Annotated in this window: 47 protein-coding genes, 3 tRNA genes and 1 pseudogene (1 of these 51 running past the window's edge); 35 read left to right on the plus strand and 16 right to left on the minus strand. The window is 70.9% G+C overall.

Annotation, left to right across the window (positions count from 1 at the left end; genetic code table 11):
- Positions 1-101: the beginning of a DUF695 domain-containing protein gene (locus HHX33_RS16300; RefSeq protein WP_182875351.1), read on the minus strand. Its footprint begins 940 nt before the window's first position; 101 of the gene's 1041 nt are visible here — the first part of the coding sequence; the start codon lies at positions 99-101; the stop codon falls past the left edge of the window.
- A 76-nt stretch (positions 102-177) separates the two neighbouring features.
- Here HHX33_RS16300 and mnmA point away from each other — a divergent pair, with 76 nt between their 5' ends.
- Complete coding sequence (gene mnmA, locus HHX33_RS16305; protein WP_259402541.1) at positions 178-1275, plus strand: tRNA 2-thiouridine(34) synthase MnmA; 1098 nt, start codon at positions 178-180, stop codon at positions 1273-1275.
- Positions 1276-1277: 2 nt separating this feature from the next.
- On the opposite strand, the gene HHX33_RS16310 is transcribed toward mnmA, so the two are convergent.
- Entirely contained in the window at positions 1278-1907 is a 630-nt protein-coding gene (locus tag HHX33_RS16310; RefSeq protein ID WP_182875352.1) for an MBL fold metallo-hydrolase, read from the minus strand.
- Positions 1908-1925: 18 nt separating this feature from the next.
- Here HHX33_RS16310 and HHX33_RS16315 point away from each other — a divergent pair, with 18 nt between their 5' ends.
- The 3 genes from HHX33_RS16315 to ligA all read left to right on the plus strand — a co-directional run bounded on the left by HHX33_RS16315 (position 1926) and on the right by ligA (position 6111).
- On the plus strand, positions 1926-2930 hold the full coding sequence (locus HHX33_RS16315; RefSeq protein WP_182875353.1) for a methionine synthase: 1005 nt from the start codon (positions 1926-1928) through the stop codon (positions 2928-2930).
- A gap of 121 nt (positions 2931-3051) precedes the next feature.
- Entirely contained in the window at positions 3052-3525 is a 474-nt protein-coding gene (locus HHX33_RS16320) for a hypothetical protein (protein ID WP_182875354.1), read from the plus strand.
- A gap of 267 nt (positions 3526-3792) precedes the next feature.
- Complete coding sequence (ligA, locus tag HHX33_RS16325) at positions 3793-6111, plus strand: NAD-dependent DNA ligase LigA (protein ID WP_310741405.1); 2319 nt, start codon at positions 3793-3795, stop codon at positions 6109-6111.
- Positions 6112-6198: 87 nt separating this feature from the next.
- Here ligA and HHX33_RS16330 read toward each other — a convergent pair whose 3' ends face one another.
- The 3 genes from HHX33_RS16330 to HHX33_RS16340 all read right to left on the minus strand — a co-directional run bounded on the left by HHX33_RS16330 (position 6199) and on the right by HHX33_RS16340 (position 9783).
- Positions 6199-7632 (minus strand): ATP-binding protein, encoded by a 1434-nt coding sequence (locus HHX33_RS16330; protein WP_182875355.1) that lies wholly within the window; start codon positions 7630-7632, stop codon positions 6199-6201.
- Positions 7633-7792: 160 nt separating this feature from the next.
- Positions 7793-8218: a hypothetical protein gene (locus HHX33_RS16335; protein ID WP_182875356.1), complete on the minus strand. Its 426-nt coding sequence runs from the start codon at positions 8216-8218 to the stop codon at positions 7793-7795.
- A gap of 152 nt (positions 8219-8370) precedes the next feature.
- Positions 8371-9783, minus strand: a complete 1413-nt coding sequence (locus tag HHX33_RS16340) for a glycoside hydrolase family 6 protein (protein ID WP_182875357.1) — start codon at positions 9781-9783, stop codon at positions 8371-8373.
- A 287-nt stretch (positions 9784-10070) separates the two neighbouring features.
- On the opposite strand from HHX33_RS16340, the gene HHX33_RS16345 reads away from it, so the two are divergent.
- The 7 genes and pseudogenes from HHX33_RS16345 to HHX33_RS36100 all read left to right on the plus strand — a co-directional run.
- A complete protein-coding gene (locus HHX33_RS16345) occupies positions 10071-12209 on the plus strand; it encodes a putative bifunctional diguanylate cyclase/phosphodiesterase (protein ID WP_182875358.1) in 2139 nt (712 codons plus the stop codon).
- 133 nt (positions 12210-12342) lie between these two features.
- A complete protein-coding gene (gene gatC, locus HHX33_RS16350) occupies positions 12343-12642 on the plus strand; it encodes an Asp-tRNA(Asn)/Glu-tRNA(Gln) amidotransferase subunit GatC (RefSeq protein WP_111698808.1) in 300 nt (99 codons plus the stop codon).
- Positions 12639-14129: an Asp-tRNA(Asn)/Glu-tRNA(Gln) amidotransferase subunit GatA gene (gatA, locus tag HHX33_RS16355; protein WP_182875359.1), complete on the plus strand. Its 1491-nt coding sequence runs from the start codon at positions 12639-12641 to the stop codon at positions 14127-14129. The genes gatC and gatA overlap by 4 nt, the downstream gene beginning before the upstream one ends.
- Before the next feature lie 25 nt (positions 14130-14154).
- Positions 14155-15399: an AAA family ATPase gene (locus HHX33_RS16360; RefSeq protein WP_182875360.1), complete on the plus strand. Its 1245-nt coding sequence runs from the start codon at positions 14155-14157 to the stop codon at positions 15397-15399.
- Complete coding sequence (locus tag HHX33_RS16365) at positions 15399-16034, plus strand: DUF4276 family protein (protein WP_182875361.1); 636 nt, start codon at positions 15399-15401, stop codon at positions 16032-16034. The genes HHX33_RS16360 and HHX33_RS16365 overlap by 1 nt, the downstream gene beginning before the upstream one ends.
- A complete protein-coding gene (gene gatB / locus HHX33_RS16370; RefSeq protein WP_182875362.1) occupies positions 16027-17535 on the plus strand; it encodes an Asp-tRNA(Asn)/Glu-tRNA(Gln) amidotransferase subunit GatB in 1509 nt (502 codons plus the stop codon). The genes HHX33_RS16365 and gatB overlap by 8 nt, the downstream gene beginning before the upstream one ends.
- 667 nt (positions 17536-18202) lie before the next feature.
- A pseudogene (locus HHX33_RS36100) lies at positions 18203-19543 on the plus strand (VanW family protein); the annotation flags it as partial.
- Between the two features lie 324 nt (positions 19544-19867).
- Here HHX33_RS36100 and HHX33_RS36105 read toward each other — a convergent pair.
- Positions 19868-21070: a PQQ-dependent sugar dehydrogenase gene (locus tag HHX33_RS36105; RefSeq protein ID WP_259402542.1), complete on the minus strand. Its 1203-nt coding sequence runs from the start codon at positions 21068-21070 to the stop codon at positions 19868-19870.
- A gap of 63 nt (positions 21071-21133) precedes the next feature.
- Between HHX33_RS36105 and HHX33_RS16380 the strand changes: the two genes are divergently transcribed.
- The 5 genes from HHX33_RS16380 (at position 21134) to ilvC (ending at position 28837) form a co-directional block, all read left to right on the plus strand.
- Positions 21134-22054 (plus strand): 2-hydroxyacid dehydrogenase, encoded by a 921-nt coding sequence (locus HHX33_RS16380; protein WP_111698796.1) that lies wholly within the window; start codon positions 21134-21136, stop codon positions 22052-22054.
- Positions 22055-22355: 301 nt separating this feature from the next.
- Positions 22356-25016: a bifunctional diguanylate cyclase/phosphodiesterase gene (locus HHX33_RS16385; RefSeq protein WP_310741406.1), complete on the plus strand. Its 2661-nt coding sequence runs from the start codon at positions 22356-22358 to the stop codon at positions 25014-25016.
- 178 nt (positions 25017-25194) lie between these two features.
- Positions 25195-27138 (plus strand): acetolactate synthase large subunit, encoded by a 1944-nt coding sequence (locus HHX33_RS16390; RefSeq protein ID WP_262367340.1) that lies wholly within the window; start codon positions 25195-25197, stop codon positions 27136-27138.
- A gap of 121 nt (positions 27139-27259) precedes the next feature.
- Positions 27260-27784, plus strand: a complete 525-nt coding sequence (gene ilvN / locus HHX33_RS16395; protein ID WP_111698790.1) for an acetolactate synthase small subunit — start codon at positions 27260-27262, stop codon at positions 27782-27784.
- 60 nt (positions 27785-27844) lie between these two features.
- A complete protein-coding gene (ilvC, locus tag HHX33_RS16400) occupies positions 27845-28837 on the plus strand; it encodes a ketol-acid reductoisomerase (RefSeq protein ID WP_111698911.1) in 993 nt (330 codons plus the stop codon).
- 216 nt (positions 28838-29053) lie between these two features.
- Here ilvC and HHX33_RS16405 read toward each other — a convergent pair whose 3' ends face one another.
- Positions 29054-29587 (minus strand): DUF1707 and FHA domain-containing protein, encoded by a 534-nt coding sequence (locus tag HHX33_RS16405; RefSeq protein ID WP_111698788.1) that lies wholly within the window; start codon positions 29585-29587, stop codon positions 29054-29056.
- A 242-nt stretch (positions 29588-29829) separates the two neighbouring features.
- Between HHX33_RS16405 and HHX33_RS16410 the strand changes: the two genes are divergently transcribed.
- Positions 29830-30615, plus strand: a complete 786-nt coding sequence (locus tag HHX33_RS16410; protein WP_111698784.1) for a hypothetical protein — start codon at positions 29830-29832, stop codon at positions 30613-30615.
- Between the two features lie 247 nt (positions 30616-30862).
- A complete protein-coding gene (locus HHX33_RS16415) occupies positions 30863-32014 on the plus strand; it encodes an RNA-guided endonuclease InsQ/TnpB family protein (protein ID WP_182875365.1) in 1152 nt (383 codons plus the stop codon).
- 90 nt (positions 32015-32104) lie between these two features.
- Here HHX33_RS16415 and HHX33_RS16420 read toward each other — a convergent pair whose 3' ends face one another.
- From HHX33_RS16420 to HHX33_RS16430, 3 genes are all read right to left on the minus strand, one after another.
- Entirely contained in the window at positions 32105-32998 is an 894-nt protein-coding gene (locus HHX33_RS16420) for a CAP domain-containing protein (protein WP_220501868.1), read from the minus strand.
- A 412-nt stretch (positions 32999-33410) separates the two neighbouring features.
- Entirely contained in the window at positions 33411-34826 is a 1416-nt protein-coding gene (locus HHX33_RS16425) for an MFS transporter (RefSeq protein ID WP_182875366.1), read from the minus strand.
- A gap of 79 nt (positions 34827-34905) precedes the next feature.
- The gene (locus tag HHX33_RS16430; protein ID WP_182875367.1) at positions 34906-35793 is read right to left on the minus strand and encodes a hypothetical protein; all 888 of its coding nucleotides are present in this window, start codon (positions 35791-35793) and stop codon (positions 34906-34908) included.
- Positions 35794-36167: 374 nt separating this feature from the next.
- Here HHX33_RS16430 and serA point away from each other — a divergent pair, with 374 nt between their 5' ends.
- The 4 genes from serA to HHX33_RS16445 all read left to right on the plus strand — a co-directional run bounded on the left by serA (position 36168) and on the right by HHX33_RS16445 (position 40594).
- Positions 36168-37757, plus strand: a complete 1590-nt coding sequence (gene serA, locus HHX33_RS16435; RefSeq protein WP_182875368.1) for a phosphoglycerate dehydrogenase — start codon at positions 36168-36170, stop codon at positions 37755-37757.
- A gap of 352 nt (positions 37758-38109) precedes the next feature.
- Positions 38110-38235 (plus strand): hypothetical protein, encoded by a 126-nt coding sequence (locus tag HHX33_RS36110; protein WP_259402543.1) that lies wholly within the window; start codon positions 38110-38112, stop codon positions 38233-38235.
- Positions 38236-38313: 78 nt separating this feature from the next.
- Positions 38314-39360, plus strand: coding sequence for a 3-isopropylmalate dehydrogenase (locus HHX33_RS16440; RefSeq protein ID WP_182875369.1), 1047 nt, complete (start codon positions 38314-38316; stop codon positions 39358-39360).
- Between the two features lie 142 nt (positions 39361-39502).
- Positions 39503-40594, plus strand: a complete 1092-nt coding sequence (locus tag HHX33_RS16445; protein ID WP_182875370.1) for a branched-chain amino acid aminotransferase — start codon at positions 39503-39505, stop codon at positions 40592-40594.
- A gap of 36 nt (positions 40595-40630) precedes the next feature.
- On the opposite strand, the gene HHX33_RS16450 is transcribed toward HHX33_RS16445, so the two are convergent.
- Positions 40631-41233 carry a hypothetical protein gene (locus tag HHX33_RS16450; RefSeq protein ID WP_182875371.1) on the minus strand — a complete coding sequence of 201 codons (603 nt, stop codon included), beginning with the start codon at positions 41231-41233 and terminating at the stop codon, positions 40631-40633.
- 269 nt (positions 41234-41502) lie between these two features.
- Between HHX33_RS16450 and HHX33_RS16455 the strand changes: the two genes are divergently transcribed.
- Positions 41503-42759, plus strand: coding sequence for a PAS domain-containing sensor histidine kinase (locus HHX33_RS16455; protein WP_182875372.1), 1257 nt, complete (start codon positions 41503-41505; stop codon positions 42757-42759).
- Between the two features lie 59 nt (positions 42760-42818).
- Here the strand turns inward: HHX33_RS16455 and HHX33_RS16460 are convergent, their stop codons facing one another.
- The gene (locus HHX33_RS16460) at positions 42819-43487 is read right to left on the minus strand and encodes an O-methyltransferase (protein ID WP_182875373.1); all 669 of its coding nucleotides are present in this window, start codon (positions 43485-43487) and stop codon (positions 42819-42821) included.
- 349 nt (positions 43488-43836) lie between these two features.
- Between HHX33_RS16460 and cimA the strand changes: the two genes are divergently transcribed.
- The 4 genes from cimA (at position 43837) to HHX33_RS16480 (ending at position 47966) form a co-directional block, all read left to right on the plus strand.
- Positions 43837-45411, plus strand: coding sequence for a citramalate synthase (gene cimA, locus HHX33_RS16465; RefSeq protein ID WP_182875374.1), 1575 nt, complete (start codon positions 43837-43839; stop codon positions 45409-45411).
- A gap of 396 nt (positions 45412-45807) precedes the next feature.
- Positions 45808-46203, plus strand: a complete 396-nt coding sequence (locus HHX33_RS16470; protein ID WP_182881368.1) for a group I truncated hemoglobin — start codon at positions 45808-45810, stop codon at positions 46201-46203.
- Positions 46204-47325, plus strand: coding sequence for a globin domain-containing protein (locus tag HHX33_RS37230; RefSeq protein WP_182875376.1), 1122 nt, complete (start codon positions 46204-46206; stop codon positions 47323-47325). It begins immediately after the preceding gene.
- Positions 47322-47966: a DivIVA domain-containing protein gene (locus tag HHX33_RS16480; RefSeq protein ID WP_310738145.1), complete on the plus strand. Its 645-nt coding sequence runs from the start codon at positions 47322-47324 to the stop codon at positions 47964-47966. The genes HHX33_RS37230 and HHX33_RS16480 overlap by 4 nt, the downstream gene beginning before the upstream one ends.
- Before the next feature lie 26 nt (positions 47967-47992).
- Here HHX33_RS16480 and HHX33_RS16485 read toward each other — a convergent pair whose 3' ends face one another.
- Positions 47993-49669, minus strand: a complete 1677-nt coding sequence (locus tag HHX33_RS16485; protein ID WP_182875377.1) for a heparinase II/III domain-containing protein — start codon at positions 49667-49669, stop codon at positions 47993-47995.
- Between the two features lie 264 nt (positions 49670-49933).
- Between HHX33_RS16485 and HHX33_RS16490 the strand changes: the two genes are divergently transcribed.
- Positions 49934-50521, plus strand: coding sequence for a cyanamide hydratase (locus HHX33_RS16490; RefSeq protein WP_182875378.1), 588 nt, complete (start codon positions 49934-49936; stop codon positions 50519-50521).
- A gap of 61 nt (positions 50522-50582) precedes the next feature.
- Here HHX33_RS16490 and HHX33_RS16495 read toward each other — a convergent pair whose 3' ends face one another.
- On the minus strand, positions 50583-50972 hold the full coding sequence (locus tag HHX33_RS16495; RefSeq protein WP_182875379.1) for an antibiotic biosynthesis monooxygenase family protein: 390 nt from the start codon (positions 50970-50972) through the stop codon (positions 50583-50585).
- Between the two features lie 82 nt (positions 50973-51054).
- Here HHX33_RS16495 and HHX33_RS16500 point away from each other — a divergent pair, with 82 nt between their 5' ends.
- Positions 51055-51825, plus strand: coding sequence for a fumarylacetoacetate hydrolase family protein (locus HHX33_RS16500; RefSeq protein ID WP_182875380.1), 771 nt, complete (start codon positions 51055-51057; stop codon positions 51823-51825).
- A complete protein-coding gene (gene gltX, locus HHX33_RS16505) occupies positions 51818-53191 on the plus strand; it encodes a glutamate--tRNA ligase (RefSeq protein ID WP_111698119.1) in 1374 nt (457 codons plus the stop codon). The genes HHX33_RS16500 and gltX overlap by 8 nt, the downstream gene beginning before the upstream one ends.
- Before the next feature lie 12 nt (positions 53192-53203).
- Here gltX and HHX33_RS16510 read toward each other — a convergent pair whose 3' ends face one another.
- The gene (locus tag HHX33_RS16510) at positions 53204-55186 is read right to left on the minus strand and encodes a M3 family metallopeptidase (RefSeq protein ID WP_182875381.1); all 1983 of its coding nucleotides are present in this window, start codon (positions 55184-55186) and stop codon (positions 53204-53206) included.
- 184 nt (positions 55187-55370) lie between these two features.
- Here HHX33_RS16510 and HHX33_RS16515 point away from each other — a divergent pair.
- The 5 genes from HHX33_RS16515 to HHX33_RS16535 all read left to right on the plus strand — a co-directional run bounded on the left by HHX33_RS16515 (position 55371) and on the right by HHX33_RS16535 (position 56892).
- Positions 55371-55442: transfer RNA gene (locus HHX33_RS16515), tRNA-Gln, on the plus strand.
- A gap of 43 nt (positions 55443-55485) precedes the next feature.
- Positions 55486-55558, plus strand: a tRNA-Glu gene (locus tag HHX33_RS16520).
- 13 nt (positions 55559-55571) lie between these two features.
- Positions 55572-55644 (plus strand) — tRNA-Glu (locus HHX33_RS16525).
- A 211-nt stretch (positions 55645-55855) separates the two neighbouring features.
- Positions 55856-56101: a MerR family DNA-binding transcriptional regulator gene (locus HHX33_RS37715; protein WP_182875382.1), complete on the plus strand. Its 246-nt coding sequence runs from the start codon at positions 55856-55858 to the stop codon at positions 56099-56101.
- Entirely contained in the window at positions 55996-56892 is an 897-nt protein-coding gene (locus HHX33_RS16535; RefSeq protein WP_182875383.1) for an NAD-dependent epimerase/dehydratase family protein, read from the plus strand. The genes HHX33_RS37715 and HHX33_RS16535 overlap by 106 nt, the downstream gene beginning before the upstream one ends.
- A 46-nt stretch (positions 56893-56938) precedes the next feature.
- Here the strand turns inward: HHX33_RS16535 and HHX33_RS16540 are convergent, their stop codons facing one another.
- Positions 56939-57661, minus strand: coding sequence for an MgtC/SapB family protein (locus HHX33_RS16540; protein WP_310741407.1), 723 nt, complete (start codon positions 57659-57661; stop codon positions 56939-56941).
- Between the last annotated feature and the right edge of the window lie 10 nt (positions 57662-57671).

The following is a 57671-nucleotide window of genomic DNA, read 5'->3' on the forward strand; positions in this document are numbered from 1 at the left end:
TGCGCGTCGATCCCCGGACGGGCCTGTTCCCACCAGGCCCAGAACGCGGCGATGGCCTCGGCGGGGTCGGCGGACTCGCTCTCGCGCCCGAACAGTCGCATGACCCCGCATCCTCCCAGCCCGCCCGCCCCGATGCCAACGCGGGCGCGCGCCCGCGGGCGGTAACCTCGAACTGTTATGGCTCCCACAGCAAAGCCCACGGGAAAGCTCCGCGTCCTCGCCGCCATGTCCGGCGGGGTCGACTCCGCGGTGGCCGCCGCCCGGATCGCCGAGGCGGGGCACGACGTGACCGGCGTCCACCTGGCGCTGTCGTCCAACCCGCAGTCCTACCGCACCGGTGCGCGCGGCTGCTGCACCCTTGAGGACGCCCGCGACGCGCGCCGCGCCGCCGACGTCATCGGCATCCCCTTCTACGTGTGGGACATGGCCGAACGGTTCCACCGCGACGTGGTCGAGGACTTCGTCGGGGAGTACGCCGCAGGGCGCACCCCCAATCCCTGCCTGCGCTGCAACGAGAAGATCAAGTTCGAGGCGGTGCTCGACCGGGCGCTCGCGCTCGGCTTCGACGCCGTCGCCACCGGCCACCACGCGCGGCTTGAGGACGGCGTGCTGCGGCGCAGCGTCGACGACGCCAAGGACCAGTCGTACGTGCTGGGCGTGCTCACCCGTGAGCAGCTCGCGCACGCGATCTTCCCGCTGGGCGGCTCGACCAAGGCCGAGGTGCGCGAGGAGGCCGCGCGGCGCGGGCTGACCGTGGCCGACAAGCCGGACAGCCACGACATCTGCTTCATCGCCGACGGCGACACCCGGGCGTTCCTCGCCGAGCGGCTCGGCGCGGCCGAGGGGCCGATCGTCGACGCGCTCACCGGCCAGGTGGTCGGCAGCCACCAGGGGGCGTACGGCTTCACGATCGGGCAGCGCAAGGGTTTGCGCGTCGACCGGCCCGCCGCCGACGGCAGGCCGCGCTACGTGCTGTCGATCGAGCCGGTGTCCAACACGGTCACCGTCGGGCCGCGCGCCTCGCTGGAGGTGCGCGCCGTCGTGGGCGAGCGCCCGGTGTGGAACGGGCCGCTGCCGGAGCCGTACGAGCCGATCACGTGCCGGGTGCAGCTACGCGCGCACGGCGAGGTGTACGACTGCCGCGCCCAGCTGTCCGGCGGCGAGCTGCACATCGAGCTGGACCGTCCGGCCACCGGCGTCGCGGCGGGCCAGGGGGCCGTCCTCTACGACGGGGACGCCGTCCTCGGCTCCGCCACGATCGCCTCGGCCGTCTGAGGTCAGACCTCCACGCTCTCGCCGACCGGGATGCGGCGGAAGTCGGCCTTCTGCCGGCCGGCCTCCATGCCGAGCCAGTTGTCGATCAGCGTCGCGCCGATGTCGTTGACGATGCCGTCATGGGTCGAGTACGCCCGCGCGGGACGGACGTACCGCAGGTAGAGCAGCATCTCGGCGGCCTTGAGCCACGGCGCGCTGGTCGGCACGAGCAGCGTCGGGACCTCGCGTCCCGGCGGCGTGAGGGCGTCGCCGGGGTAGAACACCTCGTCGTCCACGAAGAAGCCGATGTTCTGCACCGGCGGGACGTCGGGAAGGTTGAGCGCGTGCCACTCGCCGATCGCGCTGACGTGGAAGCCCGCCGTGTCGAAGCCGTCCCCGTGGGTGACGACCTGGACCTTCGCCGGGATGTCGCCGAGCTGGTCGGCGACGGCCCGGCAGGTGAAGACCTCCAGGTCGGGGCTCGCGTTCGCGAGCAGGCCCGCGTCCACGTGGTCGAAGTGCTCGTGGGTGATCAGCACCGCGTCCGCGCCGACGAGGAGCCCCGGGCCGCTGAATGTGCCGGGGTCGATGACGAGCGTCCGCCCGTCCTTCTCCAGCCGCCAGCACGCGTGACCGAGTTTGGTGAGTTTCATGTCTCTAAGCTAGTGACCGTGAGCGAGTACCCGTGGAGCGAGGCCACGGCCACCGGGGTGGGGTCCTACCCGGGCGAGGACCATCTTGAGGCGTTGCGCACCGCGTTCGGCGAGCTGCCCATGCCCTATCTGCCCGAGTTGCCCGCCCGCGGAGTCGGCGCGGACATGATCGGCCGTACGGCGTCGCTGCTGGTCGAGCTGCCCGTCGAGGTGCAGCCGTCCGGCTGGCGGCTCTCCGACCGGCCGGGCCGGGATTTCAAGCGGGCCAGGGACCATCTCACCCGCGACCTCGACGGCCTGGAGGAGGTGACCCAGGGCTACCGGGGGCCGTTCAAGATCCAGGCGTGTGGCCCGTGGACGCTCGCCGGGGCGATCGAGCTCAGGTACGGCGACAAGGTGCTCGCCGACGCAGGAGCCGTACGCGACCTGACCGAGTCGCTGGCCGAGGGACTGGCGCAGCACGTGGCGGAGGTCCGGCGGCGGGTCCCGGGAGCGGACCTCGTCGTCCAGATCGACGAGCCGGGGCTGCCCGGCGTGCTGGCGGGCACGGTGCCGACCGCGTCCGGCTTCGGGCGGCTGGCCGCCGTCGAGTCGCCCGTCGCGGCCGAGCGGCTGCGGACGGTGCTGTCCGCGCTCGCGCCCGCCTTCCCGGTCGTCCACTGCTGCGCGCCGGGCGTGCCGTACGAGGTGATCCGTACGGCGGGCGCGCGCGGCGTCTCGGTGGACGCGGGGCTGCTGCGGCGCAGGGACGAGGACGAACTGGGCGAGACGATCGAGAAGGGCCTCGCGCTGCTACTCGGCGTCGTGCCCGGCACGGACGCCCGGCTGGCGGACGTCGGCGTGGTGGCCCGACCGGCGGTGGAGCTGTGGCGGCGCCTCGGCTTCCCGCCCGCCCGGCTCGCCGAGCAGGTCGTGCTCACCCCCGCCTGCGGCCTGGCCGGGGCCTCGCCCGCGTACGCCAGGGCGGCGCTGGCCCGGTGCCGGGAGGCGGCCCGGGTCCTGCGCGAGGACCCCGGCGAGTAAGAGGGGCGAGTGGGGGCGCCAGGGTGATCCAAGCGATCTCCCAGCCCGTTCCCAAGTGATTCACAAGCCCCGGGGCCTATCTCTTGACGTGCTGGAAGTTCACCCGTCAGGAGAAAGACCCATGCGAAGCGCCGCGCGCCTTCTGCTCCCTCTCGCCGCCACCGGCCTGTCCGCCGCCCTGTCCGTGGGGCTCGCCGCCGCTCCGGCCTCGGCCGCCACGTCGGCCACGGCCGCTTCCACCGCTTCCGCCGTTTCCGCCGCGGAGACCTGGAAGTGGGGGCCGACGGCGTCCTCCGACTACAAGGGCTGGGCGAGCGGATCGGTCCGGTCGACCTCGTCGGGCCTGCGTGTCGCCGGCGACCTCTACGACGCGGGCGGCGCCAGGACCTGTTCGTGGGTGACGATCAAGTGGCTGACCGACCACGGCAGGTACCGCACCGCGACCTTCCGCAACTGCTCGCAGTCCACTCCGCGCGCCTTCAGGGTGAACGCCGGATACATGCTGCTCGCCAAGGCCAGGGTCTGCCGGGGCACCGCGACCCGCGTCACCGGCCGTTGCTCGCGCTGGGAACGGGTCTGGACCCAGGGCGGCTGAGCTCTCGGGCCGGTCCCCCTCCATCCACCCTGACCGGCCCGAGTTGACCCGGACAAAAAGGAATGAAAGTGGGCTGCAAGCGGTCTACCGTAATTCTCGATCGCTCCTGAAAACGAGGGGCCGCGCGGTCTGGAGCGGTCCCCTCGCGGAGTGGTCCGGCGGGAGCCGTTCCTCGTCCTCGGCGCGGCTCCCGCCCCCGTCCTTCGCGTTCTGTCGGCCGCCGGAGATACGGTTGGCCTGGGTCGTTGACGAGGGGAGACGGGCGACGTGACCGACAGGGCGGACGGGCTCGACGACATCGTGGACGAGTTCGGGGATGCGACGGGCGAGCTCGCGGGGAGCGCGGAGCGCTCGGGAACGTCGCAGAGCGGGCAAGTCACGGGAAGCGCGGAGAGCGCGGAGGGCTCGGGAGGTGCGCAGAGCGCGCCGAGCGAGGCGCGGGAGCGGCACGCCGAGCTCGCGGAGCTGCTTCAGGACGCCAACTGGCGCTACTACGTGCTCGACTCGCCCACGGTGAGCGACGCCGAGTACGACGGCTGGATGCGGGAGATCCTCGCCCTGGAGGAGAGGCATCCCGACCTGCGGACGCCTGACTCGCCCACGCAGAACGTGGGAGCGCCGATCTCCACCGAGTTCGCCCCCGTCACCCATCTCCAGCGCATGGAGAGCCTCGACAACGCCTTCGACGACGTCGACCTCGCCGCCTGGCAGGCCAGGGCGGAACGGCTCATCGAGGCCGACCCCGGGCCCTACCTGTGCGAGCTGAAGATCGACGGCCTGGCCGTGGCGCTCGTGTACGAGAAGGGCCGCCTGGTGCGCGGCGCGACCCGGGGCGACGGGCGCACCGGCGACGACATCACCCCTAACGTCCGCACGCTAGGCGACGTGCCCGACCGCCTGACCGGGGACGACGTGCCCAACCTGCTGGAGGTCCGCGGCGAGGTCTTCCTGCCGGTCGAGGGCTTCAAGAAGCTGAACGAGCAGCTCATGGACGCGGGCAAGCCGCCGTTCGCCAACCCGCGCAACTCGGCCGCGGGCTCGCTGCGGCAGAAGGACCCGCGCGTCACCGCGCAGCGGCCGCTCCGGATGATCGTCCACGGCGTGGGCAAGTGGGAGGGCGGCGGGCCGCTGCCCGGCACCCAGTCGGCGGTCTACGAGCGGCTGCGCGACCTCGGCCTCCCGGTCAGCGACCGCTACAGGGTCGTGGAGAGCCTCGAAGAGATCCGCGGGTTCGTCGCCCACTACAACGAGCACCGGCACGATCCCGAATACGAGATCGACGGGGTGGTCGTCAAGATCGACCGGATTCCCGTGCAACGGCAGCTCGGATCGACCAGCAGGGCGCCTCGCTGGGCGATCGCGTTCAAGTACCCGCCCGAGGAGGTCACCACGAAGCTCCTCGACATCCAGGTCGGTGTGGGCAGGACCGGCCGGGTCACGCCGTTCGGCGTGATGAAGCCGGTGGTGGTGGCGGGGTCGACCGTGGAGCGCGCGACGCTGCACAACGCCTCGGAGGTGGCGCGCAAGGGCGTGCTCATCGGCGACACCGTGGTGCTGCGCAAGGCGGGCGACGTCATCCCCGAGATCGTCGGTCCGGTCGTCGACCTGCGGCAGGGCGGCGAGCGGGAGTTCGTCATGCCCACGCACTGCCCGGAGTGCAGAACCGCATTGGCCTACGAGCGGGAGGGCGACGCCGACCTGCGCTGCCCGAACGCCCGCTCGTGCCCCGCGCAACTCCGTGAGCGGATCTTCTTCGCGGCCGGGCGCAACGCGTTCGACATCGACGGGCTGGGCTATGTGGCCGCGACCGCGCTGACCCAGCCGCTGCCGCCGCAGGAGCCGCCGGTCCGCACCGAGGCCGACCTGTTCGACCTGACGATCGACAAGCTGCTGCCGATCAGGTCCGTGGTCCGCGACGCCGACACGGGCCTGCCGAAGACCGATCCGGAGACCGGCGAGCCGAAGGTGGTCTCGTTCTTCGCCAACATGTCCGGCGAGCCGAGCAAGCACGCGGAGCTGATCCTCCAGCAACTGGAGGAGAAGAAGGACCAGCCGCTGTGGCGGGTGCTCGTGGCGCTGACGATCCGGCACATCGGGCCGCCGACGGCCCGCGCCCTGGCGGACGAGTTCCGTTCGATCGACGCTATCGCCAAGGCGTCGGAGGAGGAGCTCGCGGCGGTGGAGGGCATCGGCCCGAGGGTCGCCGCCACGATCAAGGAATGGTTCGAGGTCGACTGGCATCGGGAGATCATCGAGAGATGGCGGGCCGCCGGAGTCCGGATGGCCGACGAGTCGGCGGCCGACGAGGGGCCGCGCCCCCTTGAGGGGCTGACGTTCGTCGTCACCGGCACGCTCGCGGACTTCAGCCGCGATGAGGCGAGCGAGGCCATCACCGCCCAGGGGGGCAAGGTCACCTCGTCGGTGTCAAAGAAGACCGGCTTCCTCGTGGTGGGGGACAACCCCGGCTCGAAGTACGACAAGGCGGTCAAGGCCGGCGTTCCCATCCTTAACGAGGAGGGCTTCCACACGCTTCTCCGTGAGGGCCCGGACGCCGCCCGCGCCGCCGCCGTCACCCCCGAGGAGTGACTCGACGCCCGGAGCGCCCGGGCACTCGGAGTCGCCGCGAGTCGGATCAGCGGCGAGGCGTACGGCTGCCGTGACGGCCCCGGGCCGTCATGGCCAGGCGGCCAGCAGCTCTTCGGGGCCCCAGTGCGCGGCGAGCGGCAGGTTGTCGTCGACACCCGACCGGGAGACGGCCACCAGCGCGGTTTTCGTGTCGGCGCCGGGGACGGCGAGCAGGTCGCGCACCAGGCTCTCGTACTCGTGCCGCCCGAACGACGCGTTCTCCAGCCACTTGATCGAGCCGACGAAGTGGACGTGCCGCGCGACCGGCTCGCGGTCGGCCCCGACGAGATCGATCTCGGGGTTGTTCTGACGGTTCCACCAGCCTCCGACGGCCTCGGTCTCGGGCCATCGGTCGTCCGGCAACAGTCGCAGCAGGGCCTCCCGGACCACAGGCTCGACGGCGCGGCCACGCCAGGAGGTCCAGGAGCGTTCGATGGAGGCCAGGACACGCTCCCCCCGGCCGCGCTCGACCAGCGGAATGCCCCGGTCGAGGAAGGCGAGCCAGAACCGCAGATACGGATCGGCGATGCGGTAGCGCTTGTTCTTGGTGTCCGGCTTGGCTGAGAGGGGAGCGTCGACGGCCAGCACCCGCTTGCCGACGAGGGTGGACAGCAGCGGGGAGAGCGTGCCGGAGGCCAGCGGAGTCGCGCCGCCCGCCTCGGTGGCGATGGAGGAGAACGTGCGCTCTCCGCTGCCCACCGCCGACAGAACCGCCCGAGAGTGGGAGGTCTCGGGAAACTCTCCCAGCAACGACAGCTCGCCGGCCATCAGCAGCGCGGACAGCGGATTGGCCAGCGACTCCCGCAGGTAGTCGACGCGGCTCATGCCTGGCCTCCATGCCTGGACCACCTCCGGGAAACCACCGGTGATCAGGTAGGCGTCGATGGCCTCGGCGGCGTTCAGACCGGTCATCACGGCCACGTCCGCGGGATGGAGCGGCTGGACGGTCATCTTCGCGGCGCGGCCGAAGAAGGGGCGGCCGTAGGACTGCAGGGCCTCCATCACCGACAGGTCGCTGCCGACGAGGATGAGCAGCACCGGCTTCTCGGACAGGTGCCGATCCCAGACCGTCTGCAACGCCCCTTCGAACTCGCGGTCCTGCTCCACCAGCCACGGCACCTCGTCGATGACCGCGATGCTCGGCCTGTCATCGGGCACGGCCAGGGCCAAGGTGCGCAGCGCCTGGTTCCAGTCCGCCGCCTGTACTCCGGCGACCAGTTCCGCACCGGGCAAGGCGGACTGTCCGAGCATGCCGACGAAGTCGGCGCGCTCGGTCACCGGATTGCGCCCCCTGGTGGCCTGGAAGACCACAGACGGGACACCGGAGCGATCGCAGAACTCCTGAACCAGCCGCGACTTCCCCACCCGGCGGCGGCCCATCATGATCACCGCACGACCGCGAGTGCCGCCCTGCCCGTCCCTCACCTGTCGCAGCTGCCCGTCGAGCAGCTCGAGGTCGGCAGCCCGGCCCTTGAAGTCCATTGGTCGTCCCGCACATACGTAGAACCAATCTAACGTAGATGCGATCTTACATTATTGGGTTCGGGTGTTTCCTGGGCGCCGAGAACCGGCAAGCCAGACGCCCCGGTCCCGTGCGAACCGGGGTGCGCTGTCGCCCGGGTGGCTGCCCGAAGCGCCAACCTCAGGAGTTGATGGGGGCGCTTGACTCGATGAGGTTGTCGAAGGCGAGGGCGGCCATGGAGGGTCTGTCGGCGAAGAGTCCGTCCAGCAGGCGGATGAGGTCGTCGCCCGCGGCGTTCTGGAGGCGGCTCACCTCGATCGCGTCGACCTGGGTGTAGGCCCAGAAGCTGACTTTCGACCCGCGACCGTCGATGCAGTCGAAAACGTAGAGCCTGCCGTCCTGTTCGATCAGTCCCGCGGTGGGCGGGTCGCATTCCTCGTAGATCTCGACCACACGGGTGTCGGAAGTAGGCCGCCAGGGGCGCTCTCCGATCTGCAGCCGGATCGGGTCACTCCCTCGCCGCCTGAAGGGGCGCAGCTCGACCACTTTGCCGTCGATCGCGTCGCGCCGGCTTGCCTGCTCTTCGCACAGGGCGTCGTCACCCATGAGCACCTACTGGGGGAGTAGTGACGGTAGTTGCATGACATCCTAAACGCTTCGCTGTCAATCGATCACCCAATGTGAGTGACGATGGATAAAGCGAAGGCGTGCCGTACGGCTGGGGAGGACCGTACGGCACGCCTGGTTTCACGCGGTGATCAGGAAGCGGTGCAGCTCAGCGGGTTGGGGGTGGAGGGGGTTCCGCTGGAGTTGCCGAGGAAGCCGAACGTGGTGCTGGCACCCGGGGCGAGGTTCCCGTTCCAGTTCAGGTTCGAGGCCGTGATGCTGGTGGTGCCGGTCAGGTTGGCGTTCCACGACTGGGTGATGGACTGCCCGCCGGGCATGTTCCACTTGACCGTCCAGTTGCTGATCGCCGAGGAGCCCGCGTTGGTCACGGCGACCTCACCCTGGAAACCGCCGCCCCACGCGCTGACGACCTTGTAGACCGCCGTGCAGCCCTTGTCGCCGGTGAAGGTCGGCGACGCCGAAGGCGAGGCGGAGGGCGACCGGGTGGGCGAAGTGGACGGAGAGGGGGAGGGAGACGGGGAGGGCGACGGCGACTGAGACGGGGACCGCGTCGGCGAGGCCGACGGGGACTGCGGCGGGGTGTACGGGGCGGCGATCGCCAGGTCGTACGCCCGCTGCGGGACGAACTGACCGGCCGGGGCGATGCAGCCGTCGGACTCGCCCGGAGGCTTGACCCACAGGTACGCGGCGATCGCCGAGTCGCCGGTGTTGGTGGTGCTCCAGGTGCCGGTGGCGCGGCCGGCCGGGTCACACCACTCGCTGCCGACCGGGCCGTTGCCGTTGCGGCTGGTGTCGATCACGGCCTTCAGCCAGGACAGGCCGGTGGCCCCGATGACGTTCTTGGCGTAGGAGACCGTGGGGGAGGTGGACCGGTAGTTGGAGACGTTGAGCGAGATGCCGTCCGCGCTGTTGGCGATGTCGGCGCCCCGCAGGCGGTTGGCCATGTCGGAGGCGCCCACCCAGGCCTCGTTGCCCGCGTCGAAGTAGACCTTGACCTGCGAGGAGGTGGCCTTGAACTTCTTGCCGGCGTACGCCATGGAGGCCTGGACCTCGGCCTGCTGCGAGGAGTTCATGCAGTTCGGCATGATGGCCAGCGCGTCGGGCTCCAGGATGATGTAGGCCGGACGCCCGCCGAGGCCCGCGGCGACCTGGTCGATCCAGGCGCGGTACGACGCGTGGTCGGGAGCGCCACCCGCGCTCGCGCCGCCGCAGTCGCGGTTCGGCATCTCGTAGACCACCATGATCGGGATCTTGCCGGCCGCCGCCGCCGCGCCCACGTAGGCGTCGACCTGGCTGCGCACTGCAGAGGGGTTGTAGCTGGCGAACCAGCGGCCCTGCGGGACGGCGGCGATGCGGTCCCGGATCACCGCGGTCTTGCTGTCATTGGGGTTGGCGGCGACCCACTTGGCGGCGCTGGTCGTCGGGTCCACGTAGAAAACGGAGTCGGCGGCCTGGGCCGCGGTGGAGGTCACAACGGCCGCTCCCACCGCGGCCGTGGTGGCCGCAGCGAGAATGGCCGCCGTCAAGGGCCTTCTGCGAGACATGGAATTACTCCGTCCGGTAATGTGGGAGCGCTCCCACAGTTCCCTCGGATCGTAGGGACCGGGACGGGGGTCCAAGAAGGGCCGATGTGAGTTCGGCTGGACGATCAACCTAATAGGCGCAGGCGGGCGGGGGAATGGGCGCGTGGATCACTTGAAACTTTCACCACGAGTCCGGCCGTGCCGTGATTTCTCCGGAAATCATGGTGACTCAGTGTGCCCAACCGGTTTCGCGAAGTGGCCCACAGGCCGTACCCTCCGATAGTGACCTCTTGGGGGGTTTCTTACCTATGACGCTTTCACGCGGTCTCATGCCGCTCACCGGGGTGCCACGCGTTCTCCTCCCGGCCGCCGACCTGGGCGAACTGAGTGTGCCCGTCGACACCCGGGACACCGGACCACGCCCCGGATCGCCTTTATGGGCGTACCTCACGGTGGTCAGCGCCGCCGGCGTCTCCGCGCTCGCCATCGCCGAGTTCGGGCTGGGCGCCGGCCCGCTGGCCGAGGCCGCGCGCACCCCGTTGTTCTGGATGCTGACCGTCCTCGTGGTCCTCGGCGAGCTGCGTCCGATCATGTTCAGCTCCTCGACGCTGGTCGGGGGCACGCCGACCTCCACGATGTTCACCTTCGCCGTGCTCATGTACCAGGGCCTGCCGACGGCGGCGCTGATGCAGGCGGTCGCCGTGGTGGTCAGCGGGCTGGTGCACCGCAGGGCCTGGCACCGGGTGCTGTTCAACCTCGCCCAGGTGACCCTCGCCTGCACGGCCGCGGCCGGCGCCCTGGCCGCGTTCGGCGCGCACCCGGGGCCGCGCTCGCCGTGGACGCCCGACGGCATGGACATCCCCGCCATCGCGCTGGCCGCCGCGGCGTACTTCGTGGTCCGCGCCGTCCTGGTCTGCCAGGCGGTGGCGCTGCACGAGCGCCGCCCCCTGCTCCGGGTGATGAAGGCCTCGATCGGCCCGCAGGCGCTCGTCTACGGGACGCTGCTCGGCCTCGCGCCGCTGGTCGTGGTGGTGATGGCGCATTCCCCCGCGCTGGTACCGCTGTTCGTCGCGCCGCTGGCCGCCGTCCACTGGACCGCGACGCTCTCGCTCCGCCGCGACCACCAGGCGACGCACGACGGGCTCACCGGCCTGCCGAACCGCAAGATCCTGATCGTACGCACGGAGGAGGCGCTGGCCGAGGCGCGCGCGCACGAGCGGGTGGGGCTGCTGCTGCTCGACCTCGACCGCTTCAAGGAGGTCAACGACACGCTCGGCCACCCGGTCGGCGACCGGCTGCTGCAGATCGTGGCCCACCGGCTCACCCACAGCGTACGGCCGGGCGACGTGGTCGCCCGCCTCGGCGGGGACGAGTTCGCGGTGCTGCTCCCGTCCATCAGGGACGCGCAGGCGGCAAGGGAGGTCGCGTCGCGGCTGCGGGTCGCGCTGACCGAGCCGGTACGTCTCGAGGGCATGACGTTCGACCTCGACGCGTCGGTCGGCATCGCGCTCTATCCCGACCACGCCCCGGACTTCGAGCTGCTGATGCAGCGCTCCGACGTCGCGATGTACCTCGCCAAGGAGGGCCGCACCGGCGTCGAGTTCTACCTGCCGGGCAAGGACCGCAACTCGCCCGAGCGGCTGAGCCTGCTCGGCGACCTGCGGCGGGCGATCGACGCCGACGAGCTGGAGCTCCACTATCAGCCCAAGGTGAGCCTGGAGGACGGCAGAGTCGAGGGTGTCGAGGCGCTGCTGCGCTGGTGGCACCCGGTGCGCGGGCCGATCTCGCCCGCCGAGTTCATCCCGCTGGCCGAGCAGTCGTACCTCATGCGCGAGCTCACCCAGCACGTGATCGGGAAGGCGCTGCGGCAGGCGGCGCGCTGGTGGCACGCGGGCCTGGACGTGCCGGTCTCGGTGAACGTGTCGGCCCGCGACCTGCTCGACTCGGGCCTGCCCGAGCAGCTGGAGGCGGGGCTGGAGAAGCTGGACCTGCCGCCGGAGGCCATCCGGCTGGAGGTCACCGAGCGCATCCTGATGACCGACCAGGCCTACAGCGCCGAGGCCATCCGCACGCTGGCCGGGCTCGGCGTCCAGCTCTCGCTGGACGACTTCGGCACCGGCTACTCCTCCCTGGTCCGGCTCCAGCGGCTCCCGGTCTCCGAGGTCAAGATCGACGCGTCGTTCGTACGGCGGCTCGGGGAGCCGGGGGACGACGAGCGGATCGTCCGCTCGATCATCGACCTCGTCCGGTCCCTCGGGCTGAGGTCGGTCGCCGAGGGCGTCGAGTCGCCCGAGATCGCGGAGTCGCTGCGGGAGATGGGCTGCCACGCGGGGCAGGGGTGGTGGCTGGGCAAACCCATGTCCGCCGCCGATGCCACCACCTGGCTGCGCGACCGGCTCGGCGCCGCCCTGGGCTCCGCGGGTGACACCCGGCTCGCCTCGCACTGAATCGCCTCGGGCCCGCCGGTGGGAAAGCTCGTATTAAGACCGTGTGACGCGGCGTCGCCGGGTCGGCCGCGCTCGGCGGCGAGCCCTAGGATGGGTGGGTCCAATCTCCATCATGAAACGGGTTCGACGACTCATGTCCGCCATAACCCGCGATGAGGTCGCTCACCTCGCCCGGCTGTCCCGGCTGGCACTGGCCGACGACGAGCTCGACCACTTCGCCGCCCAGCTCGACCAGATCGTCGGCGCCGTCGCCCGCGTCTCGGAGGTGGCGGCCGGCGACATCCCGCCGTCCTCGCACGCGCTGCCGCTGACCAACGTCTTCCGTCCCGACGCCGTACGGCCGGGTCTGACACCCGAGGGAGCCCTGTCCGGCGCGCCCGCGGTGGAGGACGACCGGTTCCGCGTGCCGCGGATCCTCGGGGAGGAAGAATGAGTTTGATCCGGAAGACCGCCGCCGAACTGGGCGCACTCATCGCCGCCCGCGAGGTCAGCGCCGTCGAGGTCGCCCAGGCCCACCTCGACCGGATCGCCGAGGTCGACGGCCGCGTCAACGCCTTCCTGCACGTCGACGCCGAGTCGACGCTGGCCCAGGCCCGCCAGGTGGACGAGCGCCTGGCCGGGGGCGAGAGCCCCGGCCCGCTGGCCGGGGTGCCCATCGCGCACAAGGACGTGTTCACCACGGCCGACATGCCGACGACGGCCGGTTCGAAGATCCTCGAAGGCTGGCGCCCGCCGTACGACGCGACCGTGACCGGCCGGCTGCGCGCGGCCGGGCTGGTGATCCTGGGCAAGACGAACCTCGACGAGTTCGCCATGGGGTCGTCCACGGAGAACTCGGCGTACGGGCCGACGCACAACCCGTGGGACCTGTCCCGGATCCCGGGCGGTTCGTCGGGTGGCTCGTCGGCCGCGGTGTCCGCCTACGAGGCGCCGCTCTCCACCGGCACCGACACCGGCGGCTCGATCCGCCAGCCGGCCGCGGTGACCGGCATCGTCGGCATGAAGCCGACGTACGGGGGCTCGTCCCGCTACGGCCTGATCGCGTTCGCGTCCTCGCTCGACACGCCCGGGCCGTTCGCCCGCACCGTGCTCGACGCGGCGCTGCTGCACGAGGCGTTCTCCGGCCACGACCCGCTCGACTCGACCTCCGTCGACGCGCCGGTGCCGCCGGTGGTGGAGGCCGCGCGGCAGGCCGACGTGGCGGGCATGCGGATCGGCGTGGTCAAGGAGTTCGCCGGGGAGGGCTACCAGCCCGGCGTGCTCGCCCGCTTCCACGAGGCCGTCGACCTGCTGGAGTCGCTCGGGGCCAAGGTCGTCGAGGTCTCCTGCCCGGCGTTCTCCTACGCGCTGCCCGCGTACTACCTCATCGCGCCGTCGGAGTGCTCGTCCAACCTGGCCCGCTTCGACGCCATGCGGTACGGCCTGCGGGTCGGCGACGACGGCACCCGCAGTGCCGAGGAGGTCATGGCGCTCACCCGCGCGGCCGGCTTCGGACCCGAGGTCAAGCGGCGCATCATGCTCGGCACGTACGCTTTGTCGTCGGGCTACTACGACGCCTACTACGGGCAGGCGCAGAAGGTCCGCACGCTGATCATGCGTGACTTCGAGGCGGCCTTCCAGCAGGTGGACGCGCTGGTCTCGCCGACCACGCCGACCACCGCGTTCCCGATCGGGGAGCGGGCCGACGACCCGATGGCGATGTACCTCGCCGACCTGTGCACGATCCCGACCAACCTGGCCGGAAACGCCGCGATCTCGGTGCCGTGCGGCCTGGCGGACGAGGACGGCCTTCCGGTCGGGCTCCAGGTCATGGCCCCGGTCCTCGCCGACGACCGCTGCTACCGGGTCGGCGCGGCCGTGGAGAAGGCCTTCGAGAGCCGGTGGGGCGGCCCGCTGCTGTCCCGCGCGCCCGCGCTCTGACCGCCGAGGGGAGGGGAACGGCGGCATGATCACCCGCATCGAGATCGACGGCTTCAAGTCCTTCGAGAACTTCGCCATCGATCTGCCGCCGTTCCTCGTGCTCATCGGCACCAACGCCAGCGGCAAGTCGAATCTCCTCGACGCGTTGAACTTCATCTCGGTCGCTGTGACCCGCGGTGTGGACGCGGCGGTGGCGGAAGTACGTGGCGACCCTCGTGGCCTGTTTCGCAGGCGCGGAGACGGCACGCGCGCAGACCGGATGAGCTTCGCTCTCGAGTTCCTTCTCGCCGAGCTACCCCAGGGAGTGCCGGTTCACTGGCGATACGAAGTGGATCTTTCCTGGGCGGAGCCGGAGGACGCGCTCGAGGGAATCGTCGCCCTCAAGCAGCGACTCTGGGGGCCGCACGGGAACGAGATCGCCCTGGAGATCTCGCCTGAACTCCAGACCCGCCTTCCCAAGAGGGAGCCGGGCCTGCTGGAACTCGTGCTGTTCCACAAGAACGCCGGTCCGGTGGCGGCGAACGACCGCCTCGTCCTGCGCCACCTGTGGGACGAATTCGCGAGGATGCGATTCCTGCATCTAGAGGCGGGAAGCCTGCGCCGGGCGAGCGAATTGGGCGGTCCCTCCCACTTGGACTCGACGGGCAGGGACCTGCCGAATTATCTGCGCTCACTGGCGCGGGAGACGGCCTCGGACAATCTCCCGCTGGGCGTCCTCGGCGAGATCAAGATGCATCTGGTCGGACTGGTCAGAGAGATCAGCGACTTTCAGATCGTCGAGGACGAGCGGCGACGGGATGTCCGGTTGGAGTTCTCCTCTCCTTACGAGAAGGGGCTGGACGCGGAGTTCGCCTCCGACGGCACACTCCGCATGCTGGCCATTCTGGCCGCTCTGCACGATCGGGGGACGGTTGCGGTCGAGGAGCCGGAGAACGGTGTCTTTCCGGAGAGGCTGCGGCAGCTCCTGCGTCTGGCGACCGGGCTCGTCACGGGGGGCACGGAAGCCGCCGCATCGAGTGCGGGAGAGGCCCCTCACCGCCAGGTGATCTTCACGAGTCACTCTCCGGTGGTGCTCGACGCGGTGCCCCGCGAGAACATCGCGTTCCTCGATATGACCACCGTCCTGGAGGGCGGTGTCGCCAGCCGGGTAAGCCGTGTACGACGACTGCGCGAGGACGCCGGCTCGGTGCGTGTGGACGGCGAGCGATGGCCGCGGGTCACGGATTCGGAACTCGACAGGTTTCGCGCCGGGGTGGAGGAGCCGGTCTGATGCGGAGCCTGAGCTGCGTTCTCATCAGGGAGGGGCCGTCGGACGATTGGTTCCTGCCGATCCTGCTGCGCCGGGCCCTGGAGGAACTCGTCATCGAGAGCTTCCCGGCCTGCCGGGAGGTGCAGGAGGTGCGCAGCCTGCCGAAGGCGGGCAACCAGAGTCCTGAGCCCGTGCTCAGGGCCCTGGAGGGGGAACGGGGAACGTTCGACGTGGTTCTGTATCACCACGACGGCGCCCCTCCGGCCAAGTCGGGCCCTGTGCTGGAACGCATGCGGCAGACTTGGAAGGCGAGCGACTTCGAGGAACCGCTGGTGGCTGTCGTACCGATGAGGGAGACGGAGGCCTGGGTGCTCGCCGACGAGGCGGCTCTCGTGAGGGTGCTCAACGTGCGCAAGCTCGGCCGGACGGTCGTGACCGGGCCGGAAGTAGAGTCCTGCCGCACTCCGAAGGCCGTCATCGACACGCTGCTCGGTGAAGCCGGTTTCAATCCGAACGGAAGCGGCGTGCTCCAGAACTTCTATGTGTCGGTGGCGGAGAACGCCGCCATCGGCGAACTGCGGAAGGTGTCCGCCTTCCGGCAATGGTGGGATGACATGATCGAGGCATTGGAAGGACTGGGTTACCAGCATGGCTGATATCGCGACGCTCATGCCGTACGACGAGGCGCTGGAGCGCTTCGAGCCGGTGCTGGGGCTGGAGACGCACGTCGAGCTGGGCACCGCGTCGAAGATGTTCTGCGGCTGCCCGACGGCCTTCGGAGCACCGCCGAACACGCAGGTCTGCCCGGTCTGCCTGGCGCTGCCCGGCTCGCTGCCGACGGCCAACGAGCAGGCGATCGAGTCGACGATCAGGATCGGCCTCGCGCTGAACTGCACCATCGCGACGTGGTGCAGGTTCGCCCGGAAGAACTACTTCTATCCGGACATGCCGAAGAACTACCAGATCAGCCAGTACGACGAGCCGCTGTGCGTCGACGGCTACCTCGACGTGGAGGTGGACGGCCGGACCGTCCGCGTGGAGATCGAGCGGGTGCACCTGGAGGAGGACACCGGCAAGTCCACCCATGTCGGCGGTGCGACCGGGCGCATCCACGGCGCCGACTACTCGATCGTCGACTACAACCGCGCGGGCATCCCGCTCGTCGAGATCGTGACCAAGCCCATCGCGGGCACCGACCGGCTCGCCCCCGAGATCGCCCGTGCGTACGTGACCGAGCTGCGCGAGCTGATGCGCTCGCTCGGCGTGTCGGACGTGCGGATGGAGCAGGGCTCGCTGCGCTGCGACGTGAACGTCTCGCTGATGCCGCGCGGCGCGTCCGAGTGGGGCACCCGTACGGAGACCAAGAACGTCAACTCGCTGCGCAGCGTCGAGCGCGCGGTGCGCGGCGAGATCGAGCGCCAGGCGGGCGTCCTCGCCGCGGGCGGCCGGATCGTGCAGGAGACCCGCCACTTCCACGAGGACACCGGGCAGACGACCTCCGGGCGGTCGAAGGAGGAGGCGCAGGACTACCGCTACTTCCCCGAGCCCGACCTGCTGCCGATCGCGCCCGACCCGGCCTGGGTCGAGTCGCTCAAGGCCGCGCTGCCCGAGCTTCCGTCGGCCCGGCGCAGGAGGCTGCAGGACGAGTGGGGCGTGTCCGACCTGGACATGGCCGCCATGCACAACGCCGACGCGATCGACCTGGTCGAGGCGACCGTGGCCGCCGGAGCCCCGGCCGCCGACGCCCGCAAGTGGTGGATGGGCGAGCTGGCCCGGCGGGCCAACGAGTCGGCGACGACCCTCGCCGACCTGCCGATCACCCCGGCGCAGGTCGCCCGGGTGACGGAACTGGTCGCCTCCGGCGCGCTCAACGACAAGCTGGCCCGTCAGGTGCTGGAGGGCGTGCTGGCCGGTGAGGGCGGCCCGGACGAGGTCGTGGACAAGCGCGGGCTCCAGGTCGTCAGCGACGAGGGCGAGCTCATGTCGATCATCGATCAGGTGCTCGCGGACAACGCCGACGCGGCGGAGAAGGTGCGCGGCGGGAAGATCGCGGCCGTGGGCGCGCTGGTCGGCGGAGTGATGAAGGCCAGCCGCGGCAAGGCGGACGCGGGCCGCGCCCGTGAGCTGATCCTGGAGCGGCTCGGCGTCCAGGGGTAGTGAGCGTCCCGCGCCGCCCGCCGCGTAAGCGGTCGTCCGGCGCGGCGTTCGCTGTCCGGGTGACGCGCGCGTCGCGGCCCGGCGTTCTCGCCCATGCGCGCGCCGCCCGGGCCGGCTCCGCCGTGCGCGGGGCTGTGATCGGTCGAGCGGCAAAGGCGTGCGCGCTCCACGGAAAGAGCAGCAGAGCTGTTGCTTCCGGAGATATCCAGCGGAGGGTGTTTTAGGGTTAACTGATCGGAGTTGACCTTGAGCCTGAGGAGAGCGAGGCGTGCGTAACGCCGGAGCGTCCGTCGACCCGCCAACGGATCCCCCGGATCCGTCCGGGACCGCGCCCGCCCCGCCGCGTGTCCACCCGGTGCGCCGGGCCACGTCCCTGCCTCGGGGGGTGTCGGCGCTGCCCAAGGGGGTGTCGGCCGACATCTTCGCCGAACCGCCCGCCCCCGCGCCGCCCGCGTCCCGGCCGTCCGGCGCGGGCGCCGCTCCGCCGCCGGCGCCGGCGATCGAGCCGTGGCCGGTTCCGGACCGCACCGTCCGGGAGGAACCGGTCGTCGTCGGGACACCGGACCTCGACCTGCTCGACCCGCCGAAGAAGGGCGGCGTTCTCCGCCGCACGCTGATCGGCCTGGTGGCGCTGCTCGTCGTGCTCTATGTCGTGCCCGCCCTCACCATGGCCGGGAAGGTCCTGCCCGGCACCAGCGTGCTCGGCGTGGACATCGGCGGCCAGAGCCGGGCCGAGGCCGCCGCCACCCTCAACGAACGGTTGTACGCCCAGACCAGGACACCCGTGATCGTACGGCAGGGGACGCGGCGACTGACGGTGAGCCCGCGGGACGCCGGTCTCTCGCTCGACGTCGATGAGACGATCGGCCGGGCGGTGACCGGTTTCCCGAGCCCGTGGGCGGTGTGGGCCGCGCTCACCGGCAGCCGTGAGGTGGAGCCCGCGGTGTCGGTCGACCGGCGTCGCCTCGACGACCTGGTGGCGGACATCGCCGAGCGGCTGGAGAACCCGGCGCGGGAGGGCGGCGTCTCGTTCGACGGGGTCACCCCGGTCCCGGTCTATCCCCGGGTGGGTCGCCTGGTCGACCGGAAGCTCACGGCCGAGCAGATCGTCAAGGGGTACCTCGATCCCGAGATCGTCGTCGTGGCCCCCACCCTGCGGGACCTCCCGCACATCACCCGCGCCGAGGTGCACCGCGCCCTGCGCTGGGCGGGCCGGGCGGTGTCCGCGCCGCTCACGCTGACCAGCGGGACCGGCTCCGTCTCGCTGCCGCCGGCCGTGCTGGCGCGGCACCTGAGGTTCACGCCGGACGGCGCGGTCCTGCGTCCCCGCTTCGACGCCGTCGCGGCGGTCGCCCCCGTCACGCCGAGACTGCTCGATCCCGGGCGGGCGTCCCGCGACGCCTCCTTCACGATCAGGGGCGGACGGCCGGCACTGGTCGGCGGGAGGCCGGGGGAACGGGTCGACACCGACCGCCTCGCGGCCGACGTGGTGACCGCCCTCGGCGCCGGCGATCGTACGGTGGCCGTGCGGGTCGTGGACGGGCCGCCTCGGAGCGGCGACGACGACGTGCTCCGCATGGGGATCAAGGAGGAGGTCGGCCGTTTCACGACCTCCTACGCCTGCTGCCCCCAGCGCGCCGGCAACATCCGGGCCGCGGCCGCGCTCCTGGACGGCCGCCTGGTCCGCCCGGGGGAGACCTTCTCCTTCAACGAGGCGCTCGGGCGGCGCGACGTGGACGCGGGTTTCGACGGCATCGTCCCGACGATGATCGACGGACGGGCCGGCACCGACGCGCCGGGCATGTCCCAGGTCGCGACCACCCTGATGAACGCCGTGATCCGGGCCGGGTTCCAGGTCGCCGAGCACACTCCGCCCGAGGTCCACGCCCCGCAGCTGCCGGTCGGCACCGAGGCCGCGGTGTCCTTTCCCGATCCGGACCTGCGGTGGAAGAACGACTCGCCGTACGGGGTGTTCGTCCAGGCGTCGGCCACCGGCACGTCGCTGGCCATCGCGTTGTGGAGCACCCGCCGGTACGCGGTGGACCTGCAGGGACCGGTCTCCGGCACCCGGGTCAAGCTGCCGACGATGACCGGGCACGGGCCCGGCTGCGTCGAGGCGCCGGGGCAGCCCGGGTTCACCGCCACAGTGACCCGTGTACTGAGGCAGGGCGGCGAGGTCGTCTCCCGGCAGACCTTCCGGACCTCCTACCAGGCCCAGGCCAAGGTCGTCTGCCGTGCTGCCAAGGCACGCGGCGGCGGCAGCGGATCAGGACAAGGCCAGGGACAAGGTCAAGGTCAGGGACAAGGCCAAGGCCAGGGGCAGGGCCACGGATCAGGACGAGGGAGCGGTGGGGGCAACCACCAGAATGCGGTCGTCGCCGTCCCTGGGAGAGCCCCGTCCGTCGCGGTTGCTGGTGCTCACCCACAGGGCGCCGCCGGGCGCGGCGGCCACCGCGCGCAGCCTGCCGTACTCGCCTTCGTATAGCGCGGTGGGCCGCCCGGCGCGCCCTGACCCGTCCACCGGGACCCGCCAGAGTCGCTCGCCGCGCAGGGCGGCGGCCCACAGCGCGCCCCCCGCGTACGCGAGACCGGACGGCGACGCCTGGTCGGTCGACCAGGTCAGCAGGGGATCGGCGTATCCGGGACGGCCGCCCACTCCCTCGACCTCCGGCCAGCCGTAGTTCCGGCCCTTCTCGATGAGGTTGATCTCGTCGTAGGTGTTCTGGCCGAACTCGGTGGCGTACATGTGGCCGCGTTCGTCCCAGGCGAGCCCCTGCACGTTGCGGTGGCCGTACGACCAGACCAGCGTCCCGAAGGGGTTGCCCGGGGCGGGCCGGCCGTCGGCGGTCATGCGCAGGATCTTGCCGCCCAGCGCGTTCCGGTCCTGGGCCATGCCGCGCTCCCCGGTCTCCCCGGTCGAGGCGTAGAGGTAGCCGTCGGGCCCGAAGGCGAGGCGGCCCCCGTTGTGGATGGCCCCCTTCGGGATGCCGCTGACGATCACCCGGCGCTCGGAGAGCCGTCCGTCGTAGCGGTAGCGGACGATCCTGTTGTCGCCGCCGGAGGTCAGGTAGACGAAGACGTGGTGGTCGCTCGCGTAGCGGGGCGACACGGCCACACCCAGCAGGCCGCCCTCGCCGGCCGCGGACACCCCCTCGATCACTCCCGCCTCCCGGACCCCGCCTTCCGGCGTGATCCGCAGGAGCCGCGCCGACTCGCGTTCGGTCACCAGCGCGTCGCCGCCGGGCAGGAACGCGATCGCCCAGGGAACCGAGAGGCCGCGGACCAGCGTGCGCGGCCTGGCCGGGGCGACGGCGGTCGCGGCGCCGTCCGGGCCGGTCCCCGTGTCCGCGCCGGGGCTGCCTGAGCCGCCGGAGCCGCCGGGGCTGCCCGAGCCGCCGGTGGCGCTCGCGGCGGGTAGCGGCGGGGGAGTCCTGCCCGCCTCTCCGGCCTGCCCGCACCCCGCGACCACCGGCAGAGCGACCGCCAGCAGCGCCGCCGCCGACAGGGCCGTGCCCGCGCCGTGCCTGTCCGTCATCACGCGACCTCCTCGTCCATCCCTACTCGCGGGCCGTCGCGATGGTTCCCTAGGTTGTTACGTGTGAACATCTGGGTCGCCTCACAGGACATCGCCGACGATCTGTCCAGCCTGCCGGACGGGCTGCCCGTCCTCGACCGGAAGGTCTACGACGGGACGGGCCCGCTGCCGGGACCGCCCGAGGAGGTGGAGATCTGGGTGCCGCCGCTGGTCCCGGTGCCGGGCATCCCCGGCCTGCTGAACCGCATGGGCAACCTCCGCCTGCTGCAGACCGTCACCGCGGGAGTCGAGCCGTACCTGCCGCACCTCCCGCCGAAGGCGGTGCTGTGCAACGCGCGCGGGGTCCACGACGCGGGTACGGCGGAGTGGGCCGTGGGTGCGATGATCGCGATGCGGCGGGACTTCCCCGGCTTCGTGGCCGCGCAGGCGCGTGGGGAGTGGAGCTACCACCACACCGGGGTCCTCGCCGACTCCACCGTGCTGATCGTCGGGTACGGCTCGATCGGCGAGGCGTTGGAACGGCGCCTGGCCGGGTTCGAGGTGGAGATCGTCCGGGTGGCCCGGACGGCCCGGGAGAACGTCCACGGCCAGGACGAGCTTCCCGCGCTGCTCCCGCACGCCGACGTGGTCGTGCTGCTCGTGCCCGCCACCGCGGGCACGTCCGGTCTGGTGGACGCGGAGTTCCTCGCCCGGATGAAGGACGGCGCGCTGCTGGTGAACGCGGCGCGCGGATCGGTGGTGGACGGCGACGCGCTGCTGGCGGAACTGCGGGCGGGCAGGTTGCTGGCGGCCCTCGACGTGACGCCGGTCGAGCCGCTGCCCTCCGATCACCCGCTGTGGACCGCGCCGGGAGTCTTCATCACGCCGCACGTGGCGGGAAGCACCCCCGCCTCCGTCCGGCGTATCCGCGTACTGGTACGCGAGCAGATCATCCGTCATCTGGCGGGCCGGCCCCTCGCTAACATGATCACCGGGCATTACTGACCGCTCCGTTAAGGATTCCGGAACGTGGCTGCGCCGTGACCTGCGGTGCGTAGGGTGAGGCTCATCGTGCACGGCTTGGTTATCAGATCGGTGACGACTCGTCGGTTGTCCTCCTCTCGATCAGCGGCTGTGCGCACACTGGCCATGTGACAGGGAGAGTAAAGCCGAGTCGGGGACGGGAGGGGCAGTGACGGCACACCCCACCGGAACCGGCGACGCTGAGGCGACTCCGGACCCCGCCGAAACCCCGGGAGGCACCTCCGCCACGGGTGAGGCGGCGACAGGTGCAGAGGCGACGCACGTGAACGTCAGGAGAGACCCCAGGGTCCCCCTCACCACCGCCGCCGGGCTCGGCGCGGTGGCGATCGTCGTGGCCCTGGTCACCGGGGGCTCCGCCCCGGTGGTGACCGCGGTCGCGGGAGTCGTCACCGGTCTTCTCGCGGCGGTGTCACTGATCATGGCCGCCTCCCGTGTGACTCCCGGTCACCGGCGCCAGCCCGCCGCCTGGCGGTGGATGACCGCCGGATCGCTCACCTGGCTCCTCGGCGTGGGCGTCCGCCCGGTGGCCGACGGCACGCCCTTCGTGCTCACCTTCGCCGACCTGCTCATACTCGCCGGATCCGTGCTGCTCGCGATCGGCTGCGGCCTCTCGGTGAAACCCCCGGCGTACACGCGGGGGGTGATCCGCCAGGCCGCCGACGCCTATCTCGGCGCGGCGTCGGTGTTCGCCGTGGCCTGGGTCGCCGTCCTCGGCCCGGCGTTCCGCCGGGCCGAGGACACCGGCGCCTTCTTCGTCGCGCTCGCGCTCCCCGTGATCTGCCTGCTCGCGACCTGCGCGGTGACGCCCGCGGTGGCCGCGTCCCGGTCGGGCAACCGGGTGGTCGGGCTCACCGGCGTCGGAGTGCTCGCCGCGATAACCGTCGCGGAACTCGCGACCGCGCTCGCCCGGCTCGGCGGCGACCATCCGCCCCTCGTCGCCGGACTCCTCGTGCCCGCCCTGCTGCTCGTCCTCGCCGTCACGCCGTGGGTGGAGCAGGACCGGCCGGCGAGGCCGCTGACGGCGGCGCTGACCGCCGCCACCCCGCTGGTGCTGGTCGCCGTCGCGACGCTGGTCGCCACCCTGCACGCGATCGGGGGCAGCCGCGACGCCGCCCTGGCGGTCGTCGCCGCCTCGGTCGTGCTCGTCCTGCTCGGCCGCCTGTTCGTGCTGCTGGTCGAGACCGCGGGCATGCGCCGGCTCGTCGACGTGGGGGAGCAGCAACTGCGGCGGCTCGCCGAGAACACCGGCGACGTGGTGCTCGTCTGCGACCCCGAGGGGGTCGTCCAGGAGGCCGGTCCCGGCCTGGAGGCGACGTACGGCTACCGCCCGGAGGACCTCGCCTGCCGGCCGATCTTCGACTACGTCCATCCCGAGGACCTCCCGGCCGTGCAGGCGCTGCTCAGCCGCATGACGGACGAGGACGACGGGCCGGAGCAGGAGGGCGGCACCCGCGTCTCCTGCCGCTTCCGGGCCTCCGACGGCACCTGGCGGCCGACCGAGACGGTCGCCGCCCGCCACGTGCGCGACGACGACCTCGTCCTGGTCACGATCCGAGACCTCAGCGACCAGGTCGCCCTGCGTAACCAGGTCACCCATCTGACCTTCCACGACGGGGTCACCGGACTGCCCAACCGGGCCTACTTCGAGGAGCGGGCCCGCGACGTGCTCACGCGCCGCGGCGCGGTCGGCACCGCGGTGATCTTCCTCGACCTCGACGGCTTCACCGCCGTCAACGACTCCGTCGGGCATGCCAGCGGCGACCACCTGCTCGGCCAGGCCGCCCGCCGCCTGCGGTCGGCCGTACGGGCCGACGACACGCTGGCCCGGTGGGGCGGGGACGAGTTCGCGGTGCTCCTGGAGGGCGGCGCGTCAGGCGGCATGTCCGGGGGCGCTTCCGGCGGCGGCGACGCGCAGACCGCCATCGACCTGGCCGAGCGGCTCGTCCGCGCGGTCTCCAACGAGCCCTTCCGGGTGGCCGACCGGGACATCGCGCTGACGGCCAGCGTCGGCGTCGCCTTCGCCGAGGAGGACCTGTCCTCCGGGGACCTGCTGCGCAACGCGGACGTGGCGATGTCGCGGGCCAAGGAGCTCGGCGGGCGCCGGGTAGAGGTCTTCGCCACCCACATGCACGCCGACGTCGTACGCCGCCTGGAGATCGCCTCGGACCTGCAGCGGGCGCTGCTGGAGAACCAGTTCGCGATCGAGTACCAGCCGGTCGTCGACCTCGCCACATCGCGGGTGACCGCCGTGGAGGCGCTGATCCGCTGGTGGCGGGGAGGCACGTTCGTGCCGCCGGAGCAGTTCCTCGGGCCGGCCGAGGACACCGGGATCATCGTGCCGCTGAGCGAGTGGATCCTGCGCGAGGCGTGCCAGGAGGTGGCGGCCTGGCGCGCGTCCTCCTGGGACATCGGGCTCGCGCTGAACCTGTCCGCACGGCAGATCATGGCCCCGCGTTTCGTGGAGACCGTGTCGGAGGCCCTGAGCGACAGCGGGCTGCCGGCCAGCGCGCTCACCCTCGAAGTCATCGAGGAGATGCTGGTCGAGGACGCCGGCGAGATGATCGGCAGGCTGTCGGAGCTGAGAGCTCTCGGCGTACGGCTGGCCATCGACGACTTCGGCACCGGCTACGCGTCGCTCGCGTTCCTGCGCCAGCTTCCGGTCGACATGATCAAGATAGACCCCTCGTTCGTCTCCGGGCTGGGGCGCGACGACACGCTGACCCTGCTGACGAGGACGATCGTGCAGCTTGGCAACGACCTCGGCCTGATCGTCGTCGCCGAGGGCATCGAACGTCCCGAGCAGCTCGACCTGCTCCGTAAGATGGGCTGCACGCGTGGGCAGGGCTACCTGGTCGCTCGCCCGATGGCCGCCCGCGGAGTCGACGACCTCATGCCGGGCACCCCCCTCCAGAACACCGCCTGACGCACGCGAAGCGTGCGATCCGAGCGAGCCGGAGGGGCGCGCCGGTGTCTGGACTGAGGAGCGCGCGGGAGCGAAGCGACCAGAGCGCGACGAGGGAAGACATCGGGTGTGAGCGCCCCGAGGGTGAAGCGGGAAACACAGTCTTGGATGGTGAGATGGGCGTCCCAGATGATTTGACGTGAGGGCGGTCCATCGGACATCGTGTAGCCATGCATCGCGGTGGGATCCTCGTAGTACTTCGCAGGCGCGCAGCCTGACGAAGCCCTCAGTCCTGCGCGCGCCCCAGCTCCGCTCAGCGGAACGGGGCATTTTTTATGCCGGTACAAGACCAGCCACCAGCACAGCCACCACAAGCTCAGCCACAAGGAACGAGCCGATGACCGAAAAGATGACAGGTGCACAGGCCCTGGTGCGGGCGCTGGAGCACGTCGGGGTCGAGACGGTGTTCGGGATCCCGGGCGGCGCCATCCTCCCCGCCTACGATCCCCTCTATGACTCGACCAAGGTCAGGCACGTGCTCGTACGGCACGAGCAGGGCGCCGGCCACGCGGCCGAGGGCTACGCGCAGGCTACCGGCAGGGTCGGGGTGTGCATGGCCACCAGCGGGCCGGGGGCGACCAACCTCGTCACCGCCATCGCGGACGCCTACATGGACTCGGTGCCGATCGTGGCGATCACGGGGCAGGTCGCGACCCCGCTCATCGGGACCGACGCCTTCCAGGAGGCGGACATCTCCGGCATCACCATGCCGATCACCAAGCACAACTTCCTGGTGACCGACGCCGACGACATCCCGCGGACGATCGCCGAGGCGTTCCACATCGCCGCGACCGGCCGCCCCGGGCCGGTCCTGGTGGACATCGCCAAGGACGCCCTGACGGCGACGACCACGTTCTCCTGGCCCCCGGTCATGCAGCTGCCCGGCTACCGCCCGGTGACGCGGCCCCACTCCAAGCAGATCCGCGAGGCCGCCCGGCTGATGACCGAGGCGCAGCGGCCGGTGCTCTACGTCGGCGGCGGCGTGCACAAGGCGCGGGCCTCGGCCGAACTGCTGGAGCTGGCCGAGCTGACCGGCATCCCGGTGGTCACCACCCTCATGGCGCGCGGCACCTTCCCCGACAGCCACCCCCAGCACATGGGCATGCCCGGCATGCACGGCAGCGTCTCGGCGGTCGGCGCCCTCCAGCGCTCGGATCTGCTGATCGCGCTCGGCACGCGGTTCGACGACCGCGTGACCGGCCAGCTGGCCAGCTTCGCCCCGCACGCCAAGGTCATCCACGCCGACATCGACCCGGCGGAGATCTCCAAGAACCGCCACGCCGACGTGCCGATCGTGGGCGACTGCCGTGAGGTGATCGGCGACCTGATCACCGCGGTCCGGGCCGAGCAGGCCGACGGGCGCAAGGGCGACTACACCGACTGGTGGCGGGTCCTCAACGGCTACAAGGAGACCTACCCGCTGGGGTACGAGGAGTTCGCCGACGGGTCGCTGGCTCCGCAGTACGTGATCGAGCGGCTAAGCGCGCTGGTGGGCCCGGAGGCGATCTACACGGCGGGCGTGGGCCAGCACCAGATGTGGACCGCGCAGTTCATCAAGTACGAGCACCCGGGGACGTTCATCAACTCCGGCGGCGCCGGCACGATGGGCTTCTCGGTCCCGGCCGCGATGGGCGCGAAGATGGGCTGCCCGGACAAGGTCGTGTGGGCGATCGACGGCGACGGTTGTTTCCAGATGACCAACCAGGAGCTGGCGACCTGCGCCATCGAAGGTGTGCCGATCAAGGTCGCCGTGATCAACAACGGCAACCTCGGCATGGTCCGCCAGTGGCAGACGCTGTTCTACGACGAGCGGTACTCCAACACCGACCTGCAGCAGGTCAAGCGGATTCCGGACTTCGTGAAGCTCGCCGAGGCGTACGGTTGTGTCGGCCTGCGGTGCGAGCGTCCCGAGGACGTGGACGCGACGATCGCGAAGGCGATGGAGATCAACGACGTGCCGGTCGTGATCGACTTCGTCGTCCACAAGGACGCCATGGTCTGGCCGATGGTCGCGGCCGGCACCAGCAACGACGACATCAAGTACGCCCGCGACATGGCGCCGAACTGGGAGGGCGGAGAATGAGCGCGATCCCGTCCCGAGTCCGGCCCGCAGCACGAGGAGTTGGCATGAGCGAGCGCAGCGAGCGAATCAGTGAACGCGGCTCCTGGCGCATGCCGCTCCGAGCCGAAGGCGAGGAGTTGGCATGAGCCGCCACACGCTGTCCGTCCTGACGGAGAACAAGCCGGGCGTGCTGGCCCGGGTCGCCGCGCTGTTCAGCCGCCGCGGCTTCAACATCGACTCCCTGGCGGTCGGGCCGACCGAGCACGACGACATCTCGCGGATGACCATCGTCGTGAACGTCGAGGAACTCCCGCTGGAGCAGGTCACCAAACAGCTCAACAAGCTGGTCAACGTCATCAAGATCGTCGAGCTCGACAACAGCCAGTCGGTGCAGCGCGAGCTGATGTTGATCAAGGTGAGGACCGACTCCGAGAGCCGGTCCCACGTCCTCGAACTCGTGAACCTCTTCCGGGCGCGCTGCGTGGACGTGGCCCCGGACGCGGTCACGATCGAGGTCACCGGGACGACCGACAAGCTGGACGCGTTCGTCCGGGTCCTTGAGCCGTACGGCATCAAGGAGCTCGTGCAATCGGGCATGGTGGCCATCGGCCGCGGCGCCCGTTCCATCACCGACCGCTCGCTCCGCGCGATCGACCGCAGCGCATAGCGCCGCGGTGGGACCGTACGGCGCGAGGGCAACTGTTCGAAAGGCAAGCATGTGACTGAGATCTTCTACGACGACGACGCCGATCTGTCGATCATCCAGGGCCGCCACGTCGCGGTGCTGGGCTACGGCAGCCAGGGCCACGCGCACGCGCTGAGCCTGCGTGACTCGGGCGTCGACGTCCGGGTCGGTCTGCCTGAGGGCTCCAAGAGCCGGGAGAAGGCCGAGGCCGACGGGCTGCGCGTGCTGTCGCCGGGCGAGGCCGTCGAAGAGGCCGACCTCACGATGATCCTCGCGCCGGACCACATCCAGCGGCACCTGTACGCCGAGCACGTCGCGCCGAACCTCGTCGAGGGCGACGCGCTGTTCTTCGGCCACGGCCTCAACATCCGCTACGGCCTCATCGAGGCCCCGTCGGGCGTCGACGTCGCCATGGTGGCGCCGAAGGGCCCCGGCCACCTCGTCCGCCGTCAGTACGCCGCCGGCCGCGGGGTGCCCTGCCTGGTCGCCGTCGAGCGCGACGCCACCGGCAGCGCCTGGCCGCTCGTGCTGTCGTACGCCAAGGGCATCGGCGGCACCCGGGCCGGCGCGCTCAAGACGACCTTCACCGAGGAGACCGAGACCGACCTGTTCGGCGAGCAGGCCGTGCTGTGCGGCGGTGTCTCCGAGCTGATCAAGGCTGGGTTCGAGACGCTGATCGAGGCCGGCTACCAGCCGGAGGTCGCCTACTTCGAGTGCCTCCACGAGATGAAGCTGATCGTCGACCTGATGTACGAGGGCGGCGTCTCCAAGATGTACTGGTCGGTGTCCGACACCGCGGAGTACGGCGGCTACACCCGTGGCCCGCGCGTCGTGAACGAGGAGACCAAGAAGGAGATGCGCCGCATCCTGGACGAGGTGCAGGACGGCCGCTTCGCCCGCGAGCTGGTCGAGGAGTTCGACGGCGGTCAGACCAACTTCAAGCGCTACCGCGAGGAGCTGGCCGCCCACCCCATCGAGGAGACCGGCGCCAAGCTCCGCCCGATGATGAGCTGGCTCAAGGGCGAGCAGGCCTGATCCTCCGAGCCGGGAAGCGTCCGACGCGACCTGAGGCCCGCCTGACCGCGGCGCCGTTCCCTGCCTGTGCGGCGGGGAGCGGCGCCGCGTCGCGTTTCCGGGCCCGCGTTCGTCACCCCAGCGTCCGCCGGCCCCGACACCTTGTCCGCCGGCTCCGCGTTCACCGGCCCCTCGGGCGCGGCGCCGCGCCCTGACCAGACCTGCCCTCGTGGCTGGTCAGGCCGGCATGGAGACCAGGAACTCGCAGTCGCCGAAGGCCACCTCGTCGCCGGCCCTGACGGTGGCGGGGCCGACCAGCCGCCAGCCGTTCAGCCGGGTGCCGTTCATCGAGCCGAGGTCGACGAGCAGCCAGGAGTCGTCCTGCCGCCGCAGTTCGGCGTGCATCCGGGAGACGGTCAGGTCCGCGAGGACCAGGTCGCAGGCGGATCCCCGGCCGACCAGATAGCGGGCCCGCCCGTCCGCGGGCAGGGCGAGGCGGGGGAGCCGCGGGCGCCGCCAGGCGGTCTCGATGCGGTTGCTCAGCTCCGACACCGAGGCGACCGCCTCGGTGATCCTTCTGCGCCAGCGCCCGCGCTGCGGCAGATCGGCGACCAGTTCGTCCAACTCGCCGCGGCTGCGCGCCCGAAGCGCCAGGTCGACCCGGCCGACGAAGGTCTCCATGGACAGGCGTCCTTCGGCGGCCCGGTCGCGGAGTTCGCTCAGCGCACGCTCGCGGTCCCCGTCGGAGGCGCGCACCGGGGGAGAGCTCATGACTGGAGTATCCGCCGCAGTGGTCCGAGGTGTCCAGAAGACGCCGTATTCCGCCGCCCCCGGCGTCGTCGCGCACCCGTTCCCTCGCTGTGCGTGATCACATTTAAGCCTCCCTCGGGGAATCTGACAAGATCGGTTACCTCCAACATCAAGATCTTTGTCATGTGCCGAATGTGCATTCCGATCGAATAGATCGTCTTTGACACTGAATTTGTCGGCATTCCCTACTTAAGGAGAGACCGTTGGTCCGCTCCCTCCTCCGTGTCCGGTGGTTGGCCGCCGCTCTCATCGTGGCTTGCGTCGCGGTGTTCGGCACGACCCCGGCGAACGCCGTCCCTCACCCCCCGAAGTCGGGCGTGACGACGGCAGGCGTGTACGCGCTCACCACGGGGTACAACGGCACCATCGGCAACACCCGTGGCTGGACGGTCACCTGGAAGGTCCCCGCCCTCAACAACGGCGGCACCGCCTGGGGTGCCATCGGGCAGTGGTACTACAACCTGGAGTCCGGCATCTACCGCGGGCCCAGCTCCTGGTCGGTCTACTACTACGGAGACGACAACGGCACGACCGGGAACAACTCGCTCTGCAACGCGAGCCTCTGGGGAAGCGGGGGCACCTGCACCGGCGTCATGACGAACCTCAACGTCGGACAGGAGCTCACCTTCATCTACGAGTGGTGTGACTCCAACCACTCGGCCAACGTGAACGGCACACTGCTCTGCCTGTACGTCGACCTGAAGGACGGCAACGGCAGGCGCTTCCTGGCGGACGACACCCGGACGACCGTGGAGATGTACGCCCACGACATCGAGGACTTCTCCGACTCCGGTCCGTCGTACCCGATCCCGCAGATCAGCTGCACCCAGCCGACCGTCATGGTCGCGCAGACGGTGAAGTCCACCTCCGGCACCTGGAGCAACATGACCGGCAGCCAGTGGAACTTCAACGACAGCACGCCGAACTACAAGTTCCAGAACACCAACACCTCGGCCAACCCGGCCACCTGGCAGTCGTGCACCGGCTGACCTGACCCGCACTGATCGGCTCACACCGATCGACTCGCACTGATCCCGGCCCGCGGCGCCGCCGCGGGCCGGGATCGCCGTGCGAGCCGGGGAGCTACCTATAGGTCCGGAGTGCTCCTGCCCCGGTGGATACCCGGTGCTGGAACCTGGTGACGGAAACCGCGTGGGCGTGCGGGACGACAACACAGTCCCGGCCGGGTCTGATGTCTCCCTGCAATCGGCCATGTACTGAATGTAAAATCATGGTGTGCAGCTCAGGTACAACTTCCGCCTCTACCCCACCCCTGGTCAGCGTGCTGCGCTGGCACGGGCCTTCGGGTGCGCGCGGGTCGTGTACAACGACGGGCTGCAGGCACGGCAGGACGCCCGGCAACAAGGCCTGCCGTACATCTCCGACGGGGAGTTGTCCAAGCGCGTCATTACGCAGGCGAAGAAAACCCCCGAGCGCGCCTGGCTGGGGGAGGTGTCCGCCGTGGTGTTACAGCAGGCACTGGCGGACCTGAACACCGCCTACCGCAACTTCTTCGCCTCGGCCACCGGTAAGCGGAAGGGGCCCAAGATCGCCCCGCCCCGCTTGCGATCCCGGAAAGACAACCGGCAGGCGATCCGCTTCACCCGCAACGCCCGCTTCTCCATCACTGCCGGGGCAAAGCTGCGCCTACCGAAGATCGGAGACATTCCAGTCCGCTGGTCACGGGATCTGCCCGCCGAACCGTCCAGTGTGACGGTGGTCAAGGACGCAGCCGGCCGATACTTCGCCTCGTTCGTCGTCGCCACCAGCGATGTCCCGCTCCCGGAGTCGGCCGCCGACGTGGGGATCGACCTGGGCCTGTCCCACTTCGCGGTCACCTCCGACGGCCGCAAGGTGGACAACCCGCGTTTCCTCCGGCGGGCCGAGCGACGTCTGCGCAAGGCACAGCAGGATCTCAGCCGGAAGGCCAAAGGATCGAACAATCGCAAGAAAGCCGTCGTGAAGGTTGCCAAGGCGCATGCCCGTGTGGCCGACACCCGCCGCGACGGGGCGCACAAGCTCTCCACCCAGATCATCCGCGACAACCAAGCGGTGTACGTGGAGAACCTTGCCGTGTCCGGCCTCGGTCGTACCCGCCTGGCGAAGTCCGTCCATGACGCGGGCTGGTCATCCTTCGTCGGCATGCTGGAGTACAAGGCAGCCCGGTACGGCCGCCACTTCGCCAAGATCGACCGGTGGTTCCCCAGTTCGAAGTTGTGCTCGGAGTGTGGGGCACTGACCGAGGCGATGCCGTTGAACGTCCGGTCGTGGCAGTGCCCATGCGGGGCGGTCCACGACCGGGACGTCAACGCGGCCCGTAACATCCTGGCCGCCGGACGGGCGGACAGGCTAAACGCCTGCGGAGGGACCGTAAGACCCGCCGCTTAGCGGAGGGCAGGACCTGATGAAACAGGAAGCCACAGAGGTGCCGCACGCGCGGCACGGGCTGAATCCCCAGCCCTCAGGCTGGGGAGCGCGTCAATGCCGGCCGAAGTCCTGCGTCCAGTAGTTGCCGGAGGCGACGTATCCCACGCCGATGTCGGTGTAGGTGCAGTTGAGGATGTTCTGCCGGTGTCCGGAGCTGTTCATCCAGCCCTGCACCACCGCCTGGGCCGAGGGGTAGCCCATGGCGATGTTCTCGGCGGCGGCGCGGAAGGAGTAGCCCGCGGCCTTGATGCGGTCCGCGAAGGACCGGCCGTCCTTCGACGTGTGGTCGAAGTACTTCTGCGCGGACATGTCGGCCGAGTGGCCGTACGCGGCGGTGCGCAGCCGCGCGTCGTGCTTCAGCGGGCCACAGCCCGCCTTGGCCCGCTCGACGTTGGTGAGGCGGACGACCTCGTTCTCGACGGCGGTGCCCACCGTCGTGCCGCTCGTCGGAGAGGCGCTGGGCGCCTGACTGACGGTGGGCTTCGCCGACGGGCTGGGGGCGGGGGTCCCAGGGGTGGGGGTCACGGGACCGGGTGTGGGGGTGGTCGCCGAAGGACTCGGCACGGGTGTGGGGGAGGAGCAGTCGAGTCGCACCGGCTTCGACCGCGACACGTGGCCGCGGTAGTCGGTGACGAAGCTGTAGTAGACGCCGTTGACGCAGGTCACGTTCACCGTGACGCGTGCGTTGCGGACCGCCTTCGAGCCGCTCTTGACCACGCGGTCGGGGCCCGGCCTGCTCTTCAGGATCCGGACCCGGAACCGGGCGCCGTTCTCGCAACCGGCCCGCGAGCCCGCCGCGCGGATCTTTCCGTCCACGGTGACGTACGGCTTCGCGGCGGCGACCCGGCAGCCCGCGTGCTGGACCTCGGCCTGAGCGGGGCCGGCGGACAAGCCGATGGCCGCGATGCTCCCGAGGCACAGGACCGCTCCGAGCGCTCTGTTCACGATCGTTCCTCCAGTGGGGGTTAGACGCTGGGGAAGTCGTCATTATGGTGCGCTCCGACCTCACATGTCCGAAAAAATCCCCCCAACCTCGTAAATATCTACCTTCCCTTAAGTTTCACTTATCCCTCCCACCCCACGCGACGGCGGACAACCCGCAGGTCACGGTCGTGTTACGAGGAGGGGGCCGCCTTAAGGTGCGGTCAACCGTCCGGGAGCGCCTCGGAGGGTCTCGGTGCGGCGTGCGGAGCGGCCGGGGGATCGGCGCGGCTCAGCGGCGCGGCCGGGAAAGCGCTCCGAGTCAGCGGCGCGGCCAGGGGAGCGGTGCGGTCGGGGGAGCGGTGCGGTCGGGGGAGCGGTGCGGCTCAGCGCTCCGGAGAGGTGTGGTCCCGCCGGGGAAGGAGGGGGCAGGCCGCTATGCGCCGGACCGCTCGGAGCCGGACCGCTCCGGGTCGGACCGTTCTGTGCCGGACCGTTCTGGGCGCGCGTGCGCCATCGCCTCGGCCAGGCGGGCGGCGGTCAGGTCGTATCGGAACGTCATCAGCACGCCCGCGAACGTGATCAGGGCGGGCACCGCCGTCACGCCGATCATCACGGCGAGGTGGGCGCTCTCGGGCTGGGTCACCGGGTGGTCGGGATCGGACGACAGGAAGCCTCCGGCGCTCAGCACCCAGCCGTAGATGGTCGCGCCCAGCGCCGCCACCGCGTTCTCCACGGCCGTCCACAGGCCCGTGAAGACGCCGCCCCTGCGCTCGCCGCTCACCACGCCGTCATGGGCGATCACGTCGGCGAGCATGGAGTACTGCAGCAGCTGCAGACCGGCGTAGCCGATGCCGACGACCATCACGCACAGGTGCGCGTACAGGGCGCCGAGGGCCGGCGTCGCGAGGAGCAGCAGCCCGCCGCCCGCGAACATCGTGCCGGAGAGGATCATCGCCCCGCGCTTGTCGAGTCTGCGGGCCAGCCACACCCACAGCGGCATGGTGACCAGCATCGGGCCGACGAGCGCCGCGAAGAGCGTGGTGGTGGCGTCCGGGTCGCCGATGATGTAGGCCGCGAAGTAGGGCGAGCCGGCCAGCATCACGCCCACCCCGAGCGTCTGCGCCGAGCTCAGCCCGAGCAGCCACATGAACGGCCTGCTCGTGCGGGCCGCGGCGAGTTGCTCCCGCAGCGTCCCCTCGGACTTCTGCTGCCCGGTGAAGGGGGCGCGGGCGGTGCCGAAGAACGAGGCCAGCATCGAGGCGAGCAGGACCAGGCCGAAGACGACGCCCATGGTCCGGTATCCCCCGGCCGTCCCACCGGCGATCGCGGGCGCGAGGATGCCGCTCATCGCGATCGAGATCGCGATGAGCACCATGCGCCACTGCAGCAGCGAGGTCCGCTCGTGGTAGTCCGTGGTCATCTCCGCCGGCATCGCCTTGTACGGCACCTCGTACAGGGCGTATCCGGTCGCGGCGGCCAGGAACGTGAGGCCCACGTAGACGGCGGCGGGCGCCCCGGTCAGCGGCGGCCCGGCGAACATCAGGGCGAACGACACCGGCAGCACGACCGCCCCGGCGAGCAGCCAGGGACGGCGGGGGCCCCAGCGCGAGACCGTGCGGTCCGACCAGCGGCCGACCAGCGTGTTGGCGATCAGGTCCCACGCCTTGGGGAGGAAGAGCACGACGCCCGCGAGCGCGGCCGGCACCGCCAGCACGTTCGTCATGTAGAAGAGCAGCAGCAGCCCGGGGATCGTGGAGAAGTTGGCCGTGCAGAACGAGCCGACGGCGTACCCGAGGCGCACACCGAGGGACACTGCCGAGGGGGAGGGCGTCGCCGCGGTGGGAGCCATGGCGTCATTCAAGCCGAGCGCGGGCTCCGCCGGAAGATCTCCCCGGCAACGGTTCGGCGGCTACCGGCTCCGGGCTCGCTCAGTCGCGTACGTCGGGGCAGACGACGTGCGCGCCGATCTCGATCAGGCGGCGCTCGGTGTGCGCGTCGGCGACGCGGGCCATGAGCACCGGGGCCTCGCTCGCGGCGAGCTGCGGCAGCCGGGCCCGCACGCGGCGGTGCAGTTCCTTCACGATGTCGTCGGCGACGGGGGTGCGCACCTTGACGTGCAGCATGATCCCCCACAGGCCCGCGGCGGTCCGCGCCTCGCAGATCCACACGTGGTGGACGAGGGGATACTCGCGCAGCAACTCGGCGATCGCCACCCGCAGCGCGGGCAGGATCGGGTGGCTCGTCCTGCGGTAGCCGGGATCGACGACCTGCATCGCCCCCGACAGGTGCTGGCGGGGCGCCGGGATCCACTGCGACGGCAGCCCGGCGGGCGCGGCCGGAGCCGGGGCCGGGGCGGGCGGCGGAGCGGCCGGCCGCGCGGCCTGCGCGCGGCTCACGGTCGCCATCGCCCCCGTGGCGTACGCCGTGGGGACGGGTGAGCCCAGGGCCGACAGGGCCGGCGTGGGCCCGGTGCGGGTCGCCTCCAGGTAACGCCGCAGGTCGTCGATCGGCACCGCGGCGGCGGCGGGACCGGCCGCGTCGATCACGATCTCCCGCACGCCGGTGACGCGCTGGATGTCGAGGACGGTGTCGGCGTCGCAGGCCGACAGGGAGTGGCTGCCACGGTGCCGGGCGTACGTCGCCTCGGACGTGTAGCCGAGCAGAACACGTTCGCCGTTCTGCGTCGTGCCGAGCACCACGGAGCGGTCGGGACGGACCGCCACCAGGATGCCCCACTCCGCGAGGGCCGCCAGGAGCTGCCGGGGGCTGCCATGCCGCGCGAGAACGTCGCCCAGGGAGGGGTTCCCGATGCTCATAGCCAGCACGATAGGGACTGGACCATGGCGAAACAGGCTAATCCCCAAGATTAGGTGCGATCAATACCAAGATGGCGACAGTCCGGATGGGATCTCGCGAGGCGGGGTACACCGACCGATCGGGCCTTTACATGAGGGAGTCTCATGACTCCCCTCCGTCACAGAGGCACCTCCGCCGTGGCCCTCCGCCGTGGCGCGGGCCCGGCGGAACCGGCAGCGCCGGGGGCGCCGATCTGAGACCTGGTCGTCGTGCCGCCGCGACGCCTACGTGACCTTGGCCGCCGTCTCGTATGCCGGGCTCTCGTGAGGACTTTCACAAGCCCCGGATAGACTCGCGTCGTCCAGGCAGTCGCACCTCACGAAGGACTCATCCAGTGACCAAGCCCGTCGTACTCGTCGCAGAAGAGCTCTCCGAAGCGGGCCTCGCCGTGCTCGGCGCGGATTTCGAGGTCCGGCAGACCGACGGCGCCGACCGGTCGCAGTTGCTGCCCGCCCTCGCCGACGTGGACGCCCTGATCGTCCGCAGCGCCACCCAGGTGGACGCGGAGGCCATCGCCGCCGCGCCGAAGCTGCGCGTCGTCGCCCGCGCGGGCGTGGGCCTGGACAACGTCGACGTCGAGGCCGCGACCAAGGCCGGCGTGATGGTCGTCAACGCGCCCACCTCCAACATCACCAGCGCCGCCGAGCACACGGTCGCCCTGATCCTCGCCAGCGCCCGCAACGTCGCCCAGGCGCACACCGCGCTCAAGGGCGGCGAGTGGAAGCGCTCGAAGTACACCGGTGTCGAGCTGGACGAGAAGGTCGTCGGCATCCTCGGCCTCGGCAAGATCGGTCAGCTCGTGGCGCAGCGGCTCCAGCCGTTCGGCGTGGAGCTGATCGCCTACGACCCCTACCTGCAGCCGGCCCGCGCCGCCCAGATGGGCGTGCGGCTGGTGTCGCTGGACGAGCTTCTCCAGCAGGCCGACTTCATCACGGTCCACCTGCCCAAGTCGAAGGAGACCGTCGGTCTCATCGGCGACCGCGAGCTGCACATCGTCAAGCCGACCGTCCGGCTGGTCAACGTCGCCCGCGGCGGGATCATCGACGAGAACGCCCTCTACTCCGCGCTGAAGGAGGGCCGCGTCGCGGGCGCCGGCATCGACGTCTTCGCCAAGGAGCCCTGCACCGACAGCCCGCTGTTCGAGTTCGACCAGGTCGTGGCCACGCCGCACCTCGGCGCCTCCACCCACGAGGCCCAGGAGAAGGCCGGCACTCAGGTCGCCCGCAGCGTCAAGCTCGCGCTCGCCGGGGAGTTCGTGCCCGACGCCGTGAACGTCCAGGGCGGCGCGGTGGCCGAGAGCGTCAAGCCGGGCCTGCCGCTCACCGAGAAGCTCGGGCGCATCTTCACCGCGCTCGCCGGGGAGGTCGCGACCAGCCTGGACATCGAGGTGCGCGGCGAGATCTCCGCGCAGGACGTGCGGGTGCTGGAGCTGGCCGCGCTCAAGGGCGTCTTCTCCGGCGTGGTGGAGGACGCGGTGACCTACGTCAACGCGCCGCTGCTGGCCAAGGACCGCGGGGTGATCGTCGAGCTGGTCACCAGCGCGGAGAGCCCCGACTGGCGCAACGTCATCACGGTCCGCGGCGTGCTCGCCGACGGCCGTGCGGTCTCGGTCTCCGGCACGCTGTCCGGCCCGCGGCAGATCACCAAGATCGTCGAGGTCAACGGCTACGCGATGGAGATCGAGCCCACCGAGCACCTGGCGTTCTTCACCTACACCGACCGTCCCGGCATCGTGGGCACCGTCGGCCGCCTGCTCGGCGAGCACGGCGTGAACATCGCCTCGATGCAGGTCTCCCGTGACGTGAAGGGCGGCAAGGCGCTGATCGCGCTGACCGTCGACACCGCGATCCCGTCCGAGGTCGTCGAGCAGATCGCCGGGGAGATCGGGGCCGACAGCGGCCGCTCGGTCGACCTGGAGGACTGATCCCCCGGAGGTCCGGTCATTCGGAACCGTCGAGAACGGCCCGGCGCGCACGTGCCGGGCCGTTCTGTTCTCCTCCCGTTCGCGGACCGGGGTCTCACGATGCGAGATACTAGGTCGTCCTAGGAGATTCTGGGGTACTGTTTCAGATGACGCCCCGCACTTCGCACCTGCCGCGACGGAGCCTGATCAGGGCAGGCCGGTCCGCCGTGGAGCGTGACGTCATCGGCCTTCGGCCCACCTGTGGCGCGTGACCCGCGGTCCACCGGTGGCCCGGGTACCAGGATCCGCGACGCGCAGAGACGCACCGCGGACGTACGGACATTCACTCCTCGGTCGAATGTGGGATTTCGCCATGTACGAGATGTATCCCTGGAACCGCGCCCCCTCGAACCGCGCCGACGAGGCGGAGGACGAGGCGGCCGCCGCCCTGCAGATCGCGCTGGACCGCCGCGACAACGGAGGCGCGCCCCAGCGCTGACCCCGGCGCCGACCCCGGCAGTGGACCGAATGGTGAGATCGGTGTTTCGGTCTCCGAGACAACCGGTAAGGTGAACGCATGGAGTCGAGCAACATCCGCCTGGCAGTCATCCCCGGTGACGGTATCGGCACCGAGGTCGTCGCCGAAGGCCTCAAGGTCCTCAACGCCGCGGGCGTCAAGTCCGAGACCACCGAATACGATCTCGGCGCCAGGCGTTACCACGCCTCCGGTGAGACGCTTCCCGACGAGGTGCTCGACGAGCTGCGCGGCTACGACGCGATCCTGCTGGGCGCCGTGGGCGACCCGAGTGTGCCGCCCGGCGTCCTGGAGCGCGAACTGCTGCTGCGCCTGCGCTTCGAGCTCGACCACTACGTGAACCTCCGCCCGGTCAAGCTGTTCCCCGGTGTGGCGACCCCGCTCGGGCAGGCGGGGCCCGAGGACATCGACATGGTCGTCGTCCGGGAGGGCACCGAGGGCCCGTACGCCGGGGCGGGCGGCGTCATGCGCCGCGGCACCCCGCATGAGATCGCCACCCAGGAGTCGCTGAACACGGCCTACGGCGTCGAGCGCGTCGTGCGCTACGCCTTCGAGAAGGCGCTGGCCCGGCCGCGCCGCAAGCTGACCCTCGTGCACAAGACCAACGTGCTGACCTACGCGGGCGACCTGTGGGCCCGCACCGTCGACCGGCTGAGCCTGGAGTTCCCGGAGGTCGAGACCGACTACTGCCACGTCGACGCGGCCTCGATGTTCTTCGTCAGCCAGCCGCAGCGCTTCGACGTCATCGTCACCGACAACCTGTTCGGCGACATCCTGACCGACATCGGTGCGGCGGTGGCGGGCGGCATCGGCCTCGCGGCCAGCGGAAACGTCAACCCGGCCCGCACGGCGCCGTCCATGTTCGAGCCCGTCCACGGCAGCGCCCCCGACATCGCCGGCCAGGGCAAGGCCGACCCGACCGCCACGATCCTGTCGGTCGCCATGCTCCTCGACCATCTCGGCCACGCCGGGACCGCGGCCCGCGTGGAGCAGGCCGTGGCCGACGACCTGGTGGAGCGCCAGAGCGCCTGGACCGCCAGGTCCACCCGTGAGATCGGCGACGACATCGCCGCCCGAGTAGCCGGCTGATCCCGGCCGCTCACCCAGACGACGCGCATGGCGGCCCGGTATGGGCCGCCATGCGCTTTTTCATACCTGTCGAATGCCCTAGTTTTCCCTTAGCCGACTCGTCGCACAATGACTACGACGACGAAGAGAGAAGGACCTCGCCATGACCACCCATCTCAGGTTCGACGTGCAGCACAACCCCCAGGCCCGCGGTGCGGCCGAGCGTGAGCGGATGCTGGCGAGCCCCGGCTTCGGCCAGGTCTTCACCGACCACATGGTCTCCATCGACTACACCGAAGGGGAGGGCTGGCACGACGCGAGGCTCCAGCCGTACGGCCCGCTGGTGCTCGATCCCGCCACCGCGGTGTTCCACTACGCCCAGGAGCTGTTCGAGGGGCTCAAGGCCTATCGGCAGTCGAACGGGTCGATCGTCGCCTTCCGGCCGTACGCGAACGCGGCGAGGTTCAACCAGTCCGCGGCCCGGATGGCGATGCCCGCGCTTCCGGAGGAGACGTTCGTCGAGTCGCTCGAACTCCTCGTCCAGACCGACCGCGACTGGGTGCCGACGGCCGAGGGCCACAGCCTCTACCTACGCCCCTTCATGATCGCCACGCAGACCGCGCTGGGCGTGAACCACCCCTCGCAGAAGTACAAGTTCCTGGTCATCGCCTCGCCCGCCGCGTCGTACTTCACCGGCGGCCTGAAGCCGGTGTCGGTCTGGCTGTCCACCGAGTACACCCGGGCGGCGCCCGGCGGCACCGGGTTCGCCAAGTGCGGCGGCAACTACGCGGCGGCCTTCGTGGCCCAGCGGCAGGCCGTCGAGGAGGGCTGCGACCAGGTGGTCTGGCTCGACGCCTTCGAGCACCGGTGGGTCGAGGAGATGGGCGGGATGAACCTGTTCTTCGTCTTCGGCGACCGCCTCGTCACCCCGTCGCTCACCGGGACCCTGCTGCCGGGCATCACCCGTGACTCGATCCTGAGCCTCGCCGGCGAGCTGGGCTACACGGTCGAGGAGGGCAAGATCTCGATCGAGGACTGGCAGGCGGGCTGCGAGTCGGGCGAGCTCACCGAGGTCTTCGCCTGTGGCACCGCGGCGGTCGTGACCCCCGTCGGCTCGGTGAAGGGCACCGACCGGAGCTGGACCGTGGGCGACGGCACCCCCGGACCCGTCACCATGCGGATCCGCGAGGAGCTCGTCGGCATCCAGTACGGCGCCCGCCCCGACACCCACCACTGGGTGCACAAGATCTGCTGACCTGGGTCGCGGCGGCCCGCGCCGCCGGCCCCACACTCAGCCGGGGCAGGTCGTGCCCCCTCCGAGGAGGGACAGCGACAGCAGCCCGCCGAGCACGCCGGCTCCGCCCCTGCCGTCGTCACCCAGCAGGGGCCGGGGGTCCGGGCACGGCGCCGGCGTAGCCGGAACGGGAGAGGTCGGAAGGGGTGCCGGCGCGGGTGCCGGGGTCATCGTGACCGTGACGGTGACCGTGGGCACCGGAGCCGGCCTGGCGGCGGGCGTCGCCCGCGGCGAGGGGGCGGCACTCACGGTCACGCGGGGGCCGGCGATGGTGACGTGCTGGGTGATGTTGCAGACCCGGGCGCGCCGGCACAGCGCGTTCTGCACGTTCGAGGAGCCGCCGGAGGTGTTCGCCGAGGTGTGCTGGTAGCCGTGGTTGCGGGTGGAACCGCCCGTGACCGACCTGTCTCCCCGGGCGTTGCCCGGCTGCTCCCCACCGGGGGCCCGGACGACGTTCCGCTCGGCGCGGCCGTGCCCGTTGTCGGCGGCGGCGCCCATCGGAGCGACGCCGGTGATGAAGGCGGTCGAGGCCGAGGCGCCGGCGACGAGGAGACCGGCGACCCTGCCTGTGAGAAACGCCCCGCCGCGCCGGTGAGTCATTCGTCGCCCCCTGCTTCTTCCTGTGCGTCACGCTTTCGGGCATGACGTTCTCCCGCGAACGAGCCGGGTGGTCGGCCCGCGAACAAGAACCGCTTCGCGAGCGTACTCGCCGAAGGAACGCCGATCATGAGTCCGGCGCCTTCATGGCGGGTTATTACTCCGCCATTGCCCTGGCCCGTACGGCCGTGCACCGAGGGTTGCCACAGCAGGGGTGACCTGCGCGTTCGCCTACTCTGGAGAGGGGAGGCCGGAGGAAGGGCGCCGCGGTGATGAAGCCGACGATCGACTACGAGGCGGTGTTCAGGGCGGGCCAGGCCCCCTCGCTGATCCTGACTCCCGATCTCGTCATCGTCGCCGCCAACGACGCGTACCTGAAGGTGGTCGGCCGTACGGCGAAGGACCTGCTGGACAGGTCTCTGTTCGCCGCCTTCCCGCCCAACCCCGGAGCGCCCCTGGATACCGGGGCACAGGGGGCGGCCAGCCTGCGCGCCTCGCTGGAGCAGGTGCTCACCACGCGGCGGCGGAACTTCATGCCGCTGCAGCGGTACGACGTCGAGGCGCCCGGCAGGCCGGGGGTGTTCGAGGAGCGATACTGGAGCACGGTCAACACGCCCGTGCCCGGCCCTCGCGGCGAAGTAGAGTGGATCATCCTCAGCACCGAGGAGATCACCGATCTCGTCCAGGCGCTTCGGCGGCCGCCGGCGGCCGCGGAGGAGGGCAGGGCCGGCGAGGTCGGTCCCCCGGCCAGGGATGTGGACACCTTCACACGTGGGTTGCAGGCGCTCAACGAGGAACTCAGGCAGGCGCACAAGGAGCAGCACCACACGATCTCCGCGCTGCGCGAAAAGATCTCCGTGCTGCGCGAGGCCATCGAGCGGCAGCGGCGGCTGGTCTTCGAAGCCTCGCACGACCTCCGCAACCCCATCACCGGCCTGATGATCGAGCTGGAGTGCGCGCTTTCCGAACCCGGCATCGACCTGCAGCGGATTCTGCGGAAATCCCTCTGCGACGCCGAGCGGCTCAACGACATCGTGGCCGACCTGCTCGATCTCGCGCGGGTGGACACCGAGTCCGGCGAGCCTCCGGCCCAGACGGTCGACCTCGCCGAACTCGTCACCGACGAGCTGGACCGCCGCGTTTCGGGCACCGCGGTCGCCGTCCACACCCGCCTCGCCCCTGACGTACTGGTGCGGGCCTCGCGGATCCGGCTGGCCCGCCTGCTGGGCAACCTGATTGCCAACGCCGAACGGCACGCCCGCACGAAGATCGAGATCCACGTGAGCGCCGCTCCGCCCGACGCCGTCCTGGAGGTCGCCGACGACGGTCCCGGCATCCCCCCGGCGGACCGCGAGCGGGTCTTCGAGCGCATGTACCGCCGGAGGGAGGCCCGGGAACGGGACCCCGGCGGCTCGGGGCTCGGCCTGACCATCGCGCGGGCGATCGCAGAGATGTACGGCGGCACCCTGTGCGTCGCCGACAGCCCCGTCGGCGCCAGGCTCGTCCTGCGTCTGCCTCTCGCGTCGTAGAGGCGGGCCGGTCAGGCGGAACAGGGTCCGCGGGCGGTGGACGCGGTTCCGCGTCCCGATCAGCGCGGGCCGGCGGCGTGCTTCCGGATGAGGGTGAGCCCGTCGGCGACGGACAGCAGCACGCTGGTGACCCTGTCGTCACGCGCCACGAAGTCGTTGAACTCCCGCATCACCGGGACGTTGCCGCCCGCGGCGGGGTCGGTGATCGCGCCGTGCTGGAGCGTGTTGTCCACCGCGATCAGACCGCCGGGCCTAAGCCGGGCCAGGACCTCCTCGTAGTAGACGGGATAACCCGCCTTGTCGGCGTCGATGAAGGCGAAGTCGACGTGCTCGTGCGGGGGCATCGCCCGCAGCGTGTCGGCGGCCGGGCCGAGGCGCAGTTCGACGCGGCCGTCGAGCCCCGCCTTCGCCCAGTAACGCCGGGCCACGGAGGTCCACTCCTCGCTCACGTCGCAGGCGATCAACCGGCCGTCGGCGGGCAGCCCTCTGGCGATGCAGATGGAGGAGTACCCGGTGAAGGTCCCCACCTCGACGGCAAGCCGGGCGCCGCTGAGCTGGACGAGCAGGGTGAGCAGGGTGCCCTGCTCCGGGGCGATCTGCATGGTGCTGCGGTCGCCCATCAGCCGGCGGGTCTCCTCCGCCAGTTCGGCGAGCAGGGCGTCGGGCGGGGTGGTGTAGGCGGCGGCGTACTCGGCGACGGCGGGCGTGATGAATTCGGCGGCCTTCATGGTGATCACTTTAGGCGGTGACCGCTGAGCTGGCCGGACACTCGCGCACATCTCGTAGGATGAGATCGATGTGCCAGAGGGTGACCGGCTGTGGCAAACTGCTGAGCACCATGAACAACGGTCTGCTCATTATCGGCAGGCGCGCCGGCTGAAGGACATCGCCGGCGCGCAGACCTCTCACGTCCGTGAGGGGTCTTTTTGTTTGGGCCCCGCACCGGTGAACAGGTCGGCGAAGACAGTTCCGTGAACACAGGCCAACGAACACAGGCCAACGAATACAGGCCGACGAACACAGCCCGGTGAACATAGCGCGCGGCGAGACACGCGACCCCGCGAAGGAGACACAGAGATGGCCGACGACCGCTTCCACGTGTACGACACGACGCTCCGCGACGGGGCCCAGCAGGAGGGGCTCAACCTGAGCGTCGCCGACAAGCTGGCCATCGCGCGGCACCTGGACGGCCTCGGAGTCGGCTTCATCGAGGGCGGCTGGCCGGGCGCCAACCCCAAGGACACCGAGTTCTTCCGGCGGGCTCAGACCGAGCTCGACCTGAAGCACGCGCAGCTCGCCGCTTTCGGCGCGACCCGCCGGGCGGGCCTGAAGGCCGCCGACGACCCTCTGGTGGCCGCGCTGCGCGAATCCGGCGCGCCGGTCGTGACGCTTGTCGCCAAGAGTCACGACCGGCACGTCGAACTGGCCCTGCGGACCACGCTGGAGGAGAACCTCGCGATGGTCCGCGACACGGTCTCCCACCTGGTCACGGAGGGCCAGCGGGTCTTCCTCGACGCCGAGCACTTCTTCGACGGCTACCGGTCGAATCCCGCGTACGCGCTGGAGGTGCTGCGGACGGCGGCGGAGGCGGGGGCCTCCGTGATCGCGCTGTGCGACACCAACGGCGGCATGCTCCCCGACGAGCTGGCCGACGTGGTGCACGACGCGGTCGGCACGGGGGCCCGCGTCGGCATCCACTGCCACGACGACACGGGCTGCGCGGTCGCCAACACCCTCGCCGCGGTCAGGGCCGGCGCCACCCACGTGCAGGGCTGCGCCAACGGGTACGGCGAGCGCTCCGGCAACGCCAACCTGTTCACCGTGGTCGCGAACCTCCAGCTCAAGCGGGGCTTCGACCTGGTGCCGCCGCAGTCGCTCCGCGACATGACCCGCATCGCGCACGCGATCACCGAGGTCACCAACGTCACGCCCAACTCCCACCAGCCGTACGTCGGCATGTCGGCCTTCGCGCACAAGGCGGGCCTGCACGCCTCCGCGATCAAGGTGGACCCGAACCTCTACCAGCACATCGACCCCGCCCAGGTCGGCAACGACATGCGCATGCTCGTCTCCGACATGGCCGGCCGGGCCTCGGTCGAGCTCAAGGGCCGCGAGCTGGGTTACGAGCTCAGCGGCGACCAGTCGCGGTGGCTGGTCGAGCGGGTGAAGGAGCTGGAGGCCAAGGGGCACACGTTCGACGCCGCCGACGCGTCCTTCGAGCTGCTGCTGCGCGACATGGTCGAGGGCGGGAACCGGCGCCACTTCACGGTCGAGTCGTGGCGGGTCATCGTCGAGCGCCGGCCGGCCGGCGACGTGGTCAGCGAGGCGACGGTGAAGCTGCACGCCAAGGGGGAGCGGATCGTCGCGACCGGCGAGGGCAACGGCCCGGTGAACGCGCTCGACCGCGCGGTGCGACTCGGCCTGGAGAAGCTGTACCCTGAGCTGGCCGAGGTCGAGCTGATCGACTTCAAGGTGCGGATCCTCGAAGGCACCCACGGCACGGACGCGGTGACGCGGGTGCTGATCACCTCCAGCGACGCGACCGGCGAGTGGGCCACGGTCGGTGTCGCGGAGAACGTCATCGAGGCGTCCTGGCAGGCGCTGGAGCAGGCGGTGACCTATGGTCTGCTGCGGGCCGGCCACAGCGCCTGACCTCTGCGGCACCCGACGGGCCGGGATGATCGGATTGCGACCGGTTGGTCACGAGACGTGAGAGAACGTCTGTGGTTTTAGTGACATTTGGTCTACTTAGTGCTTAGATAGGCGAAGCTCCTGAGGCGGTCTTCGCCATGACGGCGATCCCGGCCACGGTTCCAGCCTCAGCGTCCATGCTCTGGCTCAACGGAGGGTGACGGCAAGAAGCATCTGCGCACCGAACCCCGTGCTGTCGCGACCTGCCCGGCTTCTGATCGTCCCCCCGGGAGCGGCCGGTGCCGCGAGAGCCGAGCCACGTCCATCACCATGACCAGCCACGTGACTGCTTTCGGTTCGAACACTTTTCGGACATCAGTCATCCCCTCGCTGGCACACCCGGAATGGGAGGGTCTTGTGATCACCTCGCCGTCTTACTACGACCAGATCGGTGGCGCGCCGGTCGTGCGCGACGTCGTCGACGCCTTCTACGTGCGCGTGCTCGCCGACGACGACCTGAAGCCGTACTTCGCCGGCATCGACATGCCCAGGCTGAAGCGGCACATGGTCGTGCTGCTGTGCTCCGTCCTCGGCGGCCCGGAGCCGTACGAGGGCCGTGACCTCGGAGAGGCGCACGCCGGCATGGGCGTCACGTCCGAGCACTACGACAAGGTCGGCGAGCACCTGTTCGCCGTCCTGGAGGCCGGCGGCGTCGGCGAGGACATCCTGCGCGACGTCGGCCTGGTGCTGGGCAAGGTGAAGCCGTCCATCGTGGCCGGCCCCTCGGATACGACGGCGGAAACGGCCGGCTGAGTGGACACGCAGGCTCTCAAGGACAGCTGGCACCTCGTCTCCCGTTCGGGTGACCAGGTGCCGCTGTACTTCTACTCCGTTCTTTTCCTGATGAATCCGGACGTGCGGGACATGTTCCCCGTGTCCATGGCGCGTCAGCGCGACCGGCTCGTGGGCGCGCTCGGGCACGTCGTCAGCAACGTCGACCAGGTGGAGGGCGTCGTCCCGTTCCTCCAGCAGCTCGGCCGCGACCACCGCAAGTTCGCGGTGACCGCCGCGCACTACCCCGCCGTCGGCCAGGCCCTGCTCGCCACGCTCGAACACTTCCTCGGCGACCGGTGGACCCCCGCCCTCGCGCACGACTGGACGCAGGCCTACAACCTGGTCGCCCAGGTGATGGTCGAGGCGTCCAACGAGGCGGCGAAGGTGTCCCCGCCGTGGTGGGAGGCCGAGATCATCGGCCAGGAGAACCGCACGCTCGACATCGCCGTCATCCGGGCGAGGCTGAACTACCAGTACCCCTTCCGCCCGGGGCAGTCGGCGTCGATCTCCTACTCCATGCGGCCGCGCATCTGGCGGTTCTACTCGTTCGCCAACGCCCCGCGCCAGGACAACACCATCGACCTGCACGTACGCATGGTCGACGGCGGCGCGCTCAGCTCCGCGCTGGTGATGGGCGCGCGCCGCGGCGACGTCCTGCGCGTCGGCGCGGCCGTGGGCGAACGGCTGACGCTCGCCCCGGAGGTCCAGGGCGACCTGCTCATGATCGCGGGCGGTACCGGCCTCGCGCCGCTCAAGGCGCTGGTGGAGCAGATCGCCTTCGAGGGCCCGTCGCGCAGGGTGGACCTCGTCGTCGGCGCCCGTACGTCGAGGGACTTGTACGACCTGGAGGCGCTGGGCAAGATGGCGGCCGAGCACCCCTGGCTCAACGTCGTCCCGGTCGTCTCCCACGACCCGTTCTACCGGGGCACCCGCGGATACGCCGTGGACGTCGCGTTGCAGGGATGGCGTGGCCAGCACGTCTTCGTCTGCGGCTCGGAGGAGATGGTGCAGGCCACGAACGGACGGCTGCTGGACGCCGGCGTGCCGTCCGAGCAGATCCACTTCGACGAGTTCACGAGCGACAGAGGTCGGGAGTCATGACGGCGGAGATGCCTTGGGGAAGCCCGGCGGGTGAGCGCCAACCCCTCACCCCGGATCGGGTACGCAAGCACGAGTTCACGCGCACCCCCCTTGGGCGCCGTGGCTACAGCGAGGACGAGGTGCGGGCGTTCCTGTACCGGGTCGCGGACGACATGGCCGCCAGCGACAAGGAGAAGGCGGACCTGCGGGCGTACATCGACCGCATGAAGCAGTGGTACAAGGAGCACGGCCTCAACCCCGAGCAGGCCACCGGGCCGCAGACCCCGAGCGTCGACGCGATCAACATTCTCTCCCGCGCGCAGCAGACCGCCGACGCCCAGATCGCCGAGGCGGAGGACTACGCCCGGCGGATCGTCGGCCAGGCCCGCCAGCAGTACGAGGAGATGCTGACGGAGGCGCAGCGCCAGGCGGAGGAGGCGGCCAACCAGGCGGTCGGCGCCTACCGCGCGGGCGACGGGGTCCAGAGCGCCGAGGCCGAGGAGCTGGAGCGCCGGATCGCCTACCTGCGTACGTTCGCCGACGTCACGCAGGTGCAGTTGCGCGCGGTCCTGGAAGGGCTCGCCAACGAGGTCGGCAAGCTCGGCCACGTGCCGGACAAGGCCAAGCAGGTCGCGGCCGGCTCCCCTTCGGTCTACGGGTAGCCGCCCGCCGGCCCCCAGGGGGAGGGCTACGACAGCGTGCCGGACGAACTCGTGCGCAGCGTGACCGGACCGGCCGGAGTATGCACGATCAGCGTGCGTCCCGAGCAGGTGACATCCGGCCGGTCGGTCCCGGGCACCACCACGGTCAGCAGCGAACGGGCCACGGGCGAGACGATCACGCCGGCGGGCTCCTTGCGCATGTACCCCGGCGAGATCCAGCCCTGGTAGGGCGAGGTCCGTCCGCGCACCACCCGCTGGCCTCCGACCGGCCGGCACGAAGGCATCGCGAGCTGGACGATCGACGCCTTCCACCCGCCGTCGGCGACCACCACCCGGCCGCCCGCGTTCGACACGACCTTCAGGTCCGGGGCGAGGTGCCACAGGTTGCGCAGCTTGCCTCCGCCGCCGTCGAGCACCGCCATCACGTCCTGGTGATGGCTGACCAGCACCGACCGCGTGCGCGCCACGCCGTACGCCCGGTCGGTGAACGTGAACGACTGCCGTTCCTTGTCCAGCGACCGGCGCACGAGCTTGGTGGGGGTGTGCCCCCGGAACCTCCGGCCCACGAGGACCGGCACGTTGTGGGCCTCCGGGCTCAGCGTCCACCGCCGGTACGGCGTGTTCTCGTAGGAGTGGAAGCCCGCCTCCGTGAGGATCGAGCGGCCCTGGGCGTAGTAGGTGACGCCCATGTGGTCCTCGTGGCCGTGGAACTTCAGCGCCGGGCCGAACCGGATCGAGTAGTAGGCCGACTGCGGGTCGGCCCAGGCCGTACGGCCGAAGACGTATCCCGCGTCGAAGACCTGCACGGTGGCGTCGGCGTGGTCGAACGCGGCGGGCTGGACGTCCGCGGGCCCGTCGCCGACCGGCACCATGTAGCCGTTCGGCTGGGTCGCGGCGCTGATGTGCCGGGGCAGGCTCTCCCAGCGGCTCGCCAGCGCCGCCGGCACCTTCATCCCGCAGTCCCTGATCGTGTCGACCGCCACCCTGAGCCGGTCGTGCACGTAGATCGCGTAGCGTGGCGCCTGCTCGCGCAGGGCGCCCTGCCCGTCGATGTCGAGCGTCATCGACTTGACCATCCGGCGTACGGCGAGGTTCTTCCACGCCGGGTTGCCGTAGCGGCAGCCGATGCGCAGCAGGCCGATGTCCTGGTCGAGCCCGTGGTTGTGGCCGAGTTCGTAGTGCTTGGGGTCCGCCAGCAGCTTCGCGTGCAGGGCGAGGCTCGACGTGAGCCAGCGCTCCTTCACGTACCTGCTCAGGCACACCAGGGCCGGGGCGCGCAGCGCGATGGGATGCTCGGCCCAGGCGTACCTGGCGGTCGTCCGGCCGCCGTACGGGTTGTCCGCGACCCAGTCCCTGGCGATCTCGACGGCCCGGTCGAGGTAGTCGGTCTTGCCCGTCGACTCGTAGTCGGCCACGAGCCGGCCCATCCACCGCAGCGACTGGAACACCATCTGCCAGGACCGGTTCCGGTACGGGTCCATGCGCCAGTTGACGTCCTTGCCCACGGTGACGGCGGGGAGAGCGAGGAAGGACAGCCTGCCGTTCATGATGTCGGGGGAGGTGGGGGTGGCGGGCAGCCAGTCCCCCTGGCACTCCGGCGTGCGCTGCGGCGTCCGGGCCGCGGCGGGCACGGCCGTCGTGGCGGCGAGCGCGCTCAGGGGGAGCGCGGCCGACAGGAGGAGGGCGGTGAGGCGGCGGGGCACGCCGGTTCCTTCCGGGATTCAGGGCAGGGGTGCGCCATGCTGTCCGGTTCTTGATGATCTGGTCAAGCCGCTTTGATCACAACTACGCAACTGACCTCGGTCTTCGCCCTGTCGTCACCCGGTGATCGCCCCGCTGTCGCCCCGCCGTACCGCCGTCGTCGCTCACCGTGGCGAACGCGCCCTGCCGTCCTTGGCCGGATCCTTACGCGAAACGGCCGTCCGGCCGCTCGTGCGTCCCGGACGGGGTCTGCCAGCCTGGTCGCCATGCTCGCACCGTTCCCCGAGACTCCCGCCGCCGCGGCGGCGCTGGCCGCGGCGACCAGGTTCTGCCCGCCCGCGCTGCTCAACCACTCGATCAGGTCCTACCTGTGGGGCGCCGGGTACGCTCGCGCGCACGGGATCGGCTTCGACGACGAGCTGTACTACGTGTCGTCCCTGCTGCACGACGCCGGGCTGACCGAGACGTTCGACAGCCACCGCGTGCCGTTCGAGGAGGCGGGAGGACGTCTCGCCTGGGTCTTCGGCCTGGCGGCGGGCTGGCCGGCGGAGCGGGCCGCGCGGGCCGAGGAGATCATTGTCCTGCACATGCGCGACGACGTCTCCGCGTCGGAGGACCCCGAGTCGCACCTCCTGCAGGTCGCCACGTCCTGGGACGTGTCCGGGCGGCGGCCCGGGGAGTTCCCGGGGGACGCCCGGGCCGCCGTGCTGAGCCGCTATCCCCGGCTCGGGTTCGGTGCGGAGTTCCTGGCCGCCTTCGAGGAGCAGGCGCGGCGCAAGCCGGGCTGCGCGGCGGCCCGCTCCGTCGACGGCGGCGTCGGCGCCCGGATCGCCGCCAACCCCCTGGACGCCTGATCCCGCCGCCTGATCCCGCCGCCTGGCCGGCCGCCCGGCGCGACCGGGCGGCCCGGCCGGGTCAGTCCTCCTTGGGCCCGGCGCTCTCGACCACCTCGAAGGACCACAGCTCGGAGCCGGTCGCGGCGGGACCGCCGTGCCCGTGCCCGTGACCCTGCCCGTGCCCGTGCCCGTGGCCCTGGTTCTCCCCCTGTGCGGCGGCCTCGGCCGCGGCCCGCGCGTGTCCCGCCTGGAACGCCTGGCTCTCCTGCCAGCGCCGGAAGTCCTCCTCGCTACGCCAGCGGGTGTAGACCAGGTAGCGGTCGCCGCCCTCGACCGGCCGCAGCAGCTCGAACCACTCGAACCCGTCGGCGGACTCCACCATCCCGGCCCGGCCCGCGAACCGCTGCTCCAGTTCGCGCCGCATCTCCTCGGGCACCGTCAGCACGTTGATCTTCACGACCGAAGGCACATCGACTCCCGTACGCTCGACTTCATCCGACAGCAGACCACCTTAAGCACGCCCATTGGGCGTACCCCACTAGGCTCGTGACGTGCGTATCGCGAGGTTCTCGATGGGCGACCAGGTCGCCTTCGGCGTGGTGGAAGAGGGCGAGCAGGTCATCGCCAGGATCGGCGGGCACCCCTTCCACGGGGTGGAGTTCACCGGTGAGCGGTTCCCGCTGGCCGAGGTCCGCCTGGTCGCCCCCATGTTGCCCAGCAAGATCATCGCAATCGGCAAGAACTACGCCGACCACGCCAGGGAGATGGGCGGCGAGCCCCCGGCCGAGCCGGTCGTGTTCCTCAAGCCCAACACGACCGTGATCGGGCCGTCGGAGGCGATCGCGTACCCGGGGAAGCTGTCGGAGCGGGTCGACTTCGAGGGCGAGCTCGCCGTGGTGATCGGCCGGCTCTGCCGCGACGTGCCGGCCGAGCGGGCCGGTGAGGTGATCTTCGGGTACACCTGCGCGAACGACGTGACCGCACGCGACCTGCAGGCCAGGGACGGCCAATGGGCCCGGGCCAAGGGCTTCGACACGTTCTGCCCGCTCGGCCCCTGGATCGAGACCGAGCTCGACCCGGCCGACCTGGCGATCACGACCACGCTCAACGGCGAGGTCAGGCAGAGCGCCCGCACCTCCCTCCTGCTGCACGACATCCCCGCGCTCGTCGCGTACGTGAGCGCGGTCATGACCCTGCTGCCCGGCGACGTCATCCTGACCGGCACCCCCGCCGGGGTGGGCCCGATGTCCGTCGGCGACGAGGTCGGGGTCTCCATCGAAGGAATCGGAACTCTCACTAACCGGGTGATCTCACGTGACTAGGGTGCGCTTCGCCCCTTCGCCCACCGGCATGTTCCACGTCGGTGGCGCTCGTTCGGCGCTTTTCAACTGGGCGATCGCCGAGCGGTCCGGCGGCACGTTCGTGCTGCGCATCGAGGACACGGACGCCGCGCGCAACCGGCCGGAGTGGACCGAGGGCATCATCTCGGCCCTCGCCTGGATCGGCATCAACGGCGACTCGCCCCGGTTCGAGGGGCCCTACTTCCAGTCGGCGTACGAGCAGCAGCACCGCGAGGCGGCCGCGAAGCTGCTCAAGGACGGCAAGGCCTACCACTGCACCTGCACGCGGGACGACGTGAAGGCCAGGACCGGCTCCGAGCACCAGGGCTACGACGGGCACTGCCGCGACCTCGGCCTGACCGAGGGCGCCGTGCGGTTCCGCACGCCCGACGAGGGCGTGACGGTCGTGGACGACAAGGTCCGCGGGCGGGTGGAGTTCCCGAACGCCGCGATGGAGGACTTCGTCATCGTCCGGGGGGACGGCTCGCCGCTGTTCATCCTCGCCAACGTGGTCGACGACATGGAGATGCGGATCGACCACGTGGTCCGTGCCGAGGAGCACCTGTCGAACACGCCCAAGCAGCAGTTGCTGTGGCGGGCGCTCGGCGCCGAGCCGCCGGTCTGGGCGCACGTGCCCGTGATCGTCAACGAGAAGCGGCAGAAGCTGTCCAAGCGGCGTGACAAGGTCGCCCTGGAGTCCTACCGCGACGAGGGCTACCTCGCCGAGGCGATGGTCAACTACCTGATGCTGCTCGGCTGGGGGCCGGGCGACGACCGCGAGATCATGCCGTGGTCGGAGATGATGCCGCTGTTCCGGCTGGAGGACGTGAACCAGGCCCCGGCGTTCTTCGACGAGAAGAAGCTGCGGGCCTTCAACGGCGAGTACATCCGGGCGCTGCCCCGCGAGGTGTTCGCCGCCCGCTGCGAGCCGTGGCTCGACCCGTCCTGGGACAGCGACGTGTTCGCCCGCGTGGCCGACCTGGTGCAGACCCGGGTCGCGGTGCTGTCGGAGGTCACCGCCAACGTCGACTTCCTGTTCCTGGACGAGCCCGTCTTCGACCAGCCGTCCTGGGATAAGGCGATGAAGCCGGGGGCGGACGCGATCCTCGCCGGGTACGCCGAGCGCCTGGAGACGGTGAGCTGGGACCCCGACTCGCTGAAGACCGCGCTGGAGGAGGTGGGCCTCGCCCACGGCCTCAAGCTCGGCAAGGCGCAGGCGCCGGTCCGGGTGGCGATCACCGGCCGGACCGTGGGCCTGCCGCTCTTCGAGTCGATCGAGGTGCTCGGCCGGGAGCGTTCGCTCGACCGCCTCCGCGCCGCCCTCACCCGCCTCCAGGGCGCGTCCTGATCCCCTGATGGATCAGCGGAGGCCGCGGCGGTCGAGGAGAGGGGCGATCTCCGGGTCCCGGCCGCGGAAGGCCCGGAACGCCGCCATCGAGTCCACGCTGCCGCCCCGGGAGAGCAGGGCCGCACGGAAGGCGTCCCCGTTCTCCCGGCGCAGCCCGCCGTTCTCGCCGAACCACTCGACCGTGTCGGCGTCGAGCACCTCGCTCCAGATGTAGGAGTAGTAGCCGGCGCTGTAGCCGCCCGCCCAGATGTGGGCGAAGTACGTGCTGCGGTACCTCGGCGGGACGGCGGGCAGGTCCACCCCGGCGTCCCTGAGCGCCCGCCGCTCGAACTCCTCCACGTCTTCGTCGCCGTCGTACGCCGTGTGCCAGGCCCAGTCGAGCAGGGTCGCGGCGAGGTACTCCAGCGTGGCGAAGCCCTGGCCGAACTTCTGGGTCTCCAGCATCCGGTCGACGAGGTCGCGCGGCATCGGCTCACCCGTCTCGTGGTGCCGCGCGTACTCCGCCAGGATCTCCGGGTGCGTCGCCCACATCTCGTTGACCTGCGAGGGATACTCCACGAAGTCCCGCGGCACGGCCGTCCCGGAGAACCGGGGGAACCGCACGTCGGAGAACAGGCCGTGCAGCGCGTGCCCGAACTCGTGGAACATCGTGTTGACCTCGTCGAACGTCATGAGGGTCGGCTCGCCCCTGACGATGTTGAGGTTGTTGACCACCACCGGCCGGGTGCCCTCCAGGCCCGACTGCTTCACGAGGCTGTTCATCCACGCCCCGCCCCGCTTGGACGCCCTGGTGTGGAAGTCGCCCAGGAACAGGCCCAGCGGCGAGCCGTCCTCGTCCCGCACCTCGAAGACCCGCACCTCCGGGTGGTAGCCCCGCAGGTCCGGGCGCTCGTGGAAGGTGACGCCGTAGAGGCGCGTCGCCGCGTTGAAGACGCCCTTCTCCAGCACGGTGTTCAGCTCGAAGTACGGCCGCATCCGGCGGCTGTCGATGTCGTGGCGGGCCTTGCGCACCTTCTCCGCGTAGAACGCCCAGTCCCACGGCTCGATCGGGTGCCCGGCGATCTCCTCCAGGTCCGCCTGCTCCTTGCGGGCGTTGGCCACGGCGGGCGGCACGAGCCGGTCCAGCATCTCGGTCACGGCCCGTGTCGTGCCCGCGGTCTGGTCGGCCAGGACGTACTCCGCGTGGTTCTCGTAGCCGAGCAGCCGCGCCCGCTCCCGGCGCAGGGCGGCCATCTCCCTGATGAGGCCGGCGTTCCCGGCGCCGCGTCCGGCGGAGGCGCGGTAGATCCGCTCGCGCAGGGACCGGTCGGTCAGATCGGCCAGGGCGGGCTGACCGGTGGGCAGGACCAGCGAGATCAGATAGCTGCCGTGCAGGCCGCGCTCCCCGGCCTGGTCGGCGAGCGCCTGGACGGCGTCCGGCGAGAGCCCGTCGAGCTCGGCGACGTCCTCGACCACCACCGCGCGCTCGTTGGTGTCGGCGAGCAGGTTCTGCTGGAACGTGGTGCCAAGGGCCGAAAGCCGCTCGTTGATCTCCCTGAGCCGGTCCTGGTCCCGCTCGTCGAGCGTGGCGCCCGCGCGGGTGAAGTCGGTGAGGTAGCGCTTCAGCAGCCACCGCTGCTCCTCGTCGGCCGCCTCGACCGCCTGGACGCGCTCGAACAGCCTCCGGTCGAGGTGGATCGCGTCGGCGTGCTGGGCGAGCCTGGGCGTGACGGCCTGCTGGATCTCCTGCACGCCCGGAGTGGTGTCGGACGACGCCTGGTTGAAGAACACCGCCGAGACGCGGTCGAGCAGCCCGCCCGACCTCTCCATCGCCTCGATGGTGTTCTCGAACGTCGGAGGCTCCGGATTCGCGGCGATCGCCTCGACCTCCGCGAGGTGCTCGGCCATGCCCTGCTCGAACGCCGGCGCGTAGTGCTCCTCCCTGATCTCCTCGAACGGAGGCAGCCCGTACGGCAGGTCGCTGGGGCTGAGGAAGGGGTTCGCGGCCGAGGTCATGGCGGGCGGCTCCTCACGTGGCGCTGGCGTTTGTCCCAGCCTCGCACAGAAGCGCCGGAGCCTTCGCCCGGGAGGATCGGATCACGAGATCGTGGGGCGCGCCGCAATCGTTTTGGTAGTGGGTCGCAAGCTGGGCTATCCTTTCGGAGTCGCAAGCGGGAGCCGCGAGGCCCCCGCGAGCAGATGGGGTATGGGGTAATTGGCAGCCCGACGGATTCTGGCTCCGTTAGTCTAGGTTCGAGTCCTGGTACCCCAGCTGGATCCCCCCAAGGGATTCTGCTGGAAGCAGCGCAGTGCATGGTCCCGTCGTCTAGTGGCCTAGGACGCCGCCCTCTCAAGGCGGTAACGGCGGTTCGAATCCGCTCGGGACTACTTCACTGCACTCGGCTCCGTCGTCTAGTGGCCTAGGACGCCGCCCTCTCAAGGCGGTAGCGCCGGTTCGAATCCGGTCGGGGCTACATCTCCGAAACCCTCGGCACCTCCCCGTGCCGGGGGTTTCGTCGTTACGAGGACGCCGCACCCTGTTCATGGCCCGCAGTGCGGGCGCGAATCCGGTCGGGGCTACCTCACCGAAACCCTCGGCACCTCCCCGTGCCGGGGGTTTCGTCGTCACAGGGACTGTCGGCTGGCGTTTGACTTCAAGCGCTTGAGGGATGTTCTGCTGGGCGCATGACGAGCTTCACCATCCAGGACGTTTCCCGGCACAGCGGGCTGAGCGAGCCGACGCTGCGCTACTACGAAGAGGCCGGGCTGGTCGGGCCGATCGGCCGTGACGAGAGCAGCGGACATCGCCGCTACCAGGACGCGAGGTGCGTGCCACGGCGCGTTCGGCGGCCCGCGAGGCGGAGCTGCGCGCGGCGGTGCGTCGCGGCGGTGCCGACGACGCCGGCTTGGAGGTCGTCGCCGCGGAGCTGACGACCGACGACGGGTGGGCCGCCGCGCTGGCGGGTTGCGACGAGGTCCATCACGTCGCGTCGCCCATCCCCGTCGTCCAGCCGGAGGACCCCGACGAGCTGATCGTCCCCGCCCGTGACGGTGCGTTGCGGGTGCTGCGCGCCGCGCGGGACGCGGGTGTCCGGCGCGTCGTGCTCACCTCGTCCTTCGCCGCGGTCGGATACACCCCCAAGCCCGGCGCCGAGTTCAACGAGGACGACTGGACCGACCCCGACATGCCAGGGCTGGCACCCTACCCACGCTCGAAGACGATCGCCGAGCGGGCCGCGTGGGACTGGACGAAGCGCGAAGGCGGCGACACCGAACTCGTCGTGGTCAACCCGACCGCCATCCTCGGGCCCACCCTGACGACCGGCCTGCGCTCCTCGACCCAGCTGGTCAAGGCGATGCTCGACGGGAGCATGAGCGTCGCGCCCCGGCAGCGCTTCGGCGTCGTCGACGTGCGCGACGTGGCCGACCTGCACATCCGCGCCATGGCCGCGCCCGAGGCCGCGGGCAAGCGCTTCCTGGCCGTCGCCGACGGTCCGGTGCTGAGCTTTCTGGAGGTGGCCGAGATCCTGCGCCGGCGGCTCGGTCCGCTCGCCGCACGGGTTCCAACGCGGGAGGCGCCGGGGGACGAACCGCCACGGCCGGTCATCCACAACGATCGAGCCCGCGACGAGCTCGGATGGCGTCCGCGCCCCGCCGAGACGGCGATCGTGCGGACGGCCGAGAGCCTGCGCGAGCTGGGTCTGCTGGAGGCGGGGAGCTGACGGCGCGAGAGCCGCGGACGCACGGCCCGGGGTTCCGTGTCGTGCCCTAGAGATGGCGGGCGCCGGCGTCCAGGCTGGAGACGGTCAGCACGCCGTCGATGCCGGCGAGTGCGGCGGTGAGGCCGCCGATCGGGCCGGGGCCGTGGACCGTCATGGAGACGGTGACCGTACGGCCCTCGCGGCGCTCACCGGGCTGTTCTAGCGAAAGCTCGCTCACGGCGAAGTCGCGTGCGCCGCACTCGGTCAGGATCCGGGAGAACGCGCCGCGGCCGTCGATGTAGGACAGCGTCAGGGCGTACGGCGTGTGCCGGGAGCGGGGGAACCGGGCGGCCAGCGGGGTGAGCCCGAGCATCACGACGAAGTGCCCAACGGTCGCCAGGGTGGCCAGCAGCCACAGACCGGCGCCCGCGGCCATGCCGACACCGGCGGTGAGCCAGACGGCGGCGGCGGTGGTCAGGCCCTTCACCGCGTCGCGCCGTACGAAGATCAGCCCGCCGCCGATGAAACCGATGCCGGAGATGATCTGGGCGGCCACCCGGGACGGGTCGAGTGTGACGTGCTCACCGAGGAGGTCGGAGAAGCCGTGCTTGGACACGAGCATGAACAGCGCGGCACCGAACCCCACGAGTGTGTGCGTGCGCAGCCCGGCGCTCTTCTGCCGGATCTCCCGTTCCGCCCCGATGGCGGCCGACAGCACCAGCGCGATGGCGAGGTCCACCGCCTGCTCCAGTTCCGGGACCGCCTCCACGGCCAGTGATACGGGCGTCACGAGAACCAGC

The organism is Microbispora sp. H10670 (assembly GCF_014161385.1).
GTDB lineage: Bacteria > Actinomycetota > Actinomycetes > Streptosporangiales > Streptosporangiaceae > Microbispora > Microbispora triticiradicis.

Bases quoted from the DNA above. Each gene is read 5' to 3' on its own strand.
- HHX33_RS16340 (WP_182875357.1), bottom strand. From the start codon at position 9,783: ATGTCTCGCAGAAGGCCCTTGACGGCGGCCATTCTCGCTGCGGCCACC.
- HHX33_RS16445 (WP_182875370.1), top strand. From the start codon at position 39,503: ATGACCACCCATCTCAGGTTCGACGTGCAGCACAACCCCCAGGCCCGC.
- HHX33_RS16345 (WP_182875358.1), top strand. From the start codon at position 10,071: ATGACGCTTTCACGCGGTCTCATGCCGCTCACCGGGGTGCCACGCGTT.
- HHX33_RS37715 (WP_182875382.1), top strand. From the start codon at position 55,856: ATGACGAGCTTCACCATCCAGGACGTTTCCCGGCACAGCGGGCTGAGC.
- HHX33_RS16510 (WP_182875381.1), bottom strand. From the start codon at position 55,186: ATGACCTCGGCCGCGAACCCCTTCCTCAGCCCCAGCGACCTGCCGTAC.
- HHX33_RS16330 (WP_182875355.1), bottom strand. From the start codon at position 7,632: ATGGACTTCAAGGGCCGGGCTGCCGACCTCGAGCTGCTCGACGGGCAG.
- gatB (WP_182875362.1), top strand. From the start codon at position 16,027: ATGGCTGATATCGCGACGCTCATGCCGTACGACGAGGCGCTGGAGCGC.
- HHX33_RS16405 (WP_111698788.1), bottom strand. From the start codon at position 29,587: ATGAGCTCTCCCCCGGTGCGCGCCTCCGACGGGGACCGCGAGCGTGCG.
- mnmA (WP_259402541.1), top strand. From the start codon at position 178: ATGGCTCCCACAGCAAAGCCCACGGGAAAGCTCCGCGTCCTCGCCGCC.
- HHX33_RS36105 (WP_259402542.1), bottom strand. From the start codon at position 21,070: ATGACGGACAGGCACGGCGCGGGCACGGCCCTGTCGGCGGCGGCGCTG.
- HHX33_RS16360 (WP_182875360.1), top strand. From the start codon at position 14,155: ATGATCACCCGCATCGAGATCGACGGCTTCAAGTCCTTCGAGAACTTC.
- HHX33_RS16365 (WP_182875361.1), top strand. From the start codon at position 15,399: ATGCGGAGCCTGAGCTGCGTTCTCATCAGGGAGGGGCCGTCGGACGAT.
- HHX33_RS16310 (WP_182875352.1), bottom strand. From the start codon at position 1,907: ATGAAACTCACCAAACTCGGTCACGCGTGCTGGCGGCTGGAGAAGGAC.
- HHX33_RS16335 (WP_182875356.1), bottom strand. From the start codon at position 8,218: ATGGGTGACGACGCCCTGTGCGAAGAGCAGGCAAGCCGGCGCGACGCG.
- HHX33_RS36110 (WP_259402543.1), top strand. From the start codon at position 38,110: ATGTACGAGATGTATCCCTGGAACCGCGCCCCCTCGAACCGCGCCGAC.
- HHX33_RS16455 (WP_182875372.1), top strand. From the start codon at position 41,503: ATGAAGCCGACGATCGACTACGAGGCGGTGTTCAGGGCGGGCCAGGCC.
- HHX33_RS16430 (WP_182875367.1), bottom strand. From the start codon at position 35,793: ATGAGCATCGGGAACCCCTCCCTGGGCGACGTTCTCGCGCGGCATGGC.
- HHX33_RS16480 (WP_310738145.1), top strand. From the start codon at position 47,322: ATGACGGCGGAGATGCCTTGGGGAAGCCCGGCGGGTGAGCGCCAACCC.
- HHX33_RS16490 (WP_182875378.1), top strand. From the start codon at position 49,934: ATGCTCGCACCGTTCCCCGAGACTCCCGCCGCCGCGGCGGCGCTGGCC.
- gatC (WP_111698808.1), top strand. From the start codon at position 12,343: ATGTCCGCCATAACCCGCGATGAGGTCGCTCACCTCGCCCGGCTGTCC.
- HHX33_RS16320 (WP_182875354.1), top strand. From the start codon at position 3,052: ATGCGAAGCGCCGCGCGCCTTCTGCTCCCTCTCGCCGCCACCGGCCTG.
- HHX33_RS16450 (WP_182875371.1), bottom strand. From the start codon at position 41,233: ATGACTCACCGGCGCGGCGGGGCGTTTCTCACAGGCAGGGTCGCCGGT.
- HHX33_RS16440 (WP_182875369.1), top strand. From the start codon at position 38,314: ATGGAGTCGAGCAACATCCGCCTGGCAGTCATCCCCGGTGACGGTATC.
- ilvN (WP_111698790.1), top strand. From the start codon at position 27,260: ATGAGCCGCCACACGCTGTCCGTCCTGACGGAGAACAAGCCGGGCGTG.
- gatA (WP_182875359.1), top strand. From the start codon at position 12,639: ATGAGTTTGATCCGGAAGACCGCCGCCGAACTGGGCGCACTCATCGCC.
- cimA (WP_182875374.1), top strand. From the start codon at position 43,837: ATGGCCGACGACCGCTTCCACGTGTACGACACGACGCTCCGCGACGGG.
- HHX33_RS16425 (WP_182875366.1), bottom strand. From the start codon at position 34,826: ATGGCTCCCACCGCGGCGACGCCCTCCCCCTCGGCAGTGTCCCTCGGT.
- HHX33_RS16460 (WP_182875373.1), bottom strand. From the start codon at position 43,487: ATGAAGGCCGCCGAATTCATCACGCCCGCCGTCGCCGAGTACGCCGCC.